Origin of the sequence: Ensifer sp. Root278 (assembly GCF_001429285.1) — a bacterium.
GTDB lineage: Bacteria > Pseudomonadota > Alphaproteobacteria > Rhizobiales > Rhizobiaceae > Ensifer.
Genome location: NZ_LMJJ01000002.1, coordinates 114,554 through 171,104 on the forward strand (window position 1 = coordinate 114,554; position 56,551 = coordinate 171,104).

At 60.2% G+C, this 56,551-nt stretch carries 50 protein-coding genes and 5 pseudogenes (2 of these 55 cut by a window edge); 20 read left to right on the top strand and 35 right to left on the bottom strand.

The genetic code is table 11. The features are described from left to right. From ASE60_RS03485 to ASE60_RS03515, 7 genes are all read right to left on the bottom strand, one after another. Window positions 1–689, bottom strand: the 5' portion of a protein-coding gene (locus ASE60_RS03485) for an SDR family oxidoreductase (RefSeq protein WP_057248352.1). It extends 70 nt beyond the left edge of the window; the window shows 689 of its 759 coding nt (coding positions 1–689); it begins with the start codon at window positions 687–689; the stop codon falls past the left edge of the window. A gap of 58 nt (window positions 690–747) precedes the next feature. Next, entirely contained in the window at window positions 748–1,137 is a 390-nt protein-coding gene (locus ASE60_RS03490; RefSeq protein ID WP_244495521.1) for a cupin domain-containing protein, read from the bottom strand. A gap of 165 nt (window positions 1,138–1,302) precedes the next feature. Next, a complete protein-coding gene (locus ASE60_RS03495; protein WP_057248353.1) occupies window positions 1,303–2,790 on the bottom strand; it encodes a mechanosensitive ion channel family protein in 1,488 nt (495 codons plus the stop codon). Between the two features lie 146 nt (window positions 2,791–2,936). Continuing rightward, a complete protein-coding gene (locus ASE60_RS03500) occupies window positions 2,937–3,884 on the bottom strand; it encodes an MBL fold metallo-hydrolase (RefSeq protein ID WP_057248354.1) in 948 nt (315 codons plus the stop codon). A gap of 114 nt (window positions 3,885–3,998) precedes the next feature. Then, window positions 3,999–5,594 (bottom strand): MFS transporter, encoded by a 1,596-nt coding sequence (locus ASE60_RS03505; RefSeq protein WP_057248355.1) that lies wholly within the window; start codon window positions 5,592–5,594, stop codon window positions 3,999–4,001. Next, on the bottom strand, window positions 5,591–6,685 hold the full coding sequence (locus ASE60_RS03510) for an HlyD family secretion protein (RefSeq protein WP_057248356.1): 1,095 nt from the start codon (window positions 6,683–6,685) through the stop codon (window positions 5,591–5,593). The genes ASE60_RS03505 and ASE60_RS03510 overlap by 4 nt, the downstream gene beginning before the upstream one ends. Window positions 6,686–6,787: 102 nt before the next feature. Continuing rightward, on the bottom strand, window positions 6,788–7,540 hold the full coding sequence (locus ASE60_RS03515; RefSeq protein WP_057248357.1) for an SDR family oxidoreductase: 753 nt from the start codon (window positions 7,538–7,540) through the stop codon (window positions 6,788–6,790). A 229-nt stretch (window positions 7,541–7,769) separates the two neighbouring features. Between ASE60_RS03515 and ASE60_RS03520 the strand changes: the two genes are divergently transcribed. Continuing rightward, complete coding sequence (locus ASE60_RS03520; protein WP_057248358.1) at window positions 7,770–9,365, top strand: winged helix-turn-helix domain-containing tetratricopeptide repeat protein; 1,596 nt, start codon at window positions 7,770–7,772, stop codon at window positions 9,363–9,365. Window positions 9,366–9,477: 112 nt separating this feature from the next. Here ASE60_RS03520 and ASE60_RS35425 read toward each other — a convergent pair whose 3' ends face one another. Continuing rightward, window positions 9,478–9,666 carry a hypothetical protein gene (locus ASE60_RS35425; RefSeq protein ID WP_057248359.1) on the bottom strand — a complete coding sequence of 63 codons (189 nt, stop codon included), beginning with the start codon at window positions 9,664–9,666 and terminating at the stop codon, window positions 9,478–9,480. A gap of 317 nt (window positions 9,667–9,983) precedes the next feature. Between ASE60_RS35425 and ASE60_RS03530 the strand changes: the two genes are divergently transcribed. From ASE60_RS03530 to ASE60_RS03555, 6 genes are all read left to right on the top strand, one after another. After that, entirely contained in the window at window positions 9,984–10,913 is a 930-nt protein-coding gene (locus tag ASE60_RS03530; RefSeq protein ID WP_057248360.1) for an MBL fold metallo-hydrolase, read from the top strand. Window positions 10,914–11,134: 221 nt separating this feature from the next. Beyond that, window positions 11,135–11,395, top strand: coding sequence for an adenylate/guanylate cyclase domain-containing protein (locus tag ASE60_RS03535; protein ID WP_057248361.1), 261 nt, complete (start codon window positions 11,135–11,137; stop codon window positions 11,393–11,395). Window positions 11,396–11,397: 2 nt separating this feature from the next. Continuing rightward, a complete protein-coding gene (locus ASE60_RS03540) occupies window positions 11,398–11,613 on the top strand; it encodes a hypothetical protein (protein ID WP_057248362.1) in 216 nt (71 codons plus the stop codon). Between the two features lie 278 nt (window positions 11,614–11,891). Next, the gene (locus ASE60_RS03545) at window positions 11,892–12,743 is read left to right on the top strand and encodes an alpha/beta hydrolase (RefSeq protein ID WP_057248363.1); all 852 of its coding nucleotides are present in this window, start codon (window positions 11,892–11,894) and stop codon (window positions 12,741–12,743) included. Window positions 12,744–12,845: 102 nt separating this feature from the next. After that, window positions 12,846–13,319, top strand: a complete 474-nt coding sequence (locus tag ASE60_RS03550) for a Rid family hydrolase (protein WP_057248364.1) — start codon at window positions 12,846–12,848, stop codon at window positions 13,317–13,319. A gap of 127 nt (window positions 13,320–13,446) precedes the next feature. After that, window positions 13,447–14,082, top strand: a complete 636-nt coding sequence (locus tag ASE60_RS03555) for a response regulator (protein ID WP_057248365.1) — start codon at window positions 13,447–13,449, stop codon at window positions 14,080–14,082. 340 nt (window positions 14,083–14,422) lie between these two features. Here ASE60_RS03555 and ASE60_RS03560 read toward each other — a convergent pair whose 3' ends face one another. From ASE60_RS03560 to ASE60_RS03570, 4 genes and pseudogenes are all read right to left on the bottom strand, one after another. Then, window positions 14,423–15,061 carry a response regulator transcription factor gene (locus tag ASE60_RS03560; RefSeq protein WP_057248366.1) on the bottom strand — a complete coding sequence of 213 codons (639 nt, stop codon included), beginning with the start codon at window positions 15,059–15,061 and terminating at the stop codon, window positions 14,423–14,425. Window positions 15,062–15,166: 105 nt separating this feature from the next. After that, on the bottom strand, window positions 15,167–15,559 hold the full coding sequence (locus tag ASE60_RS35430; RefSeq protein ID WP_176707579.1) for a response regulator: 393 nt from the start codon (window positions 15,557–15,559) through the stop codon (window positions 15,167–15,169). 15 nt (window positions 15,560–15,574) lie between these two features. After that, window positions 15,575–16,201, bottom strand: a pseudogene (locus ASE60_RS35435) (response regulator); the annotation flags it as partial. Further along, window positions 16,198–19,203, bottom strand: coding sequence for a PAS domain-containing protein (locus ASE60_RS03570; RefSeq protein ID WP_082615727.1), 3,006 nt, complete (start codon window positions 19,201–19,203; stop codon window positions 16,198–16,200). The gene ASE60_RS03570 and the pseudogene ASE60_RS35435, both read right to left, overlap by 4 nt. 602 nt (window positions 19,204–19,805) lie before the next feature. Between ASE60_RS03570 and ASE60_RS03575 the strand changes: the two genes are divergently transcribed. Beyond that, entirely contained in the window at window positions 19,806–23,954 is a 4,149-nt protein-coding gene (locus ASE60_RS03575) for a PAS domain-containing protein (RefSeq protein WP_082615721.1), read from the top strand. 377 nt (window positions 23,955–24,331) lie between these two features. Here the strand turns inward: ASE60_RS03575 and ASE60_RS03580 are convergent, their stop codons facing one another. Together ASE60_RS03580 and ASE60_RS03585 are read right to left on the bottom strand one after the other, a co-directional pair. After that, a complete protein-coding gene (locus ASE60_RS03580) occupies window positions 24,332–24,787 on the bottom strand; it encodes an SRPBCC domain-containing protein (RefSeq protein WP_057248368.1) in 456 nt (151 codons plus the stop codon). Next, window positions 24,771–25,127 (bottom strand): metalloregulator ArsR/SmtB family transcription factor, encoded by a 357-nt coding sequence (locus tag ASE60_RS03585; protein ID WP_057248369.1) that lies wholly within the window; start codon window positions 25,125–25,127, stop codon window positions 24,771–24,773. The genes ASE60_RS03580 and ASE60_RS03585 overlap by 17 nt, the downstream gene beginning before the upstream one ends. 798 nt (window positions 25,128–25,925) lie before the next feature. Between ASE60_RS03585 and ASE60_RS03590 the strand changes: the two genes are divergently transcribed. The 3 genes and pseudogenes from ASE60_RS03590 to ASE60_RS35440 all read left to right on the top strand — a co-directional run. Next, on the top strand, window positions 25,926–27,701 hold the full coding sequence (locus tag ASE60_RS03590; protein WP_057248370.1) for an adenylate/guanylate cyclase domain-containing protein: 1,776 nt from the start codon (window positions 25,926–25,928) through the stop codon (window positions 27,699–27,701). Between the two features lie 72 nt (window positions 27,702–27,773). Continuing rightward, window positions 27,774–27,979, top strand: a pseudogene (locus ASE60_RS03595) (IS30 family transposase); the annotation flags it as partial. 99 nt (window positions 27,980–28,078) lie between these two features. Then, a pseudogene (locus ASE60_RS35440) lies at window positions 28,079–28,400 on the top strand (cytochrome c); the annotation flags it as partial. A 225-nt stretch (window positions 28,401–28,625) separates the two neighbouring features. Here the strand turns inward: ASE60_RS35440 and ASE60_RS03605 are convergent. From ASE60_RS03605 to ASE60_RS03620, 4 genes are read right to left on the bottom strand one after another with little or no spacing between them, the layout of a single operon-like run. After that, a complete protein-coding gene (locus ASE60_RS03605) occupies window positions 28,626–29,402 on the bottom strand; it encodes an ABC transporter permease (protein WP_057248371.1) in 777 nt (258 codons plus the stop codon). Beyond that, window positions 29,386–30,216, bottom strand: coding sequence for an ABC transporter ATP-binding protein (locus ASE60_RS03610; RefSeq protein WP_057248372.1), 831 nt, complete (start codon window positions 30,214–30,216; stop codon window positions 29,386–29,388). The genes ASE60_RS03605 and ASE60_RS03610 overlap by 17 nt, the downstream gene beginning before the upstream one ends. Before the next feature lie 12 nt (window positions 30,217–30,228). Further along, a complete protein-coding gene (locus ASE60_RS03615) occupies window positions 30,229–31,230 on the bottom strand; it encodes an ABC transporter substrate-binding protein (protein ID WP_057248373.1) in 1,002 nt (333 codons plus the stop codon). Window positions 31,231–31,275: 45 nt separating this feature from the next. Next, window positions 31,276–32,358, bottom strand: a complete 1,083-nt coding sequence (locus tag ASE60_RS03620; protein ID WP_057248374.1) for a 4-oxalomesaconate tautomerase — start codon at window positions 32,356–32,358, stop codon at window positions 31,276–31,278. A 114-nt stretch (window positions 32,359–32,472) separates the two neighbouring features. On the opposite strand from ASE60_RS03620, the gene ASE60_RS03625 reads away from it, so the two are divergent. From ASE60_RS03625 to ASE60_RS03635, 3 genes are all read left to right on the top strand, one after another. After that, window positions 32,473–33,372, top strand: coding sequence for a LysR family transcriptional regulator (locus ASE60_RS03625; RefSeq protein WP_057248375.1), 900 nt, complete (start codon window positions 32,473–32,475; stop codon window positions 33,370–33,372). 453 nt (window positions 33,373–33,825) lie between these two features. Further along, a complete protein-coding gene (locus ASE60_RS03630) occupies window positions 33,826–34,818 on the top strand; it encodes an ornithine cyclodeaminase family protein (RefSeq protein WP_057248469.1) in 993 nt (330 codons plus the stop codon). Then, on the top strand, window positions 34,818–35,795 hold the full coding sequence (locus tag ASE60_RS03635; RefSeq protein ID WP_200964155.1) for a threonine/serine dehydratase: 978 nt from the start codon (window positions 34,818–34,820) through the stop codon (window positions 35,793–35,795). Before ASE60_RS03630 ends, ASE60_RS03635 begins: the two co-directional genes overlap by 1 nt. 442 nt (window positions 35,796–36,237) lie before the next feature. On the opposite strand, the gene ASE60_RS03640 is transcribed toward ASE60_RS03635, so the two are convergent. Together ASE60_RS03640 and ASE60_RS03645 are read right to left on the bottom strand one after the other, a co-directional pair. Next, window positions 36,238–36,747, bottom strand: a complete 510-nt coding sequence (locus tag ASE60_RS03640) for a nucleoside kinase (RefSeq protein WP_057248376.1) — start codon at window positions 36,745–36,747, stop codon at window positions 36,238–36,240. Window positions 36,748–36,998: 251 nt separating this feature from the next. Next, window positions 36,999–37,895, bottom strand: a complete 897-nt coding sequence (locus ASE60_RS03645; protein ID WP_057248377.1) for a LysR family transcriptional regulator — start codon at window positions 37,893–37,895, stop codon at window positions 36,999–37,001. A 137-nt stretch (window positions 37,896–38,032) separates the two neighbouring features. On the opposite strand from ASE60_RS03645, the gene ASE60_RS03650 reads away from it, so the two are divergent. From ASE60_RS03650 to ASE60_RS03660, 3 genes and pseudogenes are all read left to right on the top strand, one after another. Beyond that, window positions 38,033–39,004: an MBL fold metallo-hydrolase gene (locus tag ASE60_RS03650; protein ID WP_057248378.1), complete on the top strand. Its 972-nt coding sequence runs from the start codon at window positions 38,033–38,035 to the stop codon at window positions 39,002–39,004. Between the two features lie 35 nt (window positions 39,005–39,039). Beyond that, window positions 39,040–39,610, top strand: a pseudogene (locus tag ASE60_RS03655) (pyridoxamine 5'-phosphate oxidase family protein). Between the two features lie 268 nt (window positions 39,611–39,878). Next, window positions 39,879–40,199 (top strand): annotated as a pseudogene (locus ASE60_RS03660) (tyrosine-type recombinase/integrase); the annotation flags it as partial. Window positions 40,200–40,255: 56 nt separating this feature from the next. On the opposite strand, the gene ASE60_RS03665 reads toward ASE60_RS03660, so the two are convergent. Beyond that, a complete protein-coding gene (locus ASE60_RS03665) occupies window positions 40,256–40,915 on the bottom strand; it encodes a TetR/AcrR family transcriptional regulator (protein WP_057248379.1) in 660 nt (219 codons plus the stop codon). Window positions 40,916–40,971: 56 nt separating this feature from the next. Here ASE60_RS03665 and ASE60_RS03670 point away from each other — a divergent pair, with 56 nt between their 5' ends. After that, a complete protein-coding gene (locus ASE60_RS03670) occupies window positions 40,972–42,039 on the top strand; it encodes an aldehyde reductase (protein ID WP_057248380.1) in 1,068 nt (355 codons plus the stop codon). A gap of 53 nt (window positions 42,040–42,092) precedes the next feature. After that, the gene (locus tag ASE60_RS03675; protein WP_057248381.1) at window positions 42,093–42,500 is read left to right on the top strand and encodes a nuclear transport factor 2 family protein; all 408 of its coding nucleotides are present in this window, start codon (window positions 42,093–42,095) and stop codon (window positions 42,498–42,500) included. 673 nt (window positions 42,501–43,173) lie between these two features. On the opposite strand, the gene purU is transcribed toward ASE60_RS03675, so the two are convergent. The 11 genes from purU to ASE60_RS03735 form a co-directional block, all read right to left on the bottom strand. Continuing rightward, window positions 43,174–44,058 carry a formyltetrahydrofolate deformylase gene (gene purU, locus ASE60_RS03685; protein ID WP_057248383.1) on the bottom strand — a complete coding sequence of 295 codons (885 nt, stop codon included), beginning with the start codon at window positions 44,056–44,058 and terminating at the stop codon, window positions 43,174–43,176. Window positions 44,059–44,077: 19 nt separating this feature from the next. Beyond that, window positions 44,078–44,962: a bifunctional methylenetetrahydrofolate dehydrogenase/methenyltetrahydrofolate cyclohydrolase FolD gene (folD, locus tag ASE60_RS03690; RefSeq protein WP_057248384.1), complete on the bottom strand. Its 885-nt coding sequence runs from the start codon at window positions 44,960–44,962 to the stop codon at window positions 44,078–44,080. Next, complete coding sequence (locus ASE60_RS03695; RefSeq protein ID WP_057248385.1) at window positions 44,959–46,152, bottom strand: FAD-dependent oxidoreductase; 1,194 nt, start codon at window positions 46,150–46,152, stop codon at window positions 44,959–44,961. The genes folD and ASE60_RS03695 overlap by 4 nt, the downstream gene beginning before the upstream one ends. A gap of 51 nt (window positions 46,153–46,203) precedes the next feature. Next, window positions 46,204–47,205 carry an inositol 2-dehydrogenase gene (gene iolG, locus ASE60_RS03700; RefSeq protein WP_057248386.1) on the bottom strand — a complete coding sequence of 334 codons (1,002 nt, stop codon included), beginning with the start codon at window positions 47,203–47,205 and terminating at the stop codon, window positions 46,204–46,206. Between the two features lie 18 nt (window positions 47,206–47,223). Beyond that, on the bottom strand, window positions 47,224–48,048 hold the full coding sequence (locus ASE60_RS03705; protein WP_057248387.1) for a 3-methyl-2-oxobutanoate hydroxymethyltransferase: 825 nt from the start codon (window positions 48,046–48,048) through the stop codon (window positions 47,224–47,226). A gap of 5 nt (window positions 48,049–48,053) precedes the next feature. Beyond that, the gene (locus ASE60_RS03710; protein ID WP_057248388.1) at window positions 48,054–48,833 is read right to left on the bottom strand and encodes a TIM barrel protein; all 780 of its coding nucleotides are present in this window, start codon (window positions 48,831–48,833) and stop codon (window positions 48,054–48,056) included. 4 nt (window positions 48,834–48,837) lie between these two features. Then, window positions 48,838–49,149 (bottom strand): MocE family 2Fe-2S type ferredoxin, encoded by a 312-nt coding sequence (locus ASE60_RS03715; protein WP_057248471.1) that lies wholly within the window; start codon window positions 49,147–49,149, stop codon window positions 48,838–48,840. Between the two features lie 56 nt (window positions 49,150–49,205). After that, window positions 49,206–50,033, bottom strand: a complete 828-nt coding sequence (locus tag ASE60_RS03720; protein ID WP_057248389.1) for an ATP-binding cassette domain-containing protein — start codon at window positions 50,031–50,033, stop codon at window positions 49,206–49,208. Between the two features lie 8 nt (window positions 50,034–50,041). Next, a complete protein-coding gene (locus ASE60_RS03725; RefSeq protein WP_057248390.1) occupies window positions 50,042–51,064 on the bottom strand; it encodes an ABC transporter permease in 1,023 nt (340 codons plus the stop codon). A gap of 118 nt (window positions 51,065–51,182) precedes the next feature. Continuing rightward, window positions 51,183–52,154, bottom strand: a complete 972-nt coding sequence (locus tag ASE60_RS03730) for a substrate-binding domain-containing protein (RefSeq protein WP_057248472.1) — start codon at window positions 52,152–52,154, stop codon at window positions 51,183–51,185. 117 nt (window positions 52,155–52,271) lie between these two features. Next, entirely contained in the window at window positions 52,272–53,294 is a 1,023-nt protein-coding gene (locus ASE60_RS03735; RefSeq protein WP_057248391.1) for a sterol desaturase family protein, read from the bottom strand. A 294-nt stretch (window positions 53,295–53,588) separates the two neighbouring features. Between ASE60_RS03735 and ASE60_RS03740 the strand changes: the two genes are divergently transcribed. Beyond that, window positions 53,589–54,617 (top strand): LacI family DNA-binding transcriptional regulator, encoded by a 1,029-nt coding sequence (locus ASE60_RS03740; RefSeq protein WP_057248392.1) that lies wholly within the window; start codon window positions 53,589–53,591, stop codon window positions 54,615–54,617. A gap of 197 nt (window positions 54,618–54,814) precedes the next feature. Here ASE60_RS03740 and ASE60_RS03745 read toward each other — a convergent pair whose 3' ends face one another. The 3 genes in view from ASE60_RS03745 to ASE60_RS03755 are tightly spaced (at most 20 nt apart) and all read right to left on the bottom strand, a layout consistent with a single transcriptional unit that may run on beyond the window. Then, window positions 54,815–55,726 (bottom strand): homocysteine S-methyltransferase family protein, encoded by a 912-nt coding sequence (locus tag ASE60_RS03745; protein ID WP_057248393.1) that lies wholly within the window; start codon window positions 55,724–55,726, stop codon window positions 54,815–54,817. Between the two features lie 20 nt (window positions 55,727–55,746). Then, complete coding sequence (locus ASE60_RS03750) at window positions 55,747–56,190, bottom strand: Lrp/AsnC family transcriptional regulator (protein WP_057248394.1); 444 nt, start codon at window positions 56,188–56,190, stop codon at window positions 55,747–55,749. Further along, window positions 56,187–56,551: the final stretch of a phosphotransferase gene (locus ASE60_RS03755; protein ID WP_244495523.1), read on the bottom strand. It continues 382 nt past the right edge of the window; the window shows 365 of its 747 coding nt (coding positions 383–747); the start codon falls outside the window, past its right edge; the stop codon is at window positions 56,187–56,189. The genes ASE60_RS03750 and ASE60_RS03755 overlap by 4 nt, the downstream gene beginning before the upstream one ends.

The window sequence follows — 56,551 nt, forward strand, 5'->3', positions numbered from 1 at the left end:
AGAGGAACCAGTGACTGATCGTCGACGCGCGTGCCGAAGTACTTGGCGTCCGGGTCGGCAACAACCTTTCGGCCATCGCCGACAGCTGCCAGATACTCGGAAATGAATTCGCTCATGGGCTTCTTTTCGGGCCCGGCGATTTCGATCGTCTGGTTTTCAGGCTTGCCGATCGTCGCTTCTGCGACGAAGGTCGCGACGTCGTCTGCGGCGATCGGCTGGAACGCGCCGGACGAGACCCTGGCGGTCCTGTCGACCGTTGCCTCATCGGCAATGCCGCCGAGGAACTCCAGGAACTGCGTCGACCTTACGATGGTGTACGGAACGCCACCTTTCTTGATCAGGGTCTCCTGTGCGACTTTGGCGCGGAAATAGCCATTGTCGGGCGACCGTTCGATACCGACGATGGAGAGTGCGACGTGGTGTCCGACACCGGCCGCCCGCTCCGCCGCAAGCAGGTTCGAGGTCGACCGTTCGAAGAACGAAAGCACGGCGCTCGGTTCGAAGGATGGCGAGTTGCTGACGTCGAGCACCACCTGAGCGCCGGCAAGCACCTCGGCCAACCCTTCACCAGTCAGTGTATCGACGCCCGTGGACGGCGCCGATTGCACGACGTCGTGGCCCTTGCTTCTGAGGCGCTCTGCGACTTTTGACCCGATGCGGCCGGTCCCGCCGATAATGACGATTTTCATGGTTCTGCTCCTTGCAAGCTCGTCTATGGATCACCGTGTTTGAATGGGAAGAAGGGCTTTACTTTGCGGGCAGCACCATCTTCGTTTCGGTCGTATCGAGAACGAAAACAGCCAGGATCTTCGCCGGCTCGCTATCGCTGGCGTTCGCGCTTACGCGGTGATGATCGCCTGGGACTTCGATCCAGTTCTCGCCGGTCTTGTAGACTTTCACCGCACCGTCGTTGATCTGGCTCTTGATGCTGCCCTCGATCACCGTCGCATAGATAAAAGCGCTCTTGGGGTGGGTATGTGACGGGTTGTGGCCCCCCGGGCCGTACTCGACCAGGACGCCGCGCATGCTCTTGCCCGGCACATTCGGAAGGGCGTGGTCGAACACCACTGTGACCTTGGCATTATAGGGCTCGTCGGAGGCCGCTACCGGTCCGGTGATCAGCGTCGCAAACAGCAAGCCAATCGCTAGTTTCGCATGGATTTCTCCTCCATTCACGTTGTTGGCAATGCGTGGGATCGTATGGCCGGCCTCCGGAGAGAAACAGATATACGTAGGTTTGCCGCAGCGGCGATTTTGTCTCGGCAGAAGTTGTGCCCGCGTGCGAACTGCCGCGTCTCCGCTTCAACCGTTCGCGCTTTCACGCTGGCTTCGAAAGATGGATCGGATCGCATGAAGCAGGTCCAGCTTGCGTCGCTCGCGCTGGTTCGCTGGCAATTCCGAACTTGCTCCGATCGCTTCCCGTTGCGCCAGGTGGATTGCCAGATCCTCCGCGATTTCCGGGCGCTTCGACAAAAGCGGCGCGAATGCTGCCTGATCTACTTGATAGACCGTAAGGCGGGTGACGGCATGGAGGTCGTGTTTCTCCTTCACTCCTGCCAACAGGCCGTCCTCGCCGAAGAAATCACCGGGGGCCAGGCGCGCGATTTCCACATCGCCGCTCTTCATCGCCACCACGCCGTTCTTGATCATCATCAGGCTTTCGAGCGACCGGCCTTCTCTGACAATTTCGGCCCCGGCGGCAAAGCTGCGCGGCGTCGCCGCGGCCGCAAGCGTATCGCGTTCTTCCTGGCTGAGATTGGAGAAGATCGGGATCGCGTCGATCAGGTCCTGTGCCGGCGCGACGGCGTGCTGCGGGTCGGACATGCGAAGGTCCTGCATCAGCGGGCTCTCGGCAGGCAGGGCCAGTTGCACACCATGCGCCCTGCAATGCCGATAGACCAGGTCGATGATTTCGTTGCGCGCTGGGCCGCGCTGCGCCGGGCTGGTGACCCGAAACTGGAGCTCCACCGTGATCGCGCTGGCATCGATCCCCACAAGCCCGACGGTTGGAGCCGGCTGCTTCACGATCGCGTTGCAACTGTCGAGGACAGCATTCATCACGTCGACGATCATATGCGGCATGCGGGTTGGAGCCACGCGAACCGACACGACGATCTGGTGGTTCTCGTCGGGCTGGCTGATGTTGGTCAGCCCCACCTTTGCCAGGACACTGTTGGGCAGGACCACGAGATTGTGGGCCGCGGTCAGCAGATGCGTCGACCGCCAGTTGCTTGAGACCACCCGGCCTTCCGTTCCGTCACTGAGACAGATCCAATCACCAAGGACATAAGGGCGACCGAGGGTCAGCGCTATGCCCGAGAAGACGTCACCCAAAGTGCTCTGCAACGCGAGGCCGAGAATGATCGCAATGACGCCCGACGTCGCCAGCAGGCCCCCTATTGGCACACCGAAGACGAATGCCAGGGTAGAGAGCAGCACGCCGAGATAGACGACGGCGACCACCAGATCCTGGATCAGTCGCGCTTCCCGCGGCCGTCCGTCGAGGACAAGGTAAAGCCGGACGAACCCGATCACCGCCCAGGAGAGATGAACCCACCAGAGCGTCTTTGCCGTCACGAGCAGTGTCTGCGCGCCATCGAGATCGGTCCGGTCGTAGCGAAACGGATTGAGGCCGCTGCAGGCGAGCGCTGCCGTCATCGATGCGAAGAAGGCGATCTGCACGACCAGCCGCGCCGTTGGGCGCGCCCTGCCCTGCAGATGCCAGACGACAATTCCGGCGATGCCCAGAATACAGACGAGGACGGGAAACAATTGCGTTTGCTGGTCCATTTCCACTCCCGTGGCGAGGCAGCGTTTCTCCCTCCGCTACGGCCGGCTAGCGGCACCTTGCTCTGAAAAGGACAAGGGCGAACCCGCCCTTGTCGCCATGCACGCGAACCGATGGTTCTTGCGCGCCATTCGCTCAGTTGGAGACGTCAGTAGTCCCAGAATACCGGAACCCACCGGAAGCGATCGCCATCGATCGCCACATGTCCGACGGACGGGAAAGGCAGGTGCGTGGCCACCAGCGACGATCCTGTCTCGGCCAGTTCCTTCATGAGACGCACCCGAACGCGCGCAGCCTCCTCGGGGTCGTGCTCAAAGCCGTTGTACCAGTCGGGATGGTCGAAGGCGACGGCGAACAGGGCATCGCCGGCAAACATCAGCCGGTCGCCTCCCGAGGCCACGCGGACCACGCAGTGCCCGGGCGTATGGCCGCCCGTGCGCTGCGCAACCACGCCCGGCGCGACCTCGCACTCGTCCTCGAACGGTCGAAGATGGTTGCGATACTCGTTCGCGAAGCGCTTGGCAGTTGCCCGGAGCGCGTCCGGGAAACCCTGCGGCATGACCGCGTGCGAGAAATCCGGCGATTCCCAGAATTTGATCTCGGCGGCCGCCACGTGGATCCGCAAATCCGGGCGCAGTTGCTCCTTCACGCCATCGACGAGCAGTCCGCCAATATGGTCCATGTGCATGTGGGTAAGAACCACGTCGGTCACTGCTGCGAGATCGATACCCGCAGCCTCCAGGCGCCTGATCAACTGACCCGCCCGAGGCAGGTTCAAGTCCGGATCCATGCCGAGCCCGGCGTCGATGAGAATGGTTTGGGCACCGCTTCGCACCACGACCACGTTCAGCGACCAGTCGAAAGCATCCTGCGGCAAGAACATGTCTCCAAGCCAGGCTGCCCGATCGGCCGGGTCGGCATTGTGTCCCAACATCGTGGTTGGCAAGGGCAGCACCCCATCGCTGACCACCAGCACCTCTATGTCACCGACCCGCACCGCGTAGCGCGATGGAACCAGCTCTTCTGGAGCCGACCGACCGGGCGGCGCGGGCTCCAAAGTCGTGTTCGTATGGGATCTTGCTTCTAGCGGCGACATGACGCCCTCCTGTTTGCCTGATCGAAGAGTACTGTTCACAGTTCACGGCTTGGACTCTAGGTTCGAGCGATGTTGACGGTCGAGCTATACCTGGGTTTAGGGCGGCCCGTTCGGTCAACGGTCGGGGTGCGTGTGGCGTGCTTTGGCTCGCCTGGCGAATCCGACCTTGATGGCCACGAGCACGGGCGCTGCGACGACGAACAGCAGCGCCACGGCAGTGAACGCCGTGTCGAAGGCGATCACGATTGACTGTCCGGTGACTGCGCGGCCGAGAAGCGCCATCGCGGCTCGGCTGGCGGGAACAGCATCCATGCCACGCGCCGCGAGCATGGCTGTCGTGCCGGCCAGACGTTCGATGACAGCCTGACCTCCCGCATTGACGCTCGATCCAAGAACCGCGACGTTTGCGGCGACGTTATGGTCGATAAGGGTCTGAAGCCCGGCAACGCCGACAAGACCGCCGAACTGGCGCCCGGTGTTGAACAGTCCAATGCCGGAGGCGAGGTTTCGCCTGTCGAGATTGGTAAAGGCAATCAGCGTGATCGACAGGAACAGGAAACCAAGGCCGAGGCCGCGCAAAAGGATCGCAGCCATCATGTCGGCGGCACCGCTTTCACTGGTCGAGCCGGACAGCATCCACATGGCCACCGTGATCATCAAGATACCGAAGGGCACGGTCGCGAACGGAGGAAGCCGACGGACCTGCATGAGAAAGGCGGCAAAAAGCAAGGCCCCGACGAAGAGGGTACCGCTCGGCAGGAGCAGCAGGCCCGCATCGGTCGGCGTGAAAGCAAGAACGGAGACGGCAAAAGACGGGATCAGGAACGCGCTGCCAAACAGCGCCGCTCCGGCGACAAAACTGACGATGAAGGCGAAGGCGAAATCGTCCGATCTGAACACGGTAAAATCGAGGAGGCCGGTGCCCTTGCGCAGCACCTGCTGCCCGAGAAACAAGAATAGCGAGGCCACGCCGACCACCGAGAGCCAAAGGATGCGCGGCTGTTCAAACCAGTCCCAGCGGCTTCCCTGGCTGAAGACATAGGTGAAGCAGAAAAGTGCCAGCGAGACGAGCGTAATCCCGACCCAATCAAATGGACGTTGCCTCGTCATGAAGGGTGTCGGATCGTCAACCATCAAGAGGAGCCCGGTAGCGCCGAGAGACAGGACGACGTTGCAGTAGAAGATCCAGATCCAGGACTGGCTGTCGAGCAGCCACCCCTGAAGTGTCGGAGCGAGCGTTGCGGGCGCGACCACCGCGCCCATTGCAAACAGCGCCTGAAGGATTGGTTGATGGGCGCTCCGAAAAGCAAAGAAGATGGTGGCCTGCCCTGCAACGAGCAGGACCCCGCCGGCAAGCCCCTGAACGATCCGGAGGGCAATCAAAAGATCCAGCGACGTCGTCGCGGACGCCATCCCGGACGCAAGCCCCATGATGAGCGTCGATCCGATCACGAGACTGAGCGGACGGATGCGGGTCAGCATCGAAGCGGCGACCATGAAGCCGATGAGCTTGAAGGCGGTATAACCGACGTCGAGCCAGGCGAACTCGTCCGGAGTGGCGTAGGTATCACCGATGATATCGCCGCGTCCGAGCGAAAGAACGGTGCTCGCAATCGCCTCTGTCAGTGCCGCCAGCACGATACCTATGACGAGCAACACTCCGGACGCAGACGTGTCGCGGTTCCTGGTGATGGCTACGTGCCTGGTCATGACCCGCTCCTGAGATCAACGTCCACCCTTGCGGACAGACCTGGCACCAGCCGCCCAGTCAAAGGGTTGTTGGCAAACCGGATCTTGACCGGGACCCGCTGGACGACGCGCACGAAGTTGCCGGTTGCATTGTCTGACGGCAGCAGGCTGAAGGCTGAGCCGCTGCCCGGCGCGAAGCTGTCGACTGTGCCGTCAAGCGTCTGACCCGGATAGCTGTCTATAGTGATGCGAACGCTCTGCCCCGGCTGGATGTGTTCAAGCTGCGTTTCCTTGAAATTGGCAACAACCCACACATCGTCGACCGGAACGATATCGAGCAGGGTGGTGCCAGGCGCGACGAACCGGCCGACGCGAACCTGGCGGTTGCCGATAACCCCACCGACCGGGGCGCGGACGGTCGTGCTCTCCAGATCGATCTGAGAAAGGTCGCGCGCCGCTTCTGCCTGTGCCACGGCCGCGACGGCGGCTTCACGCTGCGCCGCGAGCACGGTGATGCGTTGCTTCTGCGCCTCGATCGTCGCAGAGGCCGCAGATACGCCTGCCTCCGTTTTCGATCGCGCCGCTTCGCTTTCGTCGACATGCGCCTGACTGATGGTGTTGCTGCGGATCAGTTCGCGCCGGCGTTCATATGCCTTGGCGGCAAGATTCATCTCTGCGATGGCCGATAGCTTCTGGGCTTCGGCCTGACGAATAAGGGCGTGCTGGAGCTCAGTCTCCGCATCGACGTTGACAAGCCGAGCCTTGGCAGCTTCGACATTGGCCGCCGCTTGCGCAAGGCGAGCGCGATAGTCCCTGTCATCGATCCGGAAAAGCACTTCGCCCGCCCGAACGCTCTGGTTGTCCTGGACCTCGACGGCCACGACGTAGCCGGCAACCTTTGGTGCAAGCGAGGTGACATCGCCACGAACATAGGCGTTATCCGTCGACGCCTCACTGCCCGGACGGGCCCAGGCCCAGCCGCCTGCGACGGCCACCACGGCGCCGAGGCAAAGCAACACGCCGAGTTTCTTCTTCTTGCTGGATCGCTTCGGAGCGACGCCGACTGAGGCGGTGCCGGTGGCGGCGGCAATCTTGTCTTCGAGCGTATCCATTGTCCCAGTCCCTGTTGGATTTCGTGGCGTCGTCACGGCAAAGGGGATGTCGGACCCCCATGTCGAAGCACGAGCATGGCCCCATTCCCGATACTTGCGATTTCAGTGTCCGACCTGTTGGCCGACCCAATCGTCGAACCGAGTTGCACCGAGCCGCGGGTTCTTGCCGGGGGTCAGCGACTGGTCATCCAGGAGTGCGCCGAAATAGCGTGCGTGAACGTCCGGGACGACCTTCCGATCATCCTTGATCGCCCGCAGGAAATGCCGGACCACCTCGTCGAGCGGTATGGCCTCCGGTCCGGCGACTTCGATCGTTCCGTTGACGGGCGGCGCGAGTGCAATATCGGCAAGCGCCGCCACGACATCGTCGGAGGCGATGGGCTGGAACAACGCGGGTGAAAGGCGAACCTCTCCGTCGACTGTTGCCGATTGCGCGATGCCGCCGACGAACTCAAAAAACTGCGTGGCCCGCAGGATGGTGTAGGGGATACCGGCTGCCTTGATGAGGTTTTCCTGCGCGACCTTTGCCCGGAAGTAGCCGTTATCAGGCAACCGCTCGCTGCCGACGATCGACAGCGCGATGTGATGACGCACGCCGGCGGCAGCTTCGGCGGCCAACAGGTTGCGCCCCGACGTCTCGAAGAATTCGAGGACGGCCTTGTCGTCCCAAACCGGCGCGTTGGCGACGTCGACGACCACATCGGTCCGATCCATCGCTGCGGCCAAGCCTTCACGCGTGATCGTGTTGACGCCGGTATTTGGCGCGGCTGCAAGCACATCGTGTCCGTGCTCGCGCAGGCTCTTCACAAGTTTCGATCCGATAAGGCCGGTGCCTCCGATGACGACGATCTTCATGGGTTCACTCTGCTTCTTCTCGACTGCACCATTGCCGCCGATCTGCGCTGAGACTGCTCCTATGCACCAGGGAAGTCCTTGGGCCTGTCTTGAATTTCCCTTGTGGATAGCTTGATTGTCCGTCCAAGCGGTTGTGTGATCGTGGGGGGATGCTCTAACGACGCGATGGCGTGGCAGTTGTCCGCGGATGGCAATCGCCAGCCAGGGAAAGTCGACCAGGAGGGCTGAGGTGCAATTCAAGTTCGCAGGCTATCTGCTCGATCCGGAACGCCGGGAACTGACGCTCAGCGGGCAGGTTGTCGCCGTCGGTCCGCAGGTCTTCGACCTGTTGGTGCATCTCATCGAGAATCGCGACAGAGTCGTTGGAAAGGATGATCTGCTGCTCGCCATCTGGGGCGGCAGGATCGTCTCGGAATCGACGATCACCAGCCACATAAACGCCGTTCGCAAGGCCATCGGTGACAGCGGCGAAGAACAGCAACTGGTGCGCACCATCCCCCGCAAGGGCTTCCGCTTCGTCGGCGAGGTCCGTCTTGTCGATGTCGGAAACGATATCCTTTCGCAAGGTTCGGGCCGCGTCGATGGCAGCTCTGGAGATGCACCCGTGGTGGCGCCGGAACTCCCTCTGCCCGACAAACCCTCCATAACCGTCTTGCCCTTCCAGAACCTGAGCGGCGATCCGGAGCAGGAGTATTTTACGGACGGGGTAGTGGAGGACATCATCACCGCACTGTCACGGTTCCGCTGGCTCTTTGTCATCGCGCGCAATTCGAGCTTCACCTACAAGGACCGCGCCGTGGAAGCGACCGAAGCGGGGCGTGAGCTCGGCGTGCGCTATGTTCTGGAAGGGAGCGTGCGCAAATCGGGAAAGAAGGTCCGCATCACCGGCCAGCTCGTCGATGCCACGACCGGTGCGCATCTCTGGGCCGAGCGCTTCGAAGGCACGTTCGACAACATTTTCGAGCTGCAGGATGAGATAGCCGAAAGCGTCGTCGGCGCGATTTCGCCGCAACTCGAACGGATCGAGATGGAGCGCGCCAAACGCAAGCCGACCGAAAGTCTCGACGCCTACGACTACTATCTTCGTGGCATGGCAAAACTGCACAGCGGCACCCGCGAGGCGCTCGAGGCTGCGCTGCCGCTGTTCTACAAGGCGATCGAGCTCGACAATGAATTTGCCTCCGCCTATGCCGGCGCCGCCTGGTGCTTCTTCTGGCGAAAGCTCAACGGCTGGATGCTCGATCGCACGGCAGAGATCGCCGAAGGCGCGAGACTGGCGCGGCTTGCGGTTGAGCTTGGCCGGGACGATGCCGTGGCGCTGACGAGAGGCGGCCACGCGCTCGGTCATCTCGCCGACGACCTCGATGCCGGCATTGCGTTGGTCGACAGGGCGCGACTGCTCAATCCGAACTTCGCACTCGCTTGGTTTCTGGGTGGCGTACTGCGCGTCTTTCGGGGTGAAACGGAGAGCGCCATCAAGGATCTCGCCCATGCCGTTCGCCTGAGCCCGCTCGACCCGGAGATGTTCCGCATGCAGACAGGAACGGCAATCGCGCATTTCTTTTCCGGTAACTATGACGATGCGCTGGTCTGGGCCGAGAAGGCACTCGCCAACCTGCCGAGCTTGCTCGTGGCAGTCGCGCTTGCCTCGGCAAGCCATGCGCTTGCCAACCGTCCCGACGAGGCAAGTCGGTATATGCGGCGCCTGAGGCAGCTTGATCCGGCGTTGCGCGTTTCCAATCTGCACGATTGGTTGCCGATCCATCGACCGGACGATTTCAAGCGGTTTGCCGACGGATTGCGGCTCGCAGGATTGCCGGAGTGACCATGGCCGCTTGCGGCGCGTAATGAACAGAGCGCGCGCTGTGCAATTGTCCGGCACCTCGACCACGACAGGTTTGCGAGCGTGCGTTCGATAAGGCGACCTTGACTGTTCGCTAACGTGCACGCATTCGGCGCTGTACGATGTTCATCTGGAGTTCGTGGCAGGACGCCTGTCGCCCAAGAAGCAACAGCAGTCTCCGTTCCTCGGCTTCGCAGATGCCCGCGCGCCGGCAGTACTCCGATACGTCCAGCAGCGGCTGCGCACCGGACAGGGCGATCAATTTAACCTCTGTGGGTGTCATGGAGTTCAGTCCGCCTGCGGTTGTGCCAATCATCACGTTCGTGATGTCACGGACCGAGCAACGCACCCAGGCTAGGCGATTGAATTGACCGCCGAAACTATACGCATGTTTGGTGACATTCGCTCGATCCACCGTTGACAAGCATGGAAGCAAAGCGTGCGCGTGGCGCGCCGATCGAAGCGCACGAACTCGCTTCACGGGGGCCGAGCACGAGCAGCCCCATACTCAGGTGTAGCTCGACCGCCAAAAGACCCGAACCTAGACTCCGCGATGTAACCCTGACCGGCACATCTCAACCGCGAAAACAGGAGCGCATCATGTCGAATGCACAAACAATTCCCCGAAAAGTCGTCACGCAAGAAAGACCCGCGCCGGATGAACTGGTTCCTTCACGCTACGCGGTACGGGTCGGTGACATCGACGTACTGGTCATCAGCGATGGCATCTTGACCCCACCGGCCGAGTCGATGGCCACCAACGTCGAACCCGAGGTGCGGGACGCGTGGCTCGATGACAGGTTTCTGTCAAAGGTTGCCTTCGATTGGGCGCTGAACGCCGTTGTCGTGCGCAGCGGCGACCAGACGATCCTCATCGACAGCGGTCTCGGCGAAGAGTATCCCGATTTCCCGCGGGCCGGACAGTTCGTCCATCGAATGGAAGCCGCCGGCGTCGATCTTGCCGCCGTGACCGACGTGGTGCTGACGCACATGCACTTCGACCATGTCGGTGGGCTCCTCGTAGAAGGCGTGAAGGAGCGCATGCGCCCGGATCTTCGCGTCCACGTGTGCGCCGCCGAGACCAAGTTCTGGCAGGCGCCCGATTTCTCGCTTACCGCCATGCCACCGGCGCTCGCAGATCTGGCGCGCAAGGCGTCCCTCGATTTTCTGAAAGCGTATCGCAGCAATCTGCGGACTTTTGACGAAGAGGCCCAAGTGGCACCGGGCGTGGTGGTCACTCGTACCGGCGGTCACACCCCCGGGCACAGCGTGGTCCGCATTTCGTCCGGTGGCGAGCGGCTGATGTTCGGCGGCGATGCCCTGTTCCCCGTCTCCTTCGACCACCCCGAGTGGCACAACGGCTTCGAACACGACCCTGAAGAGGCGACCCTAGTCCGGCTTCGGCTTATGCGTGAGCTTGCGGAGACTGGCTCCTGGCTGGTTTCAACACACATGCCGTTCCCATCGGTCGGCCGTGTCGCAACCGCCGGCGACCTTTACCGCTGGGTTCCGGCCTGGTGGGACTATTGACCGAGAGCTTCTGTCAGGAATGAACCAGGCGACTGCCTTGGCCTGAGTAGCGGTCGATTGTTGCCCCGTACGGCGCTTTTTCGCCGCGAGGCATCGATCGGCCGTTGACCCTGGTTAGCAGCGAGGAGGCTAAACTTGCCGCACCGTGTTCTAGACAACCCTGAGAGCCGCCGCTTCGAACTCCCTATCGAAGCGGACGCGATCGCAGCCGCATATTATCGGTGAACAGCTTCTTCAACGCCGTCGGAGAACCGATTGAAAAGCATGGCGGAGAAATCCTGAAATTTATCGGAGACGGTCTGCTTGCCATTTTTCCGATGGATCGTAAGGAAGCCTGCATGGACCTGATAGCGGCGGTCCGGGAGGGGTATCAGGCTGCGTCTCGCCTTTGGCTGCAAGACGACCACGTGCGCTTCGGCTTGGGCATCCACCTCGGCGCGTCAATTACGGCAACATCGGTTCAAGACACCGTCTCGACTTAACTGTGATCGGTTCTGCCATCAACAGGGGCTTCAAGCTCGAGGCACTCACCAAACGCCTGCGCCGTCCCGCACTTCTCTCGCAAGAGTTCGTGGACACCGCAGGGTGCCATGCGCAAACCGAACGCCTCGGGTCTCATATGGTGGACGGCATCGCAACCTCGATCGAGGTGTATGCCTTGCGCCTTGAAAGTCCGGGCAGCGGCGTGACGTTTGGTTAGGCTGCCGCACGCCACTTTTCGTGACCACGCCATCAGGGTCCAGGCGGCCTGCGAGAGATCGTCGAAACCAAGGTATACCTTTCCCGCGATGCGCCAGGTGCTAGCGTCTTCACGCCGCCTGCCAGCCGCTATTCCCGCCGAAATACGGTTCCTGCCAGGGGGTCAAAACGGTCTTGTGTTAGCGAAGGGGCCTACGTCAGGGCCGTGTTTCGCGAGCTGAGCATCGCGGCTTGAACGCATCATTTGATGCGGCAAAACCAGCACAGAAAGGATTGGCCATGACAGCCGAGCAACCCGGTCACGGATACGTAACGACAGAAGATTGGACCAGGATTTTCTTCAAGGATTGGGGGCCACGCGACGCGCAGCCGATCGTGTTCCATCACGGGTGGCCGTTGAGCGGAGATGATTGGGACAACCAGATGCTTTTCTTCCTCGCAAAAGGCTATCGCGTCATTGCCCATGACCGCCGTGGCCACGGGCGATCCGAGCAGGTGAGCGGTGGCCATGACATGGACCATTACGCTTCCGACGTAGCCTCCCTCGTGCGGCAATTGGATTTGCGCAACGCGATCCATATCGGGCATTCGACGGGTGGTGGCGAAGCGACCCGGTACGTCGCCCGTCACGGCGAGGGCCGCGTGGCCAAGCTCGTCCTGATCGGCGCGGTACCACCGCTTATGCTCAGGACGCCGACCAACCCAGAGGGGCTCCCGATCGAAGCGCTTGACGGCTACCGCGAGGCGCTCGCAACCAACAGGGCGCAGCTCTATCACGACATCGCAAACGGACCCTTCTACGGCTTCAACCGTCTTGGCGCCACACCATCTGCAGCCGTAAGCCACAATTGGTGGCGACAGGGGATGATGGGAGCCGCCAATGCCCACTATCTTGGCGTCAAGGCCTTCTCGGAAACCGACTTTACCGAAGACCTCAAGATGATCGACGTGCCGACCCTGGTACTGCATGGCGATGACGACCAGGTCGTTCCGCTGGCAATTTCCGCCCCCCGTTCAGCTCAACTTCTGAAGAACTCCACCCTCAAGATCTACGAGGGCTTCCCTCACGGCATGGCGACCACGCACGCGGCCGTCATCAACCAGGACATTCTCAGCTTTATCACCAAGTAGAGAGTGGAAGGGCGCCTCGGCGCCCTTCGTCGCCACACGCGACCTGAAACAGAACTGAGCTTCGAGCGGTTGCGAATTGCGGCCGCCGCCTACCCGGAAGGAATGGAGGATTTCATGTGTTCCCCGAAAAAACGGACCGCAAACTTCGGTGTGCCGTGGGAAAAAGCCTACGGCTACTCTCAGGCCGTGCAGGTTAAAGGCATCATCTATGTCTCCGGCCAGCTAAGCCACGACTGGGCCGGCAACCTCGTCGCCCCGGCAAAACTGGATCCATCCGGAAGACCGGTCGATTTTTCAACCATGGAAGAGCAGATGCGGCAGACCTACGCCAATGCCGTCGCCGTGCTTGCCGAATTCGGCGCTTCACTCGACGATGTGGTCGAAGAGACACTCTATGTGCTCGATGTCGATGCCGCATTTGCGGCTTCTGGCAAGGTCCGCAAGGAGATGTATGGAGCCGAGGTGCCTGAATGTGCGAGCAACCTCATTGGGGTTTCCCGCCTGGCATTTCCCGAACAACTGATCGAAGTCACCTTTCGGGCGATCGTACCGTGCGTTTCGCTTTGCGGCGCCTGACAGCAAGCCAGCGGCTGGTCAACCGGGCGGACAGTCGAGGTAGAGCAAACCTTCGTTTTATAGCCAGCAGAACCACGTCGGATAAAATGGGTGGATGTTGGTACCTGACGATCAAGGGAGCTAAACAATGCCCGAACGTTCAAACCCCATCGAAGCAGCCACCGACGTGAACATAGTCCACATCATCGACGACGATGAAAGGATTCGCTCGGCGCTGCTGGAACTCTTCTGTTCTTCAGGAATACAGGCCGAAGCCTTCGTCGACACCGCGGATTTCGACGAAAGGGGGGATCCGGAGGCCGCAGGGTGCCTGTTGCTCGATGTGAAACTGCCCGGCATGAGCGGTATCGAGTATCAAAGGAAACTGTCGGATGCGGGCTTCGACCTTCCGATCGTTTTCATGACCGGCGATGGAGACGTCCCGACGAGCGTCACTGCCATGAAGGCGGGAGCCGTCGATTTCCTGTTGAAACCCTTCGAGGTGAATGACCTGCTTTGTGCGGTGGCCGCAGCTATGGAGGAAGGAAAAAAGCAGCGGGAAGTGGCTGCAAGGAGAAAACATGCCCGCCAGTGCGCGGCCAGCCTCACCCCCCGCGAACGGCAGGTAATGAAGCTTGTCACCCAAGGTCTCATGAACAAGCAGGCCGCATTCGAACTGGGGATCAGCGAAATCATGGTCAAGCTTCATCGCGCAAGCGCGATGAAAAAGATGCAGGCACGTACATTCAGCGACCTCGTAAGGAAGTCGGAACTGCTTCAGTGAGGTCGCTGCCTGAGCTTGCGACCGCAAGAGTCGGTCGCGCCCCTTTTCCGGCCGTCCTGGCCCCATTGCGGTCCGCAGCGTGATGTGTCCAACAAACAACCGGCTTCGCGTCGCGATCGGCTTCGCTAAACGAACGTATAGTGATGTAGGTGCGTGAAAGACGGTAGGCTTCCAGCACCATCCTTGGCCGGCACCTTCGTCAGGAGGTGATTATCTGAGTGCCGCAGTCCCCTCCCCGCGGCACGGCCGCCCAAGGCCGGCACACCTAGGGGCCGTTTGACCAAGGGCAGGCGGCCTCCTTTTCTTGACTAGGGTCGAATCCTGCGGGTCCGCGCGTCGCTCAATTGCGTCGTAGCTGTTCGGTTTTCCGAACGAGATCTGCCAGCGAACGGCTCTGCATCTTGCGCATAAGGCTCATCCGATGGAGCTTTACGGTCATTTCGCTAATTCCGAGTTGGTAGGCCACCTGCTTGTTCATAAGGCCACTGACCACCGCAAACATCACTTCCTGCTCGCGAGGAGAAAGGGTATCCACCAGCGCCTGGATCCGGTCGCGTTCTGCCTCGACTTTGCGACGCTCGGCGTCGAGCTTTATGGCACGATCTACGGCCTCGAGGAGATCCTGGTCGGAGAAAGGCTTTGTGAGGAAATCCATGGCGCCAGCCTTCATCGCCTTTACGCTTGTTGGAATGTCTGCGTGACCCGTCAGAAAGATGACAGGCAGCCGGCTCCCGGCAAGCAGGAGATGTTCCTGTAGGTCCAGGCCGGTGCCGCCCGGCATACGCAGATCCAGGACAAGGCAACCGGGCGCCTGAATGTCGGCAGTCTCCAAGAACTCTGGACCGTTCGAGAAGGCAGTCGCCCGCTTTTGGGTCACCGTGAACAAATCGAGCAACGCTTCCCGCATCGCCTCGTCGTCGTCAACGACGTAGACGATAGGTTCCGCAAGCTTTTCCGCCTTGGTTTGAGCGTGTTGCATCAGATTGGCCTCTGTTTCATCCCGCGCGCATCATCGACGATCACGACGAGCGGGCGTTCGCTTTGACGGTGCGCGTGCGAAACGACCGTCGGTTTGAGCAGTAGTTCAGGCTTCATCGCTCCCCTCCATATCTCGGTCGGACAATGCAGCGGCAAGCGTGGCAAGCAGAACCTGCGCATCGAAGGGTTTTCTGAAGCAGCAAGTCCGGTCGTGCACACTCAGCTGATCGGCGATCTCGTGCCGTCCAGTCATCAGGAAAACAGGCAGACTCGGCTCTTTCCTCTTTACCAAGTCTCTAAGTTCGAACCCGTCCATTCCCGGCATACCGATATCCGTGATGAGCGCATCCAAACCCGGTAGCCCAGCGGAAAGAAGCGATCGGCCCGACGAAAAGCTGCGAGCCGAGTAGCCGGCCGACTCCAAGAGGTCCTCCAGCGACTCCAGCAATCTCGGATCGTCGTCAACAATCGCGACGACCTGCCGATGCGGCAAAGCCATCGATTTCACGCCGGTCTTGCGGGCATGCGTGATGGGGATCTTCAAACGTTCCGCGATCCGGACCAAGTCGGCAAAAGAACCCGCCTTCATCTTTTGCATCACATTTCGCCGGTGGATCTGCAGGGTCACCTCGCTGATGCCGAGTTCCGCGGCCGCCTGCTTGTTGAGTAGCCCGCTTATGACCAGCGGCAGCACCTCGCGTTCGCGCGGTGTCAGGTCGAGATAGCGCCGCCTCAGCTTTGCGAACTCTGCGCGCTCGGCTCGTCTTTTCTCGTCTTGGGCAATGGCCGTGTGAATGGCGGCCATCAAATCCGCGTCGGTAAACGGTTTGGTCAAAAAGTCCACCGCGCCATCCTTTATGGCGCGCACCGACGAACGGATATCTCCGTGACCGGTTATGAATACGATCGGTGGATGTTCCCCTGTCGCTATTTCACTTTGAAGATCCAGACCGTTGATGTCCGGCAACTCGATATCCAACAGCAGGCAGGCTGGCGTGTCTGGTTTCTCTGAATTGACATAGTCTCCGGCCGAACCGAAGGCGATCGACTGGATACCGTGTGAGGCCAAAAGCTCGCACAGAGCCTCGCGGATCCGATTGTCGTCATCGACGATGAAAACTGTGTATTCGTCGTTCGTCATGCCGCCGCTTCCACTTCAATCGGCAACGTAAACGTGAAGATTGCGCCACTCGGTTCATTATTTTGCACCCACAGTCGCCCCCCGTGCGACTCAATGATCGAACGACAAATTGCCAGGCCCATCCCCATTCCATTCACTTTCGTCGTAAAGAAGGCTTCGAAAATTCGTTCAGGAAACGCGACACCCATGCCACGGTCACTGACCTCGGTCGCAACAAAATCACCAACGCGATGGACCCTGACGCTAACAACGCGGTCGCGAACAGCGGCGTCCATCGCGTCCATACCGTTACGAATGAGGTTCACCAGAACCTGCTGGATCTGCACCTGGTCGACGACAACATTCGGGAGGGCTCGCTCGATATCGAGCTCGACCCGGACGCGACGGCGCATGGCCTCCTCTGTGATGAGATGAACTGCTTCGGCAATCACGTTCACAAGATCGGTATTACTCTGCGGCTCGACGCGCTGTCTGAACAGGGCGCGGATGCGGCTGACGACCTCCGCCGCAGAGTTGGCGTCACGGATGATGCGTTCGGCTGTGATCTTTGCCCGATCGAGATTGGGTGGTTCGGCCAGCAGCCAACGGTGACAGGCGTTGGAGTTGGCCACGATCGCTGCCAATGGTTGGTTCACCTCATGGGCAATTGATGCGGAAAGCTCAGCCAGGCTCGCCGACTGGCTGGCTCTGGAAAGCCTCTCTTGCGCAAGACGCAATTCGTCCTGCGCCTGAACCTCGCCATCGATATCAAGGCAAATCACGTTCCACTGGATGATGGCGCCCTCCAGATTGCGCATGGCAGCCGCTCTGGTCTCGACCCACCGATACTCGCCGTCAAACCGCCGCAGACGGTGTTTGCGCGCATAAGGTTCACCCGTGGCCAGGGAATGCGCATACTTCTCCTTGACCCCTGCAACATCGTCGGGATGCACCCCTGCATCAAGCGTTGCGTCCAGCCGAGACTTCCCGGTTCCGTCCAGATCTTCAAGATTATACCCGAGAAATTCCCGCAACTGCTGGCTGCGATAGACCGGCTCGCCGTTTGGCGCGGCGCAGTCGATCATCGCCGGCAATGTCTCGACCAGTTGCCAAAGCGATCGCTCGCGTTCGCGCAGCGCTTCCTCGACCCGCAATTGATCGTCGATATCATGTGACAGCCCGTACCATTGCACGATCTTTCCACTGTCGTCGCGCAGGGGTTCTGCATTGCTTTCAACCCAGCGATAGACGTCATCCGAGCGGCGCAGCCGAAACCTTTTCGAGAAGTTTTCGCCGGTGGCGATAGATCGGTTCAGTGCGTCCTCAAGACCGGATGCATCGTCCGGGTGGACGGCTCCTCTGAAGATGGCCGCCAGCCGGCGCGGGTCCGGCTGATCGGAACTCGCTGCATCCAGACCCAGAAAGCACATCAGCCGCTTATTGAAAAATGTTGGCTCGCCCTGACGGTTCAGGCGCCAAAGCAGGCTGGGAACGATATCGACGAGCTGTAGGAGTTCTCTTTCGCGGTCGCGCAACGCGTTCTGTGCACGCATCTCATCATCGATGTCGATCGAGATCGCATACCAATTTGCAATTCCCCCCTCCGGGTCGATCAGCGGCGCCGCACGCCCGTCGACCCAACGGTAGACGCCGTCCGAGCGGCGCAAGCGGTACTTCATTCCGTAAGATTCGCCTGTCGCAACGGAATGGCGGACCGCTTCCAGGAGGCGCGCGGAGTCGTCCGGATGCACGAGCATTTCCATCGCCGTCGTCAGACGGCTGCCAGCCGGTGTTTCCAACTGTGCGAGATCTTTCCACCCATAGAAATCAAGCAGGCGCTTGTTGAAAAAGGTCGGTTCGCCGTTGGGCCCCAGTCGGCGGATGTGAACCGGGACCATGTCGACAAGCTGCGAGAGTTCGAGCTCTCGGCCACGCAACGCCTCAACGGTCTTCTTGTAAACATCGATGTCGAGCGCGATGCCGAACCAGCCCACGATGCGGCCTCGGGCGTCGCGGGCGGCCCGGGCGGCAGTCCTGGCCCAGACATAACTTCCAGATACGCGGCGGAAGCGAAACTCGACGTTGAAGTCATCCCCCGTTTCGAGGCAACGATTCCATGCCGCTGCGGTCCGCTCGTAATCGTCCGGATGCAGCAATTGCTTCCAGGCCGTGTGACCTTCGTCAACGGAAACGTTCAGTTGTTCCGCAGTGACGCCGAGCGAGTTCTGCGCAAATGGATGCAGGTAAATCCAGCGTCCGCGCGCATCGAAAGCCCAGCCGTTGCCGAATATGCTCTCGACAGCTCTCGCAGACCGCAATGGTTCTGGCTCACCAGCGGTATCGGACGCCGTAACCATACGAGGCTCGCGATCCGTCACCAACTCGTCGATGTCGACGCTGACGCTGTACCCCGGCTCGGCACGGGTTTCCGTCCACCTATACTTGCCGTCGGGCTGTCGCTGTCTGTGCCTGGTGACCTGGGGAACACCCGTCCAGAACGCACGCGCGGCCGCATGCGCCGCTGCAGTTCGATCGTCGGGGTGAATTGCGCTCAATGAGCTTGGCAATTCCTGTACGGCCGCCTCCGCCGTATCGGCAAAACGAGCGGCCGCGTCAGACGTTTCGATGTCGATTATGGCGCCGTACCAGCCAAGGATACGATCATCACCATCGCGCAAGGGCTGAGCAGACGTGCGGCTCCAACCGTAAGCGCCGCTTTTGCGCAGAGTTCGATGCTCGATATTGAAGTGCTCGCCCGATTCAAGGCACCAGTGCCAGAGCGCCATTGACCGTCCGTAATCGTCCGGATGGATCATTCTCCTCCAGCCGAGAGGACCACCATCCGACTGTGAGCTGAACTCCTCAAGCGTCAGGGCCAGCCGCGACAGCACCGCAGGGCTGACGCAAACGATCTCACCGGCCGGGTTCGCAGCCCAAGCGTTGCCGACCACACTTTCGATGATCCGCACCGCCTGCATTGCTTCCAGCCCGATTTCGTCAGGTGTGTCGAACGCTTTCGTCATTGCCTTCTCCTGCAGGACGAGGAAGCCACTATCAGCGCTCTGCATAGCAGTCGTTCTCGATATCCGGACTGCGCGAACTAGCCGCCCATCCTATTCTCGCCGCGTCTCCCCTGCATCCTATGGAAATCTATGACAACTCGCCGTGTATTCTAAGCTGTACCTCCGCATAGGCGAAGAGTAACTCTCGGCCTCGTCTGGCAGCTCGACCTGGACGGCAAGACGGTTCCCTAATGCACTGCAGCCAGGCCGATAGATGGTTGCTTCGGCACAAACGGGACTATCGTCTCGTCGCGAGACCGGCAGATGAGCCAGCCTTCGTCAAGATAGCCTTGTCACCACCCGTAAGGCATGGTTCCGATCGACCGGCGCACCTGCCGATCGCCGCGACGTCTCGAAGCGCTCGGTCGAGGTTCTGCGTGAAACCGCAGGGCAGAGCGCTGACAATCCCCGCAGGCATCATGGACTTCCATAGGCTGCGGCATGGCTGTGATTGCGATAGGATCAAGGGAAACGGGTGAATGGTTCGTCCCATCCGAATGCGTTTATACTGCCTTGGTAGGGCCTACTGCGCCCAGGCTTTCTCTGTCCGATCGGAGCAGCCGATGGAATCAGCTTCTAGAGTTGGCGACAGCCATTCAGAGACAGTCAGCCAGCCTATTCAGGGGCGCGAGCGAACGTCGCCAGGGCCCGCGGCGAGCGCGTTGCCGCGCGCGCCCACCGACCGACCGTCCCTCGGGCCTGCTTCACAGTGGCGGCAGTTTCGATCAAGCCGCCCACAGCTGTTGCATCTGGTCGCGTTCTTCGCAGCCTACGTGCTGGGCTGCGGATTCGCGAATGTGCTCGCTATCGTCCCGGGCATCACCGTCTCGATCTGGCCTCCCGGCGGCGTATTTATGGCGACACTCATCCTCACCTCTCCCTACAGTTGGCCATGGTGGATCGTCAGCGGTTGCCTTGCCGAGATGTTTGCCCAGCTTGTCTGGTTTCACAGCCCAATTCCCGCAGGATTTTTGATCTTCGTCGGCAACGCGCTCTGCGCTTCCGTGGGTGCGATGCTCGTAAGCAGCGCCATAGGTCGCCCCATCCGACTGGAAACCCTCCAGCAGGTCCTGGTTTTCGTCATATTGGGGGCGGGAGTAGCACCACTCGCAAGCGCGACCGTCGGGAGCGCAACCCTTGCCTGGTTCGGCGTGAAATCCCAGACATTCGCGTCCGTGTGGCCACTGTTCTGGATTGGAGATGCGACAGGCATCTTGCTGGTAGCACCATTGGTGCTGGTCCTCGTCCGCTCCTGGCGCGGAGGGTCAAATCCATCTGTCGAACGCTGGACGGAGGCTGCCGTTCTCTGCCTCATCTTCCTGGGCGTTGCCGCCCTTTCCTTGAGTGCTCGCTTCTTCCCCTCTCCCTATATCATTTTGCCGTTTCTGCTTTGGGCCTCCGCACGATTCGAATTCCGAGGTGCCGCCGTCGCCTTGACGCTCCTGACGCTGATTACGATGGCGCTCACGATATCCGGAGACAGCCAGTTTATCGGTGATGCCGGATCGCAAAGGCAACAGCAGGTCATGCTGCAGCTCTTCCTCGTCATTTCCGCATTCTCGGCGCTTGTCGTCGCAGCCATTTCCAGGCAGCACCAACTGGCACTCGCCACCGCTCGTCAAAGCGAACTCCGGCTGCAACGCTTGATCGACGCCGTTCCGGCTCTCATTTGGAGCGCCACGCCTGACGGAACGCCGAGCTACCTCAACAAGTGGGCCACCGACACGACCGGGCTGGCGCTGACGGATCTGGTTGCGGCCAACGGAAGACGATCCTTGACGGACATTCACCCGGATGACCGCACTGCCACCGATGAGGCGCTGAAACGCGCCTTCGAGGCGGGCACGACCTTTGCGGGCAGATATCGTCAGCGGCGCGCAAATGGTCCCCATCGATGGGTCGAGAGCCGGGCTGCGCCCATGCGTGACGAGGCCGGAACGATCTTGCAATGGTATGGCGTTTCCGTCGACATCGAAGACGCAGTAAGCGCGCAGGCAGCACTGCGCGAACGGGAGCAGGAGCTGCTGCACCTTGTGAACATGGTGCCAAGTCACGTTTGGCGCTTGACCCCCGATGGCGAGCCGACCTTCTTCAACAAACGCATGGTCGACTTTCTCGGCTTGGACATTTGTGACACGGACAAACCGGGAAAAACCCGACTGGCAGCCATGGTCGAAGCCTCCGTGCATCCCGCCGAGGCAGGTGCATTCGTTGACCTGCTTCGACATTGCCTCGAAACCGGTGAAGACTTTGCTATGCGGTATCGCCTGCGCCGGGCCGATGGCGTCTTTCGCTGGATGTCGAGCCGGGCAGAGCCAATGCGGGATCAATCAGGGCGGATCGTTCAGTGGTACGGCATTTGCCATGACATCGATGATCTGACCCACGCCGAGGACGCATTGCGCCGTAGTCAGAGGCAGCTTCAACTGATGATCGACGCAGTGCCGGTCCGCATCTGGAGCGCGATGCCATCGACCGGCTCAGTCTACTTCAACAAACAGTTCCGAGACCGTTTCCGCTCGGTTGTCGCAAGCTTCGAAGCGCACGGGGAGCAGAGTATCGAAAGTCTGCTTCAGAAGCTGATCCATCCGGACGACGCTTCGGCCGTCGGGGACACGCTGCAAAGATGTTTCGAGACCGGCAGTAGCGCGACGTTGCGCTTTCGTTGGCTTGAAATTGAAAGCGGATATCGCTGGGTGGAATGCCGGGTCGAACCTCGTCGCAATCATGAAGGAGAGATCGAGGAGTGGTATGGCGTTTCGCTTGATATCGACGATCAGATGCGGGCTCAAAACGCATTGCACGATCGCGAGCGCGAGCTGTCCCTGCTCGTAGACATGCTGCCGGCCTTCATCGCTCGCCAGACCGCCAGCGGAGAACTGAGCTTTCTGAACAAGCGGTTGGTGGACTTCCTCGGATTCGATGCCATCGACGTGAACAAGCCGGGCATGCCCCGCGCGGGCGCGATGATGCGTTCTGTCGTCCATCCAGACGATATTGCCTCCGTGCGTGAGAACGCCACGCACGGCCTCTCCACCGGTGAACCATTCTCCAACAGATATCGCATGCTGCGCGCCGACGGCGCATACCGCTGGGTGGATGGACGCTGCGAGCCATTGCGCGATCAAAGCGGGACGATCGTGCAGTGGTATGCCGTTGCCATCGATGTCGACGACGAAGTGCGCGTCCAACAACGGCTATTCGATCGGGAACGCGAACTCTCGCAGCTGGTCGATATGGTGCCCAGCCCACTCTGGCGGTTAAACACGGATGGGGAACCGGTCTTCTTCAGCAAGAGCCTGATTGAATTCCTGGGCCACGACGTGAAGGACTATCAGGGGACCGGCAGCGTTCTCGCCGCTGCCATAACGGCCGCGCTTCACCCGGATGACGCAGCGAAGATGGATGCCACGCTTAGAGAGGCTTTCGTCACTGGCGAGAGCTTCTCCTTAAACTACCGGCTACGCCGCGCCGATGGCGTCTATCGCTGGATGTCGGGCCGCGGCGCCCCCTTGCGGGACGCCACCGGTCAGATCCTGCAATGGTTCGGCATTTGTCACGACATCGACGATCAGCTCCGTGTAGAACAGGTCTTGCGCGAGCGTGAGCGCTCGCTTCGACAGCTCATTGAAACCTTGCCTGCGATGGTCGAATGCACCGACCCGAACGGTGATCCTGTCTACCGCAGCGAACAGCTTCGCGAGTATCTGGGGTACAAGTTGGAAGCGCCGGACGCCTCGGGCGAAGCAAGGCCGTCGGGCGCGCTTGGTGCTGCCGTCCATCCCGACGATATACCTCAGGTCCATGAGAGCTGCGGCCATGCCTTGTCGACCGGCACGCCCTATGCACAGAAGCATCGACTTCGTCGGTCGGACGGAGAGTATCGCTGGGTGGAAACCCGAGCAGCGCCTATGAGGGACGCAGAGGGGCTGGTCGTCCAGTGGAACGTCATTTGCATCGACATAGACAGCGAAGTTCGGGCCCAGGAAGATTTGCGGGCTGCGCGCGACGGTCTCGCGCGTGCGTCTCAAGCCGCTAGCCTTGCCGAACTTTCCGCCTCGATCGCCCATGAGGTGAACCAGCCGTTGGCAGCGATCGTGACAAATTCCCATGCGTGCCAACGCTGGCTATCTGCTGATCCGCCAAACCTTGAGCGAGCGCAAAGGACGGTGGAACGCATTACTCGCGATGCAAACGCCGCCGCAGACGTCGTGAGCCGCATCCGTGCATTGTTCACAAGGTCGGTTGAACCTGGGATGAGCACAACGGTGGACGGAGTCATTGCCGAAGTGCGCAGCCTTATGGCCGAGGAAGCCATGCGGCGCCGCGTCCGCATACAGGTCGATGTCGAAGGTGACCTGTCTCCGGTCGCCATGGATCGCGTCCAGCTTCAACAGATACTGGTCAACCTAATCCGAAACGGCATAGAGGCGATGGCATTCACTGCGGATCTGCGAATGGTCAGCCTGCATGCGTCGCGTATCGATGACATGATCCGCATCGCTGTCAGCGATTGGGGCGCTGGGGTCCAAAACCCCGACAGGATTTTCGAACCGTTCTTCACCACCAAGAACGACGGCATGGGCATGGGATTGGCGATCTGCCGTTCGATCGTCGAGTCTCACGGCGGACGTCTGTGGGCAGAAAAAAACGCCCCTCAGGGATCGACGTTTGTTTTCACATTGCCGATCGAAACCAACCCAACGACATGACGATTGCCTCACAAGGCTGCGTGCAAAAAATCACGCTGTTAGTCTTCATCTCCGACTGCCGTTAGCGTCGGATGCCGCTCAGCCAGCGGTAAGGAGTGTCCAACACAGGGCGGGTAGCAGCCAAGGCGATCGTCGTGTCCTGATCTGAGATAGCGCTGCGTGCGAGGAGCGTCCCCCGCTCTCGTTGTCAATGATGTGGTTCGCAAGACTACCGGCCATCTGTTCTAGTGTGAACGCAGGTCAACTTTCATCGCGTGCACTCCAAAGGCAGTCCGTCTTCTTTCGACCCCCCGCCGCTGACGGGCCTTCGCTCCGGCCGGAAAGGCTGGTGGAGTCACTTCCCAAGAGCATACGTTCCCCCGAGGCGAGTTACCCGACTACTCGTCTTTGCTGGAAAGCAATTCGTCGAGCTGCTCCAGCTGTTCCGGCAATGCGGCCGCCGAGCCCTGCAGTGCTTCCTCAAGCGCCTCCGCGGACGGATAGACTTCGTAAAACGTCAGCAGCGTCTTTCCGCCCTGGTCCTCGAAAGTCACGGTCGTGACCGCGCCCTCTTCGCCCTCGTCGTTGGTCCAGACGATGCGCTCGTTTTGCACCACCTCGAGATACTTGCCGTAGAAGGCCATGGTGTCCGAACCACCGACGCCGAATACCAGCCGGTATTTGCCGCCGGTACGGACGTCCATATCGCACGATACGAGCGAAACGCCGGATGCCGATTTTGGCACCCACCAGCGCTGGAACAGCTCGGGCTGGCTGACGAGTTCGCGATCTCCTCTGCGCTCGACTGACATGCGGTTCTGCTCACCACCTGGACTGTTAACTTGCTGATTCATCGCTTCCCTCCTTTTGCATTTCGCTGATGATTTCGTCCAATGCTTCGAAGCGGGCCTCGAAGAGCTTGCGATGCGCCTCGATCCACTCGGCCTCCGCCTTGAGGCCGCGTTTCCCAAGTTTGCAGGTTCTCACCCGTCCGACCTTCTGCGTGACGACGAGCCCCGCCCGCTCGAGAACCTGGATGTGCTTCTTCATGCCGGTCAGTGTCATCTGGAACTTATCCGCGAGACTGGTGATCGACGCGTCCCCTTGCCCAAGCTGATCGATGATCCCGCGGCGGGTCGCATCGGACAGCGCCGCGAAAGAGAGATCGAGGGGAGGACTTACATACTGAACCATATAGTTCAGTGATTAGCGTGCTCGCGCAGGAAGCGCAAGCGTCCCAAACTTTCCCTGCCGTAGACCGGTCATTCGAGGTCATGCATAGGCGCCGGAAGCAAAAATTGTCTGCAGCGGGCCAAGCGGACATTCGAGTCGCTGATGAACGAATGTCAGCTTTCAGCGCCTGCTCCCCGAAAGCAGTCCGCCAACTAACGGCTCCAATTGCGACGCTCGGATCACACTGGCCAAGTATCAGCTCCTGACGCTCCCCGGGCGTTCAGATCAGGGATAGCAACGCGAACTCTCCACTCGACGACCGGAAGCCGGCAGACGGATGTCTCCTATCCCTCGCCTTGAACCAAGTCGAACGCTCGACCCTGCCTAGCGGGCTCCGGTAACGTTCATCGGGACCGGTGCCACGCTCAACCAAGTGGCGAGCCGTCACCACGATATCTCGGCAGCCGATCGCTGACATCGGGGTGCTTTACAACAAGGGCGCAATGCATAGCCTATCAACCCCTTTGTCTCGCGGCGCGGCCTTGTTTCTAACGCTATCCGACACCCCAAAGCCGGGGATTTCATCGATCTCGGCGGCCGATCATGACGTCTCAAACCCCAATATCGAGAGTACCGGTCGCCCGCAGCGTTGGATCGCTGGCGAGCGAATGGAGTTGCAACGACTCAGGTCACAAGTCGGGAGCGGCTTTCTACCGGATGGACATTAGTTCTAAAACCGACAACTAATTGGCGCGGTTCAGGAGCGCTTTCGCATTTGCTTGTCAGGCGATACTGTATTTTCTTGGCGGAGGGGCAAGCATGGAACGTCGCCTTACCACAGTAATGGCTGCCGATTTGGTCGGCTATTCTCGTCTCATGGCGGCGGACGAGGAAGGCACCATTTCGCGGCTGCGCGACGCGCGAACCTGCGTGATTGACCCGGCGATTATGGAAGGCGGTGGCCGCATCGTCAAAACCATGGGCGACGGGCTCCTAGTCGATTTCTCATCGCCAGTGTTGGCGGTAAGAGCGGCTCTTCTAATGCAGCGCAACTTGATCTCGCGCGAGTCTCCTCAAGGGGAAGACCGACGTCTGCGTTTCCGGATCGGTATTCATCTGGGAGACGTGGTGATCGATGGGGACGACATCCTCGGCGACTGCGTCAACATCACTGCGCGTTTGGAAACCATCGCACCCGCCGGAGGCATCTGCATATCTCGTGCAATCTACGATCATGTGCAAGGCAAGATAGAGGCTGGGATGACGCGGCTCGGGCCGCAGTCCGTTAAGAACATCCCCGAACCAATTGACGTGTGGCAGGTCGAGGTGGACGGCACGGCGCCGAGCCCGGTTCGGCTCTCTGGGCAGGAACGTGCTTCGATCGCGGTTCTCCCATTTCAAAATTTTTCTGCCACCCCCGATCAGGACTTCTTTGTCGACGGACTGGTCGAAGACGTCATCACGGAACTAGGTCGCTTTCGATGGTTGTTCGTGATCGCTCGCAACTCGACTTTCGCCTACAAGGGAACAGCTAAGGACGTACGCCAGATCGCCCGAGAACTTGGTGTGCGCTATGTCGTGGAAGGATCGGTTCGGCGGTCAGGTGATCGGTTGAGGATTACTGTACAGCTAATCGACGCGCTGTCCGGAGCACACATCTGGGCCGAGCGGTGGGATCGTCCGATCGCCGATTTTTTTGATGTGCAGGATGAGATAACGCGCCGAATTATCGCGGGCATCGAACCAGAACTGGGAGCGCACGAAAGGGGCCTCGCCCTCGCCAAATCGACCGACAACCTTACTGCTTGGGAACTTTGTCACCGCGGCCTTGCTGAATTGCTTTCCTTCGAAGCAGGTTCTCAAGCCACTGCCGAGAAATTCCTTCGACAAGCTCTCGAACACGATCCGAATTTCGCACTTCCCTACGCCTATTTAGCTCGTCACCGATACGCACTCGTCCTTTGGGGGCGTGCCGCAGACGTGCCTGTCGCTGTCAAGGAAGGATTATCGTTCGCCACGAAGGCATTAAAAATCGACAGGCGGAGCGATATCGCGTACGCGATGATGTCGCTCCTTCTTACGGTGGACGGGCGAGCGGCTGAGGCCATGCCTGTCGCTGAACAGGGCCTTGCATTAAATCCCAACTACGCGTTTCTTCACTTCGCACATGGAATGGCAGCTGTGCGGCTCAGGGACGCCGATACGACGATTAGGGCCGCACAAAATGCCATCGATCTCAGTCCTCACGATCCATCTACGTTTGCGTTCAAGACACTACTCGGTATTGGCTTAATGCTGAGGGGCGAGCCCGATGACCTCTCAACGGCCCGGATGCATCTACGGGAAGGCGCGTCCTTCGAACGCACAACCTATTATCCATTCATTGGGGCAGCGTTGCTCGCCCTCAGGGCGGGCAATACCGATGAAGTAAAGATCTGGATCTCTGACGCTTTGAAGAAGTTTCCAAACCTGAATGCGGAATACGTCCGAGAGGCGGCCCACCCATTCTATGAAGGCAGTCCTTACTGCGACTACCTCGACAGGTTGATCGAGCATGGGCTTCCCCCGGGAGAGAAGCGTCGTATCGAAGAATAATCGCGTCGTACTGCCAGCACAAAAGCACCGACGAAATCATCAGGCGGATGCCGGACGAGCATCGCTATCCCCGACCCCAGCGCGCCGTGGCAGAAGGGTGCGGTGGAAAACACCAACAAGCGCATCCGCCGGTTCATGCCAGGCGATACCGACCTTGCAGGCGTGTCGCAACGCAAGCTCATCCAGCTTGCTCGCCATCTCAACGACCAGCCGAGAAAGTGCCTCGACTCAGAACACCGGCCGAAGTGTTTCGGGCACATTTGCAAGAGGGAGGCTGAACCCCTACCCTAAAACCGGCGTGTTGCACTTCAGTTAGGATCTCCCAGGCCGCCCAAGCCGCGTCTCCCAACCGGATAATGCAGAGCACTGGCGAGGTTCTCGGCGGCTCGGATGTGGGTTTCGAGATTCCGGGTGAAGGTGTCTTTGTTCGGCGCAACGTCCCGCCCGACAAGGAGACCGGCATCGGCACCTGGAACAGCAGGGCACATCGTCAAGGCGATTCAGACCGGCGAACCGCCGGATGGCCGCATCCTTGCGCCGATCATGCCCTGGCATGCTTTCGCGGAACTCACCGAGGATGACGCTAAGGCGATTGCGGCGTTCCTGCAAAACCTGGCTCCGGTCAGCAAGGGCCGTTCAAACCTGGGGACAAGGTCTCGACCGTCGCCGGGGGAGACCGCAGCAACCGCCCAGAAATAGCCGGATTCAAAGCAATGCTTGTCGCTCGACTGAAAGCCGCACAAACGGACGGTCGCCCCTGAACGTGGTTCGGTCGTTCGACCTGATCGACACTCAAGTATACGAATTTTCCGAGGTCGTTGGAGTGAAAGTTAGGCTCGCGGCAACAGCGCCCCGTTAGCCTCAGTTCCGTTGTCGCCTTGGTCGCCGGCCGGCATCATTGCCGCCCGGCGCCGTCGCCGCCCGTCAGGTGGCCTGGCTCTCGGTCGAGTGAGGGCTCCACTTGATCAGCCGGGCCTCGGCGATGTCGAGGATGCGGTCGATGATCAACACGAACACAGCGAGGATGATGATGCCGGCGAAGACGCCGACCGCGTCGAAGTTGCCTTCGGCCTGAGCGATCAGATAACCAAGGCCGGCGGAGGAGCCGAGATACTCGCCGATAATCGCCCCGACGACGGCAAAGCCGACCGAAGTGCGCAACGAAGACAGAATCCAACTGGCCGCCGCCGGGAAATAGACGTGGGTCAGCAGGCTTGAGCGCTTGGCCCCGAGAATCCGGGCATTCGCCAGTACCACCGGGTTGACTTCCCTCACGCCCTGCATGGCGTTGAAGAAGGTGATGAAGAAAACCAACGTCACCGACAACGCCACTTTCGACCAGAGCCCCAAGCCGAGCCAAAGCACGAAGATCGGAGCGAGCACCACGCGGGGGATGGCGTTCAGCGCCTTTATGAAGGGGTCGAGGATGCGATAGGCACCGCGGCTAAGCCCCAGCCAGACGCCGGCCGCCACGCCGAGGGCGGTACCGATCACGTATCCGAGCACCGTCTCTGTGAGCGTGATCGAAACGTGCTTATAGAAGCCTGGATCGATGATCCAGGCCACGATCTGTTTCATGATGTCGAAAGGCGCAGGGAAGAAAAAGACGTCGATCACGCCTGCTTCGACACCCAGTTGCCAGCCGCCCACAACCGTCACCAGCAGCACGGCCTGGATTAAACGTTCAGTCATGGCGTTCATAGCTTTTCTCCACTTCACCGCGCAGCGACGACCAGATGTTGCGATAAAGATCCATAAAGCGCGGATCGAGCTTGATTTCGGCGACATCGCGCGGGCGTTCGAGATCGACCGGGAAGCTGTCGATCACGCGCGAGCGTGGTCCGGCGGCAAGCACCACGACCCGATCGCCGAGAGCAATGGCCTCCTCCAGGTCGTGTGTGATCATCACCACGGCACGCCGCTCCTCTTGCCAAAGCCGCAATAGCTCATTCTGCATCAGGTGGCGGGTATGGATGTCGAGCGCCGAGAACGGCTCGTCCATCAGGATGACCTTGGGGCCAGTTATCAGCGCCTGCGCCATCTGCACGCGCTTGCGTTGACCGCCGGAAAGCTGATGCGGATAGCGATGTTCGAACCCTTTCAGTCCGACTTTCGCCAGCCATTTCATCGATTGCTCGCGACGTTCGGCAGCGCCGATACCCTTGAACATGGGACCGAGTTCCACGTTCTCGATCGCGGTCTTCCACGGAAGCAATGCATCCTGCTGGAACAGATAACCGATGTCGTTCTGGACCCCGCGCACCGGCTGACCATCAATTGATACAGTGCCACTCGCAGGTTTCAACAGGCCGGCAATCGCATTGAGTATGGTGCTCTTGCCGCATCCGGTAGGTCCGACGATGGCGAGAAACTCGCCATCGGAAACACTCAGGTTCACATCCTGCACGGCCACGTAGGCACCGAAGGACATGGTGACCGAGTCGATGGAAACCATCGGCTTTGCTTGATGGGGTCTGTCCGTCGGGGGTGCGGTATTCACTACGGCCAATGCCATGACCTCCTCCTGTCAGTTGGCGGCGACGTTCGGGACCTTGCCGACGAACTCGTTGGTGTAGGTTTTCGTAAGGTCGATTTCGGCAGCGGCGACTTTTTCGTTGAAGCTCTTCAGGACGGCGAGCGGAGTCTTGATATCCTCCTCGTTGATACGGCCGTCCTTTGAAAAGATCGCCTTCGCGTTCTCGACCGCCTTGACGTAGGTGTCACGATCGCCGGAGATGAATTCCTTCGGCAGCTTGTCGACGATCTCTTCCGCGGAGTGGCTATTCATCCACTCGAGCGCTTTGACCGTCGCATTCGTGACCTTCTGGATGGTCTCCGGATTTTCATCGATATAGCTCTGCGTGGCATAGAGGACGGAGGTTGGGTAAATCCCGCCATAGATCGCCTTGGCACCGTCGTCGCTGCGCCCGTCGATCAGGATCTTGCCGACGCCCTTGGCCTCGATGAAGGTCGCTGCCGGATCGTAGTTGACGAGGAGGTCGACCTTGCCCTGTTCAAGGCCCGCCACGGCGGCAGACCCGGAGCCGACGCCGATCAGCGAGACGTCGTCCGCGGACAAGCCGTTGCGCTGCAGGTAGTAGCGGACGAAGAAATCGGAAGACGAGCCCGGCGAAGTGATCCCGATTTTCGCGCCCTTGATCGTTTCCGGCTTTGCCGGGTCGAACGTGCTGTCCTTGCCACCAGCCAGCACCAGCCCGGAATTGCGGGCGAGCTGCACAAAGGCCACGACGGCCTTCTTCTGAGATTGCATCTGGATGGTGTGGTCGTAGAAGCCGACGGCGATATCCGTCGAGCCGGCAACGAGCGCCTGGAGCGTCTTCGAGCCGCCCGACGCAAAGTTCTCTACCGTCACCTCCAGGCCCTCCTTCTCATAAAGGCCGAGACCCTGTGCAACCGGAAAGGGAAGATTGTTGAGATTATAAGAACCGACGCTGATGCGGACGGGATCCGCGAACGCGGAACCGGCAAAGGCGACGGTTGCCGCGAGGGCGAGCATGAGCTTGCGCATGGTATTCTCCTCCTGTTGGTGGCGCCCTCCCGGCGGCCACGATCATTATGCCGCGCAACCCAGTTGCGAGACAGGTTTTGCGAAGACGTATCCTTCGAACAGCCGGCGGGCGGTGCGAAGGATGCCGGCAACGACCTTGCCGTCCCTTTCATGAAGTTTGACGTCCAGGTGGCCGCTCGGGTGTTCAATCGACAACACCACCGGCGCTTTGCGCGTGCCGACGAGAAGGGAAGCAACGGTGCCTTCATTTATGGAGGCGGTGGCAATCCCCACGGCCCCAGTCGTCGCCAGCGAAGGATGACATTGGTGCGGCATGAAATACCGTACGCTGATGTCGCCTCCCGACGTTGGCCGGGAAATGAGCACCGGCTTCGGGGTCACCTGGTTCCGCACGTCGCCAAGGCCCATCCGTTCTCCGGCAGCGATGCGCAGCTTTTCCAGCCTTCCCAGCAATTCCTTATCAGCATTGAGTTCAGCCGCTGACTCGAAGCCTGTTGCGCCGACCGCGCCTGCCTCGATCAACATCATCGGCATGGCGCAATCGATGCATGTGACAGCCACACCGTCGATGCAATCGATCGGATTGCCGGTGGGGAAAAGCTGTCCGGTACGCGCGCCGGCTGCGTCCATGAAGGTCAGGGCGATCGGCGCTGCGCTGCCCGGTACACCGTCGATCGCCGCTTCGCCGAGATAGGAGACGTTGCCATTCGGCGTGGGAACGTCGGCTTCGATCATCTTGCCGGTATTGACGTTATGGATCCGGACGAGCGTCGTTTCGCCTCGGGCCGGAACGAGACCCGCCTCGATGGCGAAAGGGCCAACCGCAGCAAGCATGTTGCCGCAGTTCGGTGACGTGTCGACGAGCTGTTGGTCGACCCGCACCTGCGCAAAGAGGTAATCCACGTCCGCACCGGGGATGGTGGCAGGTCCGACGATGGCCACTTTGCTCGTCACCGGGTTGCCGCCGCCGATGCCATCGATCTGCAACGGGTGACCCGAACCCATGACGGACAGCAGGATCTTGTCCCGCTCGCTCGCCTCCGCGGGAAGATCGTTTGCCAGGAAGAACGGACCTTTTGAAGTGCCGCCTCTCATCAGGACGCAAGGGATCGCCAGTAGGTCGTTCATCGCTTGTGCTTCCATTGGAATTATGTCATCGCCGTATCAATCCGGCCTATTTGATCCAATTATCGGAAGTACGGTTGATTTGTGAAATGCTAAGAATCGGGAAATTGATGCAAGATGAACATTAATTGCGAGATCCTTGATCTTCGAGCCTTTCTGACCGTGGTAGAGCTGGAGAGCTTTCATCGCGCCGCCGATGCGCTGCACCTGTCGCAGCCGGCGTTGAGCCGACGGATCCAGAAGCTGGAGCAGGCGATCGGAGCACCGCTCCTGGAGCGAACGACGAGGCATGTGTCGGCGACGGCCCTCGGGGCAGAACTAATTCCTCTTGTCCGACGCATGTTGGAGGAATTCGACGGCTCCTTGTTCGCCGTACGCGACGTTGGTACCAATCGAGGCGGATTGGTGACGATCGCCTGCCTCCCAACCGCAGCATTTTACTTTCTACCCACCGTCATTCGCCAGTTCAACGAGGAATATCCCAACATAAGCTTTCGCATCCTCGACCTGCCGGCGACCGACGGCCTCCGGGCCGTGGCACGCGGCGAGGTGGAGTTCGGCATCAATATCATAGGCACATCGGATCCGGACTTGATCTTTGACCGGCTCGTGGAAGATCCTTTCGTGCTGGCAGCGCGCAAGGATCACCCTCTTGCCGCCAAACCCTCGGTCGGCTGGGCAGACCTCGAGCCTTACCATCTGATTACCGTTCATCGATCTAGCGGCAACCGAACCTTGCTCGACGCAGCACTGGCAAAATCGAATATCAAGCTGCGTTGGTTTTACGAGGTGACCCATCTGTCCACCTCCCTCGGTCTGGTGGAGGCCGGCCTCGGAATTTCGGTCCTGCCGCGCATGGCGACCCCGCAGGGTGACCATCCATTCTTGATCACACGCCCCATTGGCGATCCCGCGATATCGCGTACCATCGGGGTGGTCCGCCGTCGGGGCGGCATCCTGTCTCCGGCCGCGGAAAGGTTTCTCAAGATGCTGATGGGCGTATGGGGCAGTAATTGAAGGCGAGCCCCTTACGGCTTAGGTGAACACCGCAGTCGTGGAGTACCTTGATCGTTCCAGCACATGATGGGACTCGCCTGCATTCGGAGCGCGAAGAAGCGCTCTGCCGCAATTCGACCCCAAGCGGCCAGTTCTGTACGCGATGCGGAAAGGCTGCAGTGCGTTGCGGAAACCGGTCACGTGCGTCTATCCGTTTCCAGCGCCTTCCCTGCAATCGCCGTCTGGCCTTTGAACTTATCCTTGTCGTGCGCGGCGAAGCCTACGCGCTGGCGACTAAGCTCGGAAGAACTCCTGCCGCAACTCTCTGCCAAGGCCCCTATGCGATTCAAAACAATCTGCTTCAGGTCGGGGCGAATGCGGGCGCTAGTCTCGCCGTTCGCCCGCTATGGTGATTGCGGCACGGATCGGGCTGTGCCGATGCGTCCCAGGAATCCGGCAATAGAGAGGTCATGCATGAAAACGCTGCTGCTCAAGAAGGATGAAGTAAGGCAGCTAATCGGCATGGCGGAAGTCATCGGCGCGGTGGAAGAGGCTTACAAAGGCTTTAACAGTGATCAGGTGGAACAACCTGACTATATCGGAATAGATCTCCCGTCGCCTCGGGGGGAGATTGACTTCAAGCTTGGTTACTACAAAGCCAACGAAATGATCTCCATGAAGGCGTCTTCTGGAGGGTTCATTGATAACCCGACAGCACACGGCGTGCCCAATGGCATGGCGACCATTCTCCTGTTTGATGCCAGGAGCGGTGCGTTGATTTGCATTATAGATGGAAGCTTGATCCTCGGTCTCAGAACCGGGGCGGCTGGAGCCGTTTCCGTCAAAGCCCTGGCGAGGAAGAACGCCAGGACGATCGCATCGATCGGAACCGGAAATCAGGCAAGAATGCAAATCCGGGCAGTCAACGAGATCATGAACATTGAAAAGATCCACGCGTGGGACAGTAACCCGGATACGCTTTCCAAATACAAGACCGATATCGAAAGCGAGTTCAGCATTCCTGTAATTGCAGCAAATTCAAAAAAAGAAGCCGTTGAGCAGGCCGATATCCTGATTACGACGACCCGCGGGAAAGGGTCGCTTGTGGAAGCGGATTGGGTGAAGCCCGGCACCCACATCGTGGCAATCGGTACAGATCAACAAGGTAAACAAGAACTGGATCCAGAGATATTCAGGAGCGCAAAAGTACTCGTCGACTCAATTGCGCAGTGCGCCGAAAAGGGCGAGACCTGGCACCCGCTGAATAAAAACATCATCACCAAGGACGACATCCATGGCGAAATCGGCGAGGTATTGTTGGGAAGGAAGCCGGGACGAGAAAGTGACGACGAAATCACGATTTTCGATTCCACGGGCATGGCCATACAAGACAATACGACTGCCAGCAAAATCTATCAGAACGCCATAGCCAATAACGTCGGCACGTTCTTTCAGTTCGTTGAGTAATGACCATGCGCAATTACCCCACCATTCAGGATATCCGTGAAGCTCAGGAACGGCTGAAACCGCACGTCAGGCACACGCCGCTACTACGTGCGGACAAAATAGAGAAAGCCGCTGGTTGTCAGCTATATCTCAAACCGGAAACCCTGCAGATTACTGGCGCCTTCAAGATCCGCGGCGCCCTGAACAAGGCTCTCTCGCTCTCGAGAGAAGAGATCGCAAACGGCATTATCGCGACGTCGTCGGGCAATCATGCCCAAGGGCTTGCTTATGCCGCCAGGATGCTGGACGTAAAAGCGATATTGGTCCTTCCGGTCACCACGCCCAAAATCAAGATCGAAAACACAAAGGCCCTCGGGGCAGAAGTCATTCTTTTCGATGGCGACACCGCCGCCAGATGGAAAAGGGTGTATGAGATCGCTGCAGAAAACAAATACGCGGCTGTTCACGCTTTTGAGGACCCCATCGTGATGGCCGGTCAGGGAACGATCGGGTGCGAAATACTGCAGGACCTGGACGATGTAGATACGGTCATCGTTCCCATAGGCGGCGGCGGGCTAATCTCGGGTATCGCTACCGCCATCAAAGAAACGAAACCATCGGTGCGCGTTATCGGGGCAGAGCCTGCCTTGACACCGAAGTATTTTCACAGCCGGATAAACAAGGAGCGCACATCGCTTCCCTTGAAGAACACAATTGCGGATGGCTTGAGGATAAGCGTTCCGGGTCAAAACCCCTATCCGATTATCGAAAAGTATGTGGACGAGATTGTTCTTGTTGAAGACGAGCACATCATCGCCGGGATGCGTGCTCTTGCCAAGGATGCGAAATTGATCGCTGAACCAGCTGCCTCGATTGGCGTCGGAGCACTGTTGGCGGGCAGCATAGACGTCAACCCCGATGAAAAAGTCTGCGCGGTGTTGTCTGGCGGGAATTGGGATTTACGCGACCTTGCCGAGATATACAATGTAGCGGGGTAATCAGTTCCAGCTTCGGTCAGTTCACCACCCGGCCGCAGTTAACCTTTTGCGGTCCTCATCGCCAGGAATCCGCCCGTCCGGAATGCGGCCCGAACACGTCATACGGGGATCCGCTTGGCGACGACCGCTCTCCACCCGCTACCCCCGTCGAGAGCAGCGAAGCTAAAGGTCGTCTTCGGGCCAAAAGTTAAGGCTCGCCCAAGACGCGGGAACGACCGCTTTGGTAGGTCGGCTCCCAGAACCCGCCAATCCGCAACCGGCCCCAAAGTGGAAATGGTTTCCGCTTTGCGTCCCCTTGTCGGTCGTTAAGACAGCCGGTTTCTCGTTCTGAGAGCTGCCGGTCGACCACGAAAGCGATAATGCCGCCTGTGAGCCGTTCAGGCGGCTAGCGTTCCCGCAATAATCGAGTGCTTTCCGTCCCATTCTCAATACTTTCAGGGCATCAGGTGAGTTGAGCGAGGATATCGTCGACGACACTTGGGACGGTACCCGTCGTGTCGATATTGATGCCGATGGGAAGATATTCCCGGGTATGATGGTAACGGATCACCAGCGTCCGCTCGGCCGGCTCGAAGCCCGGCTCATTTGGCCGCCCATCCAATCGTCGGTTCAAGGTCTCAACGTCTATATCGAGCACGAAAACCTTGTCGAAAAGGTCCAGGAATTTGTGGAAATTGCGCGAGCCGCCACAGAAGAAGGTGGCGGGATGGGTGGTGTCGGCAGCAATAGCGCGGACCTTGTCGACGCGCCAGATCCAGTGGGCGTATCCCCAAACAATGCGGTCCGCGCCTTCGGGTGGCCCTGCGAGTGCCTGGCCCGTCTCGGGGTCGCCGACATAGGCCAAGACCCGATCACCATGGACGACATGGTGGCCCCGCCGCTCCAGTTCGGTAGCGACAGACGTTTTCCCAGTGCCGGAACCGCCTTCGATCAGATAGTTTTTGATTCCCATAGTCGCCGCTTATCGTGGACTTCGATCTGGTGAAAAGACACCCTACCTGGGAACGCTTCGCCAAAGAAATGACGGCCCCTCTCACCGCTCACATACGTTTTCCAAGCGGCCTAACCTTGGCCGAAGGAGATATTGAGGATGCGCTGCGGAGCATAGACATGTTAGGCGCTTAGGGAAGGACAACCGCATCTTGCAGCATTCGCCCCGGTGCGCCTCACTGCCATCAACGGTGGTGCGCCTGAAGCGGGACGCTAGTAAGCCAGCTGCGCGCGTAGGCTTGGGACGATCCAGTCGAGGAAGCACCGCACCTTCAGCGGCAGGGGATCGGCTGGTCCATGGATAACGTTCACAGGTAGCGGTTCCGGTGCAAAGTCCGTCAGCAATTCGTGCAGAGCGCCGGAGCGCAACTGATCGGAGATCTGGTAAGACAGCACGCGGATAATGCCGATACCGGCTATTGCAGCCTGAATGGCAGCCTCCGTCGTATTGACCGCGAATTTGGGGCGCGGCTCGATGGCAAAGGCCGCGCCGTCCCGGCGGTAGCGCCATTCCGGCGCGGTCGCAAAGCCCTGAAAGCTTATGCCGTCATGGTGGCTGAGGTCTTCCGGCTGAAGCGGAACGCCTCGGCGGGCAAGATAGTCGGGGCTCGCGCAGATCACCCGTCGGACGGCGCCGACGCGCGTTGCGATAAGCGCGCTGTCCGCCAAGTGTCCGATCCGCAGGGCCACATCGACGTGCTCGTCTGCCAGACTTAGCTGCCGATCGGCGAGGGTCAGACGCAGGTTGATATCGGGTTGCTCCTTCAGGAACTCCAGAGCTATTGGCAGCAGATGGCGCTCGCCGAAGGCAATCGGTGCGGTCACGTGCAGCCCTCCACGCAGCGCGCCATAGTCGCCGCTGGCCTGCCGCTCTGCCGCGTCCAGTTCCTCCAGAATACGACGTGACGCGGCGACGAAGCTGCGCCCCTCATCCGTCAAGGAGAGGCCGCGGCGGGTGCGCAGGACCAGGCGCACGCCAAGGTGTTTTTCAAGATCCGCGACCCTGCGGCTGACCGTGGCGAGCGGTGCATGCAATCGCCGCGATCCAGCCGAGAGGCTGCCGGCGTCCACCACCGCCAGCAGCACCGACATCGCTTCAAACCGATCCATCGTATCCTTCCGGAAACTGAGAGGAAAGTTCCTGAAATGGCAGGATACCCTATTGGTTTCGGATATCCTAGCTTTTGCGTCGATCCAGGGGACGCCGGCCGGCTCCCCGTATTGCCAATGATCAGGAGAAAGACGTCATGCCTCAACTTTCACGTCGTGCCTTTGCCAGCGCTCTTCCTCTCGGCCTCCTTGGGGGAGGACTGATCAGTGGCGCACCGGCCCCTGCCGCCGCGCAGAATACCGCCAAAACGCCGGTCAGCATTACGCCGCTGGCGCAGATCCGCATCGGTCGCTTCACGGTGACGGCGCTGACAGACGGGTACGCCGATATGCCCTTCGACTATTTTCCGGGACGCGCTCCGGCCGAGGTGGAGCAGGCGGCAGTCGCTCAGTTCACCGCCCGGCCGAGTGGGGTGCGGTTCCTCTTCAACCAGTATCTCATCGATGATGGTGAGCGCCGCATCCTGATCGATGCCGGTGCAGCGGGCTCGATCGGGCAGACCGGCAAACTGCCGCAGGCGCTCGGTGCGCTTGGCCTGCAGCTTGACCAGATCGACGCGGTGATCGTAACGCATATGCATCAGGACCACATGGGCGGTCTGATCGCCGGAGGCAAGAACAACTACCCAAAGGCGGAGCTCTACATCGATCGTCGCGACGTCACCCATTGGACCGACCCGGCCAAGCGCAGCGGCGCGCCCGACTATCTGCAAACCAGCTTTAAGATGGCGGAGGAGGTGGTGCGCCTCTACCCGAAACTCCAGGCGATTGACGGAGAACGCGAAATTGTGCGCGGCGTCTCAATTGTCGACCTGACCGGCCATACACCCGGCCATATCGGCGTGCGGGTCGAGGATGACGGGAAGAGCCTCATCATGGTCTCGGACATGATCTTTCCGGTCGTGCATCCGGGGGCGACCGACGTGTTCTTCCTGTTCGAGCAGGACCGTGCAGCGGCCAAGGCAATGCGCGACCGCTTTTTCCCTCGCGCCGCTTCGGAAGGCGCACTCATCGCCGCCACGCACATGCCCTTCCCAGGGCTCGGCCGTGTCGTCGCCGACCGTGGGCAGATGCGCTGGGAGGTGGCGGACTGGGCCTTGCAGGATTGAAGTTAGCTCCGGCGCTCTAGAAAGTTAGGAACGGAATGAGCAGCAGATATCTCAGTATCGCCACGACGCCCTCCGTAGCGGCCGCACAGGAGCACTATGGCAGCGCGGAGCAGTGGGCGCGGATCGCGGCGCGCTCACGCAGACGAAACTGCGCAGAGCCAGCGCCTCGGTCCGGCAGAAACGGCCTTCATCGGTGCGCGCGACGGTTTTTATCTTGCCAGTGTCTCGGAGACCGGCTGGCCCTACGTCCAGTACCGTGGTGGGCCTGCGGGCTTTCTCACCACGGTTGACGCATCGATGCTGGGCTTTGCGGATTTTCGCGGTAACCGGCAATACATCACGACAGGCAATGTCAGCGCCAATGACCGCGTCTCACTGTTTCTGATGGACTACGCGCACCGGCGGCGCCTGAAAATCTATGGTCACATGCGCGTCATCGATGCAGAAGACGATCCGGTGCTGGCGAAAAAGCTGACCGTACCCGACTATCCCGCTCGGGTGGAGCGTCTCGTCCTCATCGCGGTGGAGGCGTTCGACTGGAACTGCCCGCAGCACATTACGCCGCGCTTCACTCTGGCTGAGCTGGAGCGTTGGCGATTGGAGTAACCAGATGTTGTTTTTCCTCAGTAAAGGCTTCCAGGCCATTGACCAGCCGGATGGTCATGCCCCCTCAAGGCAATAGATACATGCCGGATTGGCGGCTTAAAAGCGTTGCAGCACGAAAGCCGCTGGTCCGCTTGCGGCCCGAGGGCTGCCAGCCTCAATCGTTTCTCTTTCGGCCAATTAAGGCCAAGGAGAAATGAAATGGGAAACTCTCGATATGATGCTGCAGCCCGCGGCCGTGCCGCATGGAATGCGGGGAAGACGGTCGGCCAGCCTATTGGCGTGGCTTGAGAGACGCGGTGGCACCGTCGATGAATACGCTTTCCCAAGTCGGGTCGATCACTCGCGGCACATGAGCACGCGACAGTACGCCCGTCTGGTTGATGAATGGGTCACAGCGATTGGGCTTCGAGCATCGGACTATGGCACGCACTCGCTGCGAAGAACGAAAGCGGCCATGATCTACAAGGCAACCGGCAACCTGCGCGCCATCCAGATATTGCTCGGGCACACCAAGATCGAGAACACGGTCCGATATCTCGGTAAGGACATCGAGGATGCGTTGCTTTTGGCTGAGCGAACCGAAATATGAACATGGAACGGTCATTCGCTCAAAACGGATGACCGCTTCGTCGGCTGGTTCTTCATTCACGAGATCCGATTTGGGGTGGGGAGCGGAACGGCGGCTACGGCCAGTCGAAGGAGGCGCATGAAGAGTTTCATGCCGTCTTGAAGGCTGGAACCGCCGCCTTGGGCGTGCTTGATCCCATCCATGGCAGCGACAATGAGATTGGCCAGCTGCGCAGGTGGCACTTGCAGAGGTTCAAGATCGATTTCGCCCTTCTGCGCAGCAGCCAATATGGTTTGCGTCAGCAGGTTCAAAAGCTTCTGGCGCGCGTCGAGCGTAATATCGGCCGCCAAGGCCACGTTGGCGGCAAATAGCTCATCTGCATCAGCGCTGCCGCCAAATGGCGCAATCAACTCCCGCTGAAAAACCGCCATGGCCTTGGCAATGCGATCAAAGGCACACCCGTCGCTCGCCAGCACCGCTGCCACTTCATCCAAGGCCTTGGCGTGGGCGCGAACTGAACCGGCCCGAAACAGCTCTTCCTTGCTGCTGAAGCTCAAATAGAGCGAGGCGCGCGAGATCGACGCCGCACGGGCAATGTCCGCCATTGACGTCTTGCGAAAGCCAAAGCGCACAAACACCGGCAAGGCTGCGTCCAGGATCAGGGTTATTTTTTGGTCGGGCTGCATGATGGGCAGATTGACACCTTCAGTCCAGACTGTCAAAAGACGATTGGACATTTAGGGTTCAAGTGTCTAATCGGTATGACCGACTGATGCGGTCAGAAGGACATTCGATGAAAACAGAGACGAACGCTGCAAATGCAGCGGTGCTGGTTACCGGCATTGGTGGGTTTCTCGCCGGGCACGTCGCCTTTCAGTTGCTTAAGCAAGGCTATCGTGTGCGCGGTAGTCTGCGCCACATCGAAAAAAGTGACAGCGTGCGACGTCTGCTTGGCGCTCATATTGGCAAGGATGCTCTGGAGCGGCTCAGCTTCGTGCAGGCAGATCTTGATAGCGACGATGGCTGGCCTGCAGCTGTCGAAGGCTGTCGTTATGTCATTCATACCGCGTCTCCCTTTCCTCCTGGGTTTCCGGAAAATACGGACGCTTTGATCCAGACCGCCCGTGAGGGCGCTTTGCGGGTGCTCCTTGCGGCGCACAACGCGCGCGTCGAGCGGGTGGTCCTCACATCCTCGATAGGTGCCACCAACCATGGCGACGGGCAGGCCCCCTTCACCGAAGAAAATTGGACTGACCCGAACGGACCGCGGGCAACGCCCTATTACCAGTCAAAAACTTTGACTGAGCGTGCTGCCTGGGCCTTTGCGCGCGACGTAGGGCTCGAACTGACTGTCATTAACCCGAGCATGATCCTGGGGCCGTTGCTCGGAGCGAATTTCGGGACATCCGTGGGACTGATCCATCATCTGATGACAGGACAATTCCAAGGTATTCCACGGTTTGGTTTCTCAGTGGTGGATGTGCGCGATGTGGCGCGGGCTCACCTGCTGGCGATGACGCAGCCCGAAGCCAAAGATCAAAGGTTTATCGTTGGCGGGCGCTTTTTCTGGCTCAAGGATTTGGTAGCTGTCCTGGCTGCGTCCTTCCCAGAGTACGTCTCACGGCTTCCTTCAGGTGAAGTTCCCGATGAGGTGGTTAGGGCGATGGCGGAATCCGACCCCCATGCACGAACCATCGTTCATGAACTCAATCGTGACCTGAGTGTCAGCGCAGCAAAGGCCCGGCATGTCCTGAACTGGCGGTCGCGCTCAGAGGAAGAGGCTATACGGGCTAGCGCCCAGAGCCTGATTGACTTGGGCTTGATCGCAGCCATGCCGCCGACCGCCGCAGCCTCCGTATAGTCGTCACTTATTTAGAGATCGAGCGATCTCGCCTTTTTCAATTGGAGAATACCATGACGACCCGATCCCCCGATACTGTCGAAACCTCCAGCACAATAGAGTTTTTGCGTGAAACGGAACGCGCCAGACTGCGCGCCCTCGTCGTCGCTGATCTCGACCGGGCAAGAAAGCTTCACGCACCAGACTTTCAATTGATCACGCCAATCGGCGTGGCCCTTTCCAAAGACGAGTATCTGGGGTCTATCGCATTGGGCAAAATTCGATACCTGACCTGGGAGCCTGCCGACATTGCGGTGCGCCTGTACGACACCGCTGCGGTCATCCGATATCGCGCCCAGTTGGAGGTCTTGTTCAGTGGGCACAAAGTCCCTCTCAGTGATTACTGGCACACCGACGTCTACGAACAGCGTGATGGCCAATGGATGGTCGTCTGGTCTCAGGCGACCAGCATCAGCGGATAGTCGGTGCCGCAGCCACGACAGGGGCCTGAAGTTTAGTGCAGACCGTCAAGCCGTCTACGCAGACAAATCGGCCATTTAGGTAATTGCAAGCAGCTTTGGGGTCTACGTTTTTGGAGAGCGAATGGCCGAATTGCGGTCGCTTACTGAACGGCAGTTTTCTGCCGGACGCTGCTCCGAAGCAGACTGTCAGCAAGCGGCCCCAAAGCCGACTTTTACACAGAAGAGTGGGCAACGAGCTGAGGTTCGGGGTGGATGGAATTCGACTCGCGGTCACGTCGCGGAGCAAAATTCTCCGAACTTCTCATAGCCCTGGCTCCGTTGGACGAGGTGGTTTCTAAATGCGGAGCGCATCCTCGCAAAGTCTTCGTATCCGCACTGCCGTGCCAAGCGATGCACAGACGACGTCGACACGGAGCACGACACTGCGACAGACTTCGCCGTGCCGAACGCGACGAGGTCGGGGTGCTGGAGCAAGGCCCGCATGGTCTGCTTCAAGCCGGCCGGTAGTACGATCTCGCGCCTGATAATTCTCACCTTGATCTCCTCGACACTGAGGGTTGGCGTTGGCACCCCGCGTTGAGTTCCTGTCGATTTTTCACCGGTTTGGATACTAGCCATTGCATCGCCCTCCGACGTGATTGGCACCTGATCAATTCGGCCCGCGCAGGCCCACTCACCCCATGCGCTCTGATGCGTAGCCTCCAGGCGAAGCCGGAAACACCACGGTTTTGTTGCCGTTGAGGAAAACACGACCGTGAATGTGAGCGTGGATCGCCCGAGCCAGGACCTGAGCTTCAACGTCGCGCCCAAGGCTCACGTAGTCGTCGTTCGATTGACCATGGGTGACGCGGACGATGTCCTGTTCGATGATCGGGCCTTCGTCGAGATCGGCGGTCACGTAGTGGGACGTGGCGCCGATGAGTTTCACGCCGCGTTCGAGGGCCTGCTTGTAGGGATTGGCCCCTTTGAAGGAGGGCAGGAACGAATGATGGATGTTGATCACGCGGCCGGACATCTCCCGGCACATGCGATCTGAGAGCACTTGCATGTAGCGTGCGAGCACGACCAACTCCGCCCCGGTCTCTTCGACAATGCACATCTGTTCGGCCTCGGCCTGAGCCTTGTTCTCCTTCGTCACCTTGATGTGGTGGAACGGGATGTCGTGGTTCACAACGACCTTCTGGTAGTCCAGGTGATTGGAGATGACCGCGACGATGTCGATCGGAAGAGCCCCGATTTTCCACCTGTAGAGCAGGTCGTTCAGGCAGTGGCCGAAGCGCGAGACCATGATGATCACCTTGCGCTTGACCTTCTCGTCGAAGAATTCGAGTTCCATGCCAAAACGGTCCGCAATCGGCTTAAACCCATCCTTCAGCATTTCTAGCGCCCGCCCCCCTTCGGAGCGGAAACTGACACGCATGAAGAACTGGCCCGTATCAGCGTCGTCGAACTGTGCGCTGTCGGTGATGTTGCATTGCTCTTCCGCCAGAAAGGAGGAGATAGCGGCAACGATGCCGCGGGTGGATGCGCAGCGCACGCGCAGGGCAAAACTCGACATGGACTTTCCTCTCGATCGATCAGTTTGCGGCCGACGCCAGGCTGCGCCTGAACGCCTCCAGCGTATTGGATAGAAGACAGGCTATGGTCATGGGCCCGACCCCGCCGGGAACGGGCGTAATGGCGGTAGCGTGTCCTGCCTCCGAAGTTGCCACGTCGCCGACGAGCCGCACGCCATCCGCGTCGCTCAGCCGGTTGATGCCGACATCGATGACGACAGCACCCGGCTTGATCCAATCGCCCCTGATCATTTCCGGCCGGCCGACGGCGGCGACCAGAATGTCCGCGCTCCGGCAGATGTCCGGCAAATTGCGGCTTCGGGAATGGGCGACGGTCACGGTGCAATTTTCCGCAAGCAACAACTGCGAAAGCGGTTTGCCGACGATGTTGCTACGACCGACCACCACGGCGTGAAGGCCCGACAAATCGCCAAGACGGTCCTTGAGAAGCATTATCGATCCGAGCGGCGTGCAGGGCACCAGCGATGCCTGCCCGGTCGCAAGACGCCCGGCATTGAGGACATGAAAGCCGTCCACGTCTTTCTCGACGGCGATTGCATTGATGACCGTGTCGGCTTCGATTTGCGCAGGCAGCGGCAGCTGAACGAGAATCCCATGAACCGAACGATCATCGTTCAAGCGTTGGACGAGCGCGACGAGCTCAGTTTGCGTCGTCTGCTCCGAAAGCCGGAACTCCAGGGACTTCATCCCCGCTTCAACGGTCTGGCGATGCTTGTTGGCGACGTAGACGCGGCTTGCCGGATCGTCGCCGACGAGAATGACCGCGAGCCCCGGAACCTGTCCGGACATTTCTTTTAGCTCGGATACCTCGGCTGCGATCTTGGCCCTGAGCTGCGCGGCGAAGTGTTTGCCGTCTATATGGTGGTCCGAAACGGTGTCCATCATGCCGCAACCTTCAAAAGCGATTTCAATCCTAAGCCCGGATCGGCGAGCGCCTCGGGAGCGCAGAAAGCGCCCCTCTCGATCAGCTTCTCGGCGAGGCGGATGTCACGGGCGACGGAGGTTCCAGGCCCTATGCCTGCCGCCGCCTGAAGAACGTGGTTTTCGTCCAGCTCGAAACGCAGCCAACCGCCATCGGCCAAGTCGCGGCGCGCGGACCGCCGTGACGGGTCATGCAAGCCGACGGCCTGCAGGCCGAGATCGAAATGATCCGACCAGAACCATGGTAGTGTCTCGAAACTTGCGGCCTCCCCGAGCATCGCTTTGGCGGCGTGGGCGCCTTGGTCGCATGCGTTTCGCCAGGTTTCGAACCGTGTGCGGCCGTAGCGTGGATGGTCGATTACTGCGCAGTCCCCCGCCGCGAAGATCGAAGGATCCGACGTCACGAGCCGGGAATTGACCTCGATCCCATTGGCACATGCAAGCCCGGCCGAAACAGCAAGACCAACCTCCGGTTCGATGCCGACGGCAGCGACCACGAGATCCGCTTCGATCCGCGCACCGTCAGCGAGCACCACGGACTTGTGTTCTACGCGCTCGATACGAACGTCGAAGTCAAACGTCACACCGGAGCGGCGATGACGGCTCACGATCACGTCGGCGATTTCGGCGGGCACGCCTCGACCAAGCGCCCGTGGTCCGGCCTCCAGAACACGAACCGTCATGCCGCGGCGGGTCAATTCCGCCGCCAGTTCCAGACCGATGAGGCCTGCGCCGACGAGGATGGCGCTACCCCCGGCGTCCGCCTTGCCGTAGATCGCCTCGGCGTCGCCAAGGGTGCGCAGCATCAAGGCATGACCTGCGGGATCGCAGGCCAACCGCCGCGGCCTCGCCCCCGTCGCAAGCAGCAGACGGTCGTAGGCCAGGCGTTCCCCCGTCGTCAGGATGACCGCTTTCGTTTCCCTGTCGATCCCCTTCGCGGTTCGCCCGAGCACGACCTCCAATCCGGCAAGGTCGACCGCGATCGGGCGATGAAAAAGGCCCGTTTCGCCGTCGGGCTTGGAGAGGGCCGGCCGGTCGTAGGACGGCATATGTTCGCCACCGACGAGGGTTACGTGCCTCTCGCCCGCGTCTCGCAAGGCTGCAGCAGCGCGCAAGCCGGCTTCGCCCGCGCCGATGATCACATGGTGCGTCATTGCGTTTTCCATCATGAGGAAGCGGCCCGAAGACCGCTTGAGGTCAGGGGCTCAGCCGAGAACGGATCGAAGCGAAACGGGGGCACCCATTTTTACAGACAACGTGGCTGCCTCAGCCATTGCCAAGGCGGCGACGCCATCTTCCAACGTCACAGGCAGCGGTTTGGAGCCGCCCACCGCTTCGACGAATGCCGCCCATTCCGCCGCATAGGCGGGCATATAGCGCTCGAGGAAGAAATAGGTCGGCTTTGCGCCGGTTACGCCCTCGGTTGTCGACTTCACGACGGTGTTTTCGAGCATGTTCTGGGCCTGCAGTAGCCCCTTGGAGCCAAGCAACTCAAGGCGCTGGTCGTAACCGTAAACGGCGCGGCGGCTGTTCTTGATGACAGCAATGCGGCCATCGGCGTAGGTGAGCGTCACCACAGCCGTGTCGACGTCGCCTGCCGAACCGATATCTGAATCGACGATGGACGAACCGACCGCGGTAACAGTGATCGGTGGTGTACCTATGATGAAATTCGCCATGTCGAAATCGTGGATCATCATGTCCCGGAAGAGACCGCCGGAGACCTTGATATAGGCGACAGGCGGTGGCGCGGGGTCGAAGGAGGTGATCGACAGAAGTTCCGCCTTGCCGATTTCGCCTGCATCAGTTGCCCTTTTGAGCGCCGAAAAACTGGGATCGAACCGGCGATTGAAACCGATCATAACGGGCCGACCGGTGGACGAAACCGCCTTCTGGCAGGCCTGCGCCCGCGCGAGGCTGAGATCAACCGGCTTTTCGCAAAGGACGGCCTTTCCAGCGGCCGTTGCCTTTTCAATGAGATCGGAATGGGTGTCAGTCGACGTGGCGATCAGCACGGCATCTATCGACGGATCACCCAGAATAGCCGCCGTGTCGCGCGCCTCAGCGCCGTATTGGGTGGCGATCTTTTCGGCAGCGGCCATGTTGATGTCGGATACGGCAACAAGTCTGCTGCCGGAATGGCTGGAGATCGCCGTTGCGTGTACGCAGGCGATGCGACCCGCGCCGAGAAGGCCAACTTTAAGCATTTGATTTTCCTTTACTAATCAAAGACCCAGTTCGGTCTTGAATGCGGTCAATTCGGTGTCGGTGATTGCGACGTTGTGCTGGAGCTGGGGATAGACGCCCTTGTTGACGTCATCGATGAACTCGCGGAACGCAGCGACGCGCTCCTTCTGCAACCGCTCGAATTCGGCCGAGAAATTGCGATAGGTCTTGGCGTGGCGCGGCCTATGGCCATTGGTATGGCCAAGCACATCCTCGGCGAAGAGATATTGGGCATCGGCTCCCGGACAGGCGCCCATGCCGAGCATGATCATCGAGGTGTTTTTCGAGATCAGCTCACCGACCCTGTCCGGCACGACCTCCAGCTCCGCGCCGAAGCAACCGATGGCTTCGAGTTGCTTGACGTGACGGAAGACCTTGACCGCCTCGGCCGCCGACTTGCCGACCGCACGGAAGCCAGTCCACGTGATGTAGGATGGGATGAGCCCGACGTGGGCCACGACCGGCACATGGTTGTCGCAGAGCACCTTCTGAATTTCGAGCGAGGCGGCGCAGTAGAAGCAGTCGCCGCCCATGGCGGAAAAGTGAAAGGCGGCACGCAGATAGTCGTCAGCCGTTGCAAGCGGGCGGCCCTCGAACTTGCCCCAGCCGCCGTAGGGCAGACCAACCTGCACGAAGCAGCGGCCCGCCGCCTCGCGCATTTCGGGCGAAAAGAAGCGCCCTTCGATCGAGAGCATGTGGATACCGGCGGCATCGGCCGCCGCCGCTTCCTCGAGCGTCGTGACGTAAAGCATGGAGATCTTTTCGCCGCGCGCCTTCATGGCGCGGATGTCGGCTACAGTCGGACGGGTATTCTTGTGGACCATCGAAGTTACACCGTGAACGCGTTGCGGAAGGATTCAAGCGCGAGTTCCGGATCGCCGGAGGCAAAAGCCTCCATGCCGACCGGTCCGGCGTAACCCATGGCTTTTAGAGCCGTGGCGATGCCCTTCCAGTTGACCTCACCGGTTCCGGGCTCAAAGCGGCCAGGCACATCGGCCACCTGGATTTCGCCGATAAAGGGCAGGCACTTGCGGCAGAGTTCGATCAGGTTCCCCTCGCCGATCTGGGCATGGTAGAGGTCGAGATTGAGACGCAGACGCGGGTGATTGACGCTCGCGACCAATGCCAAAGTGTCCTCGGCCCGACCGAAGGGTACGCCCGGATGGTCGACGGGAAGGTTGAGGTTCTCGAGCGTGAAGGTGACGCTCTCTTCCTCTGCCATGTCGACGACACGGCAAAGCGTGTCGCGCGCCTTCAGCCACATCGCCCCTGTTACCACCTCGATGGGCTGGACTGGGAGCCCACCTTCGCCAAGGCCGGTCCCGTGCAGATTGAGACGCTGCACACCAAGCCTCTTTCCGATCCGGGCCGTCTGTCGTGCGGTTTCAAGGAGTTCGGCCGCTCCGTCGTCATCGGTGAGCCTCCCGCGGAGATAGCCGTTCATGATGGTGAACGTGGCGCCGGTGGCCTCCAGTTTCGCCAGATCGTGGTCCGGCCAGTTCCATAGGCCGACGCCAAAACCCATTTCCTTGAGACGCGAGGCCCTCCATTCGATGGAGCGATCCCGCCAGATCATTTCCGCGCAAGCGGCCAATGCAAACTGTGTCATATCGTCAGATCTCTACGAATACGTCGCCGTTCTCGACCTTTACCGGCCAAGACTTGAGGTTGATGCAGGCAGGCGCGCGCGTCGCCTCGCCGGTCTTGTAGTCAAAATGCGCGTTATGCTTCGGGCATTCGATGATGCCGTCCATGACGAGGCCATCGGCAAGGTGCACCCGTTCATGCGTGCAGATCCCGTCGATGCAGAAGAACTCGTCTTCCGGGCTGCGGATCACCAGAAATGAGCGCCCGCCGTGATCGAAACGGAGCAAATCCTCAAGCTCGACATCGTCGGTTGCGCAGGCGCGGGTCCAAGTCCCCATGTCTTCATCCTTTGGCATTTCATCTTGTGCGTTTCGGTTCTTCGGAGTGCGGCCGGCTAGACCGCCGCACCGGCAATCTGGGGCGCGTGCCCGTCATGGGCGGTCATGTAGCCGTCGATCTGGGCTTCGAGTTCTGCCATGGTCTCGCCTCCCGCCATCAGGTCGGTGATTTCCTCGCGCGTCTTCTCGCCCTTGCGGAAATCGGCGGCGATCGCGCCGCGGATCAGCACCGCGAAGTGGTCACCCACGGCCATCGCGTGCATGACCTGATGGGTGATGAAGACGACGGCGAGGCCCCGGCGTTTTGCCTCGTTGACGATCCTGAGCACATGGGTAGCCTGTTTCACCCCCAGGGCGGCGGTCGGCTCGTCGAGGATCAGGACCTTCGCGCCGAAATGGACGGCACGGGCAATGGCGAGCGATTGCCGCTCCCCGCCTGAAAGGCCACCGACCAGCCGGTCGCCGTCATCGATCCGGGTGATCCCGAAGTCCTGGATGGCATGGATCGCTATCTCGTTTGCCTTCTTCCGGTCGAATACCTTGAATGGCCCCCAGCCTCTGGTCGGCTCCACGCCGACGAAGAAGCTGCGACCGATGCTCATTAGCGGGAACGTGCCGCCGAACTGGTGAACCGTCGCGATGCCGCGGCTGCTGGCGTCGCGCGGGCCGTTGAACTCGACGGCCTTGCCGTCCATCTCCATCGTGCCGGATGTCGGGCGGTAGACGCCTGAAAGCGTCTTGATTAGCGTGGACTTGCCGGCGCCATTGTCGCCGAGCAGGCACAGCACTTCGCCAGGACAGATGTCGAGCGAGATGTCGTTGAGGACATCGATCGGACCGAAGGACTTGCAGATGTTTCTGAGCTTGAGGATGGGCGCGGACATGTCGGACCTCACTTCTTCTTCGGCGAGTAGGAGAGCGCCATGCTGCGGAAGGTGTTGTTCATCAGCACGGCCAGAAGCAGCATCACGCCGATGATGAGGCTCGACCAGTTGCGGTCGAAGGACGTGAAATAGATGCCTTGGTTGACGACGGCGAAGGTGATCGTGCCGAAGAAGATGCCGATGATGGAGCCGAAGCCACCGGTGAGCAGCACGCCGCCGACGACCACCGAAATGATCGAGTTGAAGATGAAGGACATGCCGGCCGAGACCTGAGCGGAATTGAAGAGTATCGCCTGGCACATGCCAACAAAGGCGGCGCTGGTGGACGACAACACGAAGAGTGCAATCGTCAGACGAGCCGTCGGGATGCCGGCATTGCGCGCGCTGATCTTGTCGCCGCCCATGGCGAAGATCCAGTTGCCCCAGGGCGAGTAGTGAACCACGTAGACATAGAGCGCCGTCAGTGCCAGCCACCAAAAGATGATCACCTGGAAGGTGTTGGCGACGAACTGGCCGAAGAGGTACTTCGCGAGCGCGGGCGCCTTGAGGGCGACACTGGTGGTTCCCGTGAGGAGAACGGACAGTCCAAGAACGAGGCCTGCAACCGCAAAGAGGGTTCCGAGCGTGACGATCAGCGACGGCACATTGGTGCGGACCACGAGGATCCCGTTCACCAGACCGACAAAGACGCCGAGAGCGAGCGAGGCAGCTATTCCGAGCCAGATCGGCAGCTCGTAGTAGCCTGAGATGATTGCGACCGTCATGGAGCCGGCTGGGATCATCGAGCCGATGGAAATGTCCAGTTCACCGGCGATCATCAGAAGACCGATCGGGAAGGCGACGATGCCAAGATTGGCCGCGACGTTCAGCCAGCTTGCCGCACCCGCCGGCTTCAGGAAATCGATGCTTCCAAAGACGAGGAAGAAGGCGAAGACGCCGAACAGGCCGAGAAAGGCGCCGGCTTCCGGTCTGCGGAAAAGTCCGCCGACGGAAAAGCCGGAGACGTTAGAAGATGTTGACGTTTGCCCCATGGCGAGTGGTTGGCTTGCGGTTTTCGAGCTCATGATGGTTCCCCTTCCCGGCTTTGCCGTGTTGTAACGGGCCCGCTCCCTGGAGGAGGTGCAGGGAGCGGCCAGCGAGCGCGCGGGTTTAGCGTGCGCCCTTGGAGACGCCGGAGAGCGTCGACTCGATGTTCGATGCATCGACGATGCCCGGACCGGTCAGCACCGGCTTGACCGGGAGATCCGTGCCGAAGTCGATGTGAGACGCGAGCAGCGAGACTGAAAGCAGTGACTGAAGATACGGCTGCTGGTCGACGGCAAAGAGCTGCGCGCTGTTTTTGATGCGGTCGAGGCCGGCCTCGTTGAAGTCGAATGAGCCAAGCTTGACGCTCTCGACCTTGCCGGCCTGCTGGATGCCGCTCGCCGCCGCGTCCGCGTCACCGGCACCAATGGTGATGACGCCGTCAATCGAACCGTCCTGCGTCAGCGTCGCCTTGACGGCTTCGGCAATGGCGGTGGGATCACCGAAACTCGTTGCTGGCAGCGGCAGCTGTTTGCCGGTCCCGCCCGCCTTGGTGATCCCATCGATCACGCCCTTGCAGCGGGCTTCCTGATTGGCGCTGCCCGGAAGCGTGTTGACGCAGAGCACGTTCTTCTGGCCGTTCTTGCCGAAGTATTCGCCACCCGCGATACCGGCGAGGTACTCGTCCGAACCAACATAGTTGATAGCGCCTAGCTCCTTCGCCTTGTCGAGCGAACCGGCATTCATGAGGATGATCTTGATGCCACTGTCGGCGGCGGCCTTGATCGCCTCGTCCTCTGCTTCCGGCACCCAGTTGGGAACGACGAGACCGGTGACGCCCTGGCTGATGGCTGTGCGCACCAGGCCTGCCGCATCCGGTCCGAGGTTGTCGTAAGTCTGGAGCTGCAGATAGGTGACCTTGCCGCCGTTGGTTTCGACCACGAAGCGGGCATCGTCGACCCCCTTCTTGATCTTACTCCAGAAAGCATCGTCGGTCTTTCCGCCGACAACGGCGATGTCGGCGGCGAGCGCAACGCTTGCGGCGGTGAGACAGATCGCAACCGAGGTCGCGAAAGCTTTCGTCATGGTGGTCAGCATTGTCATCGGGTTTTCCTCCCTTGCGCCGGATGGCGGGTTAAAATGCTAGAAGTCTGGGTCACGGCGACCGTTCGGCCTTGGGAACCGCCTCCTCGCGGAGCCCAAGCCTTGGTGAACTCACGAGTTCGCGCGCGCCGTCTTGGCGTTCATGCGCTCCTTCTTCTTGGCGAAGCGCGCCTGCATCTGGACGTCACCATCCTTGGTGCCGTCGTGCCAGGTGCCGCACCACTTATCGAGCGGGATGAGACCGTCCCCGCCATAGTTCACCTCGAAGTACTTGTGGTGCAGGTAGTGAGCGTAGGCATGGGTATCGAGCGGGGTCTCTTCCGTAACCTCGAGCTTGTCGAAACCGATGTGCCCGTTGACCGCTCCGAAGCCGGCGATATGAAGCTGGAACATCGCCACGATCGGATTGGAGGGGATCACCAGGTGCCAGAAGGCCACGGCATGGTAGAGGAAGCCCTCGACCGGATGCATGGAGAGCGAGGACCACGGCGAAGGGTTCACCGAATTGTGGTGGACGGAGTGGATCCAGCGATAGAGCGGGCCCCAGTGGATCAGCCGGTGGATAATGAAGAAATGCACCTCGTGGATCATGGGGGCTGCCGCAACGAGAAACGCGAGGTAGTACGGATTTTCTGACCAGCTCAGCCACGGCACCCAGCCGTTGGCAAAGACCCAGAGGAACAACACCTCGACCAGCGTCCACAGCGGTATCGAAAAAAAGAACGAGCGCAGGAAGTTGTCGATGTTCTGGCTCTTGAACCAGAAGACGTCCGACGGCTGCTCGCTTGGAAATTTCACATTGTATTTGAAGCGGTTGCCCTGTTTGCGCTTCACGTAGAAAAAGAGCTCGACCGAACCGTAGAAGACGAAGATCGCCGCCGCGTTCACCGCGTAGAGCCACAGCGCCCATTGCCAGTCCAGCGCCTTCATCACCTCGACATCCGGAACGACATAGAACCAGTAGAGGAGCGCCGTTGCCATGTGGAAGGCGTTCCACGGCCAGATATATTCAGGCAACCATCTGAGAACGGACGGAATCTTCGGGGGCCAGGCCCAGAACGGCGCAACCTCGATGCGCCCGTTGGGCGCCCAGTCGCCGCGCTTGTTGCGGGTTCCGTAATTAAGATCATCCATCGTCATGCCTCCCGACAAGCGTCTTGCTGCTCGCAAGGAAGAAAAGGCATCGACGTTTACTCCGGGCACAGAGCTGCTCTCTTCGGGCGAAGGCCCAAAGCACAGAATCCCGCGATGTCGATTGCATTTCTCTCCCAGGCGTTTGGGCTTCTGTTTTCCCCACACGCCAATCTCTGAAACGAACAATGGCAACTTGACGGGTGTTAAATCAAGGCGCATTTGTCTCTCATTAGATGATCGTGTCATTCATCTCATTTCCTAGACGAAATGATACATTTTATATCACGGGGGCCAATGAAGAGACCGACGATCCGCGATCTCGCAGAAACGGCGGGCGTGTCGATTGCCACCGCGAACCGGGTTCTATCAGGCGCGGAAAATGTCCGGACGGCTACGCGGGAAAAGGTTCAGGCGGCCGCCGAGAGCATCGGCTTTTACGGCTTGGGTGCGATCCAGGCGCGCAATGCCGCCGCGCGCCCGAAGTACCGTTTTGGCGTGATCCTTCTTCAGCCGCATCGTCCCTTTTACCAACTCGTGGCACTCGCCTTGTCGCAAGCCGCAGCTGCAGTCGAGGCGGTCGAGGTCGAATTGAGGATCGAGCATCTCGAAGACCTGGCGCCGCAGAACACCGCGGAGCGTGCCTTGACACTCGCCAGCGAATGCGACGCGCTCTGCATCACCACCGCGGTGCATCCTGTCGTCACTCAAGCGCTTGAAGAAATCCAGGGCCGAGGGATACCGGTCTTTGCATTGATCTCGCAGCTCGCGGCAACTGGTCAGATCCATTACATCGGCCTCGACAACTGGAAAGTCGGCCGCACTGCGGCCTGGACCTTCGACCACATCTGCAAGAAGCCCGGCAAGATTGGCCTGCTGATGGGCAATCCGCGCTACCGGAATCAGGAGATGAACGAAACCGGCTTCCGCTCGTATTTTAGGGAACACGCTCCCCAATTCCTGCTGCTTGAGCCGCTGTCGACCTTCGAATCCTCCGCGGTTGCGCAGGAAATGACTGAACGATTGTTGGACCAACATCCCGATCTTGCCGGCCTCTACGTGGCGGGCGGCGGCATCAGCGGAGTGCTTGCCGCCCTTCGTACGACCGGACGGGCCGGCACTCTGGTTGTCGTCGGCTACGAACTCATGGACAACGTCAAGAGCGCCCTACTCGATGGTGCTCTGACGCTGTCGATTGCCCACCCCCTGGAACGTCTCGCCAACGAGGCGATCAAAGGCATGATCGCTGCCGTCGCGTCGGAGGGCGCGAAAGCGAGCTACACGAAAATTGTCCCTTTCGAGATGTACACGCGCGAGAACCTCTGAAAACGCACCATGCAAGCAATTATCCTAGCGCGGTTCCTCACGACGCATTATCTGCCGTACTGAGATTAGAGCGTACACTTCAGGACGCTGCCCAGATTTCGATGCGGACAAAGTGACCGAGAGCCTCGGAGGCCAACCACGAATCTGTCGCCTTGAGGGGAATCGAACCGGCGATCCATGCACTCCGAAAAGGAAGGCTATCTTTCACCCACCTTGAACCGGGCAGAGACGCAACGGATGTGCGATGCCCCGACACCGCAGCAGCCACCGATGATCGTCGCGCCGCTCTCTGCCCATTCACAGGCGAAGCTGGAGTAGCCGTCGACAGACAAGTCGTTGCGAACCGCATGAAGTGTCTCGTTTGCTGCGCCTTGCTCCTCAGTGGCGAGCGCATTGGCATAAACACCGATCTCGATGGTGCACCGTTCCTGCGCAAAAACGGAGGCCGCCTCTTCGACGGCGCGCCGCATGACTTCAGGACGGCTGCAATTGAAGAGCAGTGCTGCCGCACCAGATCCGGCGATCCAGCGCGCGGCCTCCTCCACGCTTTCGCCGGAGCGTAGCGCTGCCGGCCTGCGCTCGGCACCCGGTTCGTCATCGAGCGTGAATGATATCCAGAGCGGTCTGCTGGTGCCGGCCACCGCGATCCGCACCGCTTCGGCTTCAGTCACCAAGCTGAGTGTTTCCCCGAGCCAGACATCCACCGACGGCGAGAGTTCCTCAACCAGCGCGCCGAGGTAGTCGTGCACGCGGTCCGGCATGAAGCGCTGCGGCTCGTAGGAGCCAAAAATCGGCGGCAACGATCCGGCAACGAGCACTCTTCGGTCCACACTCGCGTCGGCCGCCTCACGCGCCAGACGTCCGGCAAGGGACATCAGCCTGCGGCCCTCTAAGCGGAACCGCTCCTCGCCAATGTGGAACGGTACCAGCGCGTAACTGTTGGTGGTGATGATGTCGGCGCCTGCGGCAATAAACTCCTCATGCACGCGCCGAACGATCGCCGGGCTCTCAATCAGCGCGAGTGCAGACCACTCCGGTTGCCTGAGGTGCGCACCGAGGCGGACAAGCTCGCGGCTCATGCCGCCGTCGAGGATTCTTACGGATTTCATGGATTTCCTTCCCATCCCGGTCAGCGCTTGATCATCGAGGACAATGCGAATGCCGTCAGCGTGTCCCGAACACCGGGCAGGACGGACACTTCCTGCCAGATTTCACGGATGCGGTCCGTCGCACTCGCCTCGACCCGAACAACGAGGTCGAACTCGCCGCTGATGACGTCGCAGGAGACGACCTCCGGCAAGCGCTTGAGTGCCTGGATAACCTCACCACCGCGCATGCGGTCATGACGGTAGACAAACATCAGTGCGGTGACCCCCGCGGTGCGCGGCTTTCCCTCGCCTGCGACGATCGTGTACCCCAGGATGAGGCTATCTCGCTCCAGTCGCTCGATCCTTTGGCGCACGGCATTGCGCGAAAGGTTCACCTTCTCGGCCAACTCCGCGTGGGGGATCCGGGCGTTGCGGGTCAACTCGGCGAGAATGCGCTCGTCCGCCCGATCGAGGATGCGCTTCATGACCGCATCTCCTCGACAACGACCTTCGCAGACCGGAAGGCGCATTGCGCGGCGTCTTCGAGTTCGGCAAACCTGCCACACTGCGCAAACGAGGTCGCCGCGGCCGCCATGGTGAAGCCCGGCAAGGCCTGTTGCTCTAGCTCGCTGAGGCTACGAACCTCTGTGTAGCCGGTCAGTAGCGCGCCGGCGAGCGTCCTGTCGAGCGCACCGTTTGCCTTCGCGGTCCAATGCAGCAGCACCTGGGCGAGTTCGGTGATCAGAACGTCGTCGCGCCGCAGTCGGAAATTGATGACACCACTCACCTCTCCGTCGAGAAAGAACACGTTGTCGCGATTGATAGCGCCGTGAACAGCTCCACTTG

Bases quoted from the DNA above. Each gene is read 5' to 3' on its own strand.
- ASE60_RS03495 (WP_057248353.1), bottom strand. From the start codon at position 2,790: ATGGACCAGCAAACGCAATTGTTTCCCGTCCTCGTCTGTATTCTGGGC.
- ASE60_RS03500 (WP_057248354.1), bottom strand. From the start codon at position 3,884: ATGTCGCCGCTAGAAGCAAGATCCCATACGAACACGACTTTGGAGCCC.
- ASE60_RS03505 (WP_057248355.1), bottom strand. From the start codon at position 5,594: ATGACCAGGCACGTAGCCATCACCAGGAACCGCGACACGTCTGCGTCC.
- ASE60_RS03510 (WP_057248356.1), bottom strand. From the start codon at position 6,685: ATGGATACGCTCGAAGACAAGATTGCCGCCGCCACCGGCACCGCCTCA.
- ASE60_RS03515 (WP_057248357.1), bottom strand. From the start codon at position 7,540: ATGAAGATCGTCGTCATCGGAGGCACCGGCCTTATCGGATCGAAACTT.
- ASE60_RS35425 (WP_057248359.1), bottom strand. From the start codon at position 9,666: ATGACACCCACAGAGGTTAAATTGATCGCCCTGTCCGGTGCGCAGCCG.
- ASE60_RS03530 (WP_057248360.1), top strand. From the start codon at position 9,984: ATGTCGAATGCACAAACAATTCCCCGAAAAGTCGTCACGCAAGAAAGA.
- ASE60_RS03545 (WP_057248363.1), top strand. From the start codon at position 11,892: ATGACAGCCGAGCAACCCGGTCACGGATACGTAACGACAGAAGATTGG.
- ASE60_RS03550 (WP_057248364.1), top strand. From the start codon at position 12,846: ATGGAGGATTTCATGTGTTCCCCGAAAAAACGGACCGCAAACTTCGGT.
- ASE60_RS03555 (WP_057248365.1), top strand. From the start codon at position 13,447: ATGCCCGAACGTTCAAACCCCATCGAAGCAGCCACCGACGTGAACATA.
- ASE60_RS03560 (WP_057248366.1), bottom strand. From the start codon at position 15,061: ATGCAACACGCTCAAACCAAGGCGGAAAAGCTTGCGGAACCTATCGTC.
- ASE60_RS35430 (WP_176707579.1), bottom strand. From the start codon at position 15,559: ATGGCTTTGCCGCATCGGCAGGTCGTCGCGATTGTTGACGACGATCCG.
- ASE60_RS03570 (WP_082615727.1), bottom strand. From the start codon at position 19,203: ATGACGAAAGCGTTCGACACACCTGACGAAATCGGGCTGGAAGCAATG.
- ASE60_RS03575 (WP_082615721.1), top strand. From the start codon at position 19,806: ATGGAATCAGCTTCTAGAGTTGGCGACAGCCATTCAGAGACAGTCAGC.
- ASE60_RS03580 (WP_057248368.1), bottom strand. From the start codon at position 24,787: ATGAATCAGCAAGTTAACAGTCCAGGTGGTGAGCAGAACCGCATGTCA.
- ASE60_RS03585 (WP_057248369.1), bottom strand. From the start codon at position 25,127: ATGGTTCAGTATGTAAGTCCTCCCCTCGATCTCTCTTTCGCGGCGCTG.
- ASE60_RS03590 (WP_057248370.1), top strand. From the start codon at position 25,926: ATGGAACGTCGCCTTACCACAGTAATGGCTGCCGATTTGGTCGGCTAT.
- ASE60_RS03605 (WP_057248371.1), bottom strand. From the start codon at position 29,402: ATGAACGCCATGACTGAACGTTTAATCCAGGCCGTGCTGCTGGTGACG.
- ASE60_RS03610 (WP_057248372.1), bottom strand. From the start codon at position 30,216: ATGGCATTGGCCGTAGTGAATACCGCACCCCCGACGGACAGACCCCAT.
- ASE60_RS03615 (WP_057248373.1), bottom strand. From the start codon at position 31,230: ATGCGCAAGCTCATGCTCGCCCTCGCGGCAACCGTCGCCTTTGCCGGT.
- ASE60_RS03620 (WP_057248374.1), bottom strand. From the start codon at position 32,358: ATGAACGACCTACTGGCGATCCCTTGCGTCCTGATGAGAGGCGGCACT.
- ASE60_RS03625 (WP_057248375.1), top strand. From the start codon at position 32,473: ATGAACATTAATTGCGAGATCCTTGATCTTCGAGCCTTTCTGACCGTG.
- ASE60_RS03630 (WP_057248469.1), top strand. From the start codon at position 33,826: ATGAAAACGCTGCTGCTCAAGAAGGATGAAGTAAGGCAGCTAATCGGC.
- ASE60_RS03635 (WP_200964155.1), top strand. From the start codon at position 34,818: ATGACCATGCGCAATTACCCCACCATTCAGGATATCCGTGAAGCTCAG.
- ASE60_RS03640 (WP_057248376.1), bottom strand. From the start codon at position 36,747: ATGGGAATCAAAAACTATCTGATCGAAGGCGGTTCCGGCACTGGGAAA.
- ASE60_RS03645 (WP_057248377.1), bottom strand. From the start codon at position 37,895: ATGGATCGGTTTGAAGCGATGTCGGTGCTGCTGGCGGTGGTGGACGCC.
- ASE60_RS03650 (WP_057248378.1), top strand. From the start codon at position 38,033: ATGCCTCAACTTTCACGTCGTGCCTTTGCCAGCGCTCTTCCTCTCGGC.
- ASE60_RS03665 (WP_057248379.1), bottom strand. From the start codon at position 40,915: ATGTCCAATCGTCTTTTGACAGTCTGGACTGAAGGTGTCAATCTGCCC.
- ASE60_RS03670 (WP_057248380.1), top strand. From the start codon at position 40,972: ATGAAAACAGAGACGAACGCTGCAAATGCAGCGGTGCTGGTTACCGGC.
- ASE60_RS03675 (WP_057248381.1), top strand. From the start codon at position 42,093: ATGACGACCCGATCCCCCGATACTGTCGAAACCTCCAGCACAATAGAG.
- purU (WP_057248383.1), bottom strand. From the start codon at position 44,058: ATGTCGAGTTTTGCCCTGCGCGTGCGCTGCGCATCCACCCGCGGCATC.
- folD (WP_057248384.1), bottom strand. From the start codon at position 44,962: ATGATGGACACCGTTTCGGACCACCATATAGACGGCAAACACTTCGCC.
- ASE60_RS03695 (WP_057248385.1), bottom strand. From the start codon at position 46,152: ATGACGCACCATGTGATCATCGGCGCGGGCGAAGCCGGCTTGCGCGCT.
- iolG (WP_057248386.1), bottom strand. From the start codon at position 47,205: ATGCTTAAAGTTGGCCTTCTCGGCGCGGGTCGCATCGCCTGCGTACAC.
- ASE60_RS03705 (WP_057248387.1), bottom strand. From the start codon at position 48,048: ATGGTCCACAAGAATACCCGTCCGACTGTAGCCGACATCCGCGCCATG.
- ASE60_RS03710 (WP_057248388.1), bottom strand. From the start codon at position 48,833: ATGACACAGTTTGCATTGGCCGCTTGCGCGGAAATGATCTGGCGGGAT.
- ASE60_RS03715 (WP_057248471.1), bottom strand. From the start codon at position 49,149: ATGGGGACTTGGACCCGCGCCTGCGCAACCGACGATGTCGAGCTTGAG.
- ASE60_RS03720 (WP_057248389.1), bottom strand. From the start codon at position 50,033: ATGTCCGCGCCCATCCTCAAGCTCAGAAACATCTGCAAGTCCTTCGGT.
- ASE60_RS03725 (WP_057248390.1), bottom strand. From the start codon at position 51,064: ATGGGGCAAACGTCAACATCTTCTAACGTCTCCGGCTTTTCCGTCGGC.
- ASE60_RS03730 (WP_057248472.1), bottom strand. From the start codon at position 52,154: ATGCTGACCACCATGACGAAAGCTTTCGCGACCTCGGTTGCGATCTGT.
- ASE60_RS03735 (WP_057248391.1), bottom strand. From the start codon at position 53,294: ATGGATGATCTTAATTACGGAACCCGCAACAAGCGCGGCGACTGGGCG.
- ASE60_RS03740 (WP_057248392.1), top strand. From the start codon at position 53,589: ATGAAGAGACCGACGATCCGCGATCTCGCAGAAACGGCGGGCGTGTCG.
- ASE60_RS03745 (WP_057248393.1), bottom strand. From the start codon at position 55,726: ATGAAATCCGTAAGAATCCTCGACGGCGGCATGAGCCGCGAGCTTGTC.
- ASE60_RS03750 (WP_057248394.1), bottom strand. From the start codon at position 56,190: ATGAAGCGCATCCTCGATCGGGCGGACGAGCGCATTCTCGCCGAGTTG.